Source organism: Thiorhodococcus fuscus (assembly GCF_042682685.1).
GTDB lineage: Bacteria > Pseudomonadota > Gammaproteobacteria > Chromatiales > Chromatiaceae > Imhoffiella > Imhoffiella fuscus.
In genome coordinates this window covers 57,672-107,653 of the sequence record NZ_JBHUHX010000013.1, presented here as the reverse complement: position 1 = coordinate 107,653, position 49,982 = coordinate 57,672, and the positions used below count along the sequence as shown (strand labels likewise).

General features: G+C 63.0%; 43 protein-coding genes, 3 tRNA genes and 1 riboswitch (1 of these 47 only partly in view). Of the genes, 19 read left to right on the top strand and 27 right to left on the bottom strand.

Annotation, left to right across the window (positions count from 1 at the left end; all coding sequences use genetic code 11):
- The 6 genes from ACFSJC_RS06535 to ACFSJC_RS06510 all read right to left on the bottom strand — a co-directional run.
- Positions 1–1,913, bottom strand: a 1,913-nt coding sequence (locus tag ACFSJC_RS06535; protein WP_386024898.1) for a cache domain-containing protein, incomplete at its 3' end; no start/stop codon positions are given.
- Between the two features lie 94 nt (positions 1,914–2,007).
- On the bottom strand, positions 2,008–4,233 hold the full coding sequence (locus tag ACFSJC_RS06530) for a chemotaxis protein CheA (RefSeq protein WP_386024895.1): 2,226 nt from the start codon (positions 4,231–4,233) through the stop codon (positions 2,008–2,010).
- A 10-nt stretch (positions 4,234–4,243) separates the two neighbouring features.
- Positions 4,244–4,555, bottom strand: coding sequence for an STAS domain-containing protein (locus ACFSJC_RS06525; RefSeq protein WP_386024892.1), 312 nt, complete (start codon positions 4,553–4,555; stop codon positions 4,244–4,246).
- Between the two features lie 15 nt (positions 4,556–4,570).
- On the bottom strand, positions 4,571–4,939 hold the full coding sequence (locus ACFSJC_RS06520) for a response regulator (protein WP_386024889.1): 369 nt from the start codon (positions 4,937–4,939) through the stop codon (positions 4,571–4,573).
- Between the two features lie 98 nt (positions 4,940–5,037).
- Positions 5,038–6,240: a methyl-accepting chemotaxis protein gene (locus ACFSJC_RS06515; RefSeq protein WP_386024886.1), complete on the bottom strand. Its 1,203-nt coding sequence runs from the start codon at positions 6,238–6,240 to the stop codon at positions 5,038–5,040.
- Complete coding sequence (locus tag ACFSJC_RS06510) at positions 6,227–6,628, bottom strand: response regulator (RefSeq protein WP_386024883.1); 402 nt, start codon at positions 6,626–6,628, stop codon at positions 6,227–6,229. The genes ACFSJC_RS06515 and ACFSJC_RS06510 overlap by 14 nt, the downstream gene beginning before the upstream one ends.
- A gap of 290 nt (positions 6,629–6,918) precedes the next feature.
- Between ACFSJC_RS06510 and ACFSJC_RS06505 the strand changes: the two genes are divergently transcribed.
- Together ACFSJC_RS06505 and ACFSJC_RS06500 are read left to right on the top strand one after the other, a co-directional pair.
- Positions 6,919–7,767, top strand: coding sequence for a substrate-binding domain-containing protein (locus tag ACFSJC_RS06505; RefSeq protein WP_386024880.1), 849 nt, complete (start codon positions 6,919–6,921; stop codon positions 7,765–7,767).
- Positions 7,768–7,772: 5 nt separating this feature from the next.
- A complete protein-coding gene (locus ACFSJC_RS06500; RefSeq protein WP_386024877.1) occupies positions 7,773–8,804 on the top strand; it encodes a GGDEF domain-containing protein in 1,032 nt (343 codons plus the stop codon).
- On the opposite strand, the gene ACFSJC_RS06495 is transcribed toward ACFSJC_RS06500, so the two are convergent.
- From ACFSJC_RS06495 to ACFSJC_RS06475, 5 genes are all read right to left on the bottom strand, one after another.
- Positions 8,801–9,433, bottom strand: a complete 633-nt coding sequence (locus tag ACFSJC_RS06495) for a response regulator (RefSeq protein WP_386024874.1) — start codon at positions 9,431–9,433, stop codon at positions 8,801–8,803. The two genes, ACFSJC_RS06500 and ACFSJC_RS06495, sit on opposite strands and share 4 nt — an antisense overlap.
- A complete protein-coding gene (locus ACFSJC_RS06490; RefSeq protein ID WP_386024871.1) occupies positions 9,430–12,228 on the bottom strand; it encodes a PAS domain-containing sensor histidine kinase in 2,799 nt (932 codons plus the stop codon). The genes ACFSJC_RS06495 and ACFSJC_RS06490 overlap by 4 nt, the downstream gene beginning before the upstream one ends.
- A gap of 201 nt (positions 12,229–12,429) precedes the next feature.
- A complete protein-coding gene (locus tag ACFSJC_RS06485) occupies positions 12,430–13,437 on the bottom strand; it encodes a S49 family peptidase (RefSeq protein ID WP_386024868.1) in 1,008 nt (335 codons plus the stop codon).
- A complete protein-coding gene (locus ACFSJC_RS06480; RefSeq protein ID WP_386024906.1) occupies positions 13,434–14,141 on the bottom strand; it encodes an HAD-IA family hydrolase in 708 nt (235 codons plus the stop codon). The genes ACFSJC_RS06485 and ACFSJC_RS06480 overlap by 4 nt, the downstream gene beginning before the upstream one ends.
- Before the next feature lie 11 nt (positions 14,142–14,152).
- Positions 14,153–15,079, bottom strand: coding sequence for an RluA family pseudouridine synthase (locus tag ACFSJC_RS06475; RefSeq protein WP_386024904.1), 927 nt, complete (start codon positions 15,077–15,079; stop codon positions 14,153–14,155).
- A gap of 700 nt (positions 15,080–15,779) precedes the next feature.
- Between ACFSJC_RS06475 and rne the strand changes: the two genes are divergently transcribed.
- The 4 genes from rne (at position 15,780) to ACFSJC_RS06455 (ending at position 21,960) form a co-directional block, all read left to right on the top strand.
- Positions 15,780–18,674 (top strand): ribonuclease E, encoded by a 2,895-nt coding sequence (rne, locus tag ACFSJC_RS06470; RefSeq protein ID WP_386024865.1) that lies wholly within the window; start codon positions 15,780–15,782, stop codon positions 18,672–18,674.
- A gap of 94 nt (positions 18,675–18,768) precedes the next feature.
- Positions 18,769–20,016, top strand: coding sequence for a sulfotransferase (locus tag ACFSJC_RS06465; RefSeq protein WP_386024862.1), 1,248 nt, complete (start codon positions 18,769–18,771; stop codon positions 20,014–20,016).
- Positions 20,010–21,173, top strand: a complete 1,164-nt coding sequence (locus ACFSJC_RS06460; RefSeq protein WP_386024859.1) for a glycosyltransferase — start codon at positions 20,010–20,012, stop codon at positions 21,171–21,173. Before ACFSJC_RS06465 ends, ACFSJC_RS06460 begins: the two co-directional genes overlap by 7 nt.
- The gene (locus ACFSJC_RS06455; RefSeq protein WP_386024856.1) at positions 21,160–21,960 is read left to right on the top strand and encodes a DUF2334 domain-containing protein; all 801 of its coding nucleotides are present in this window, start codon (positions 21,160–21,162) and stop codon (positions 21,958–21,960) included. The genes ACFSJC_RS06460 and ACFSJC_RS06455 overlap by 14 nt, the downstream gene beginning before the upstream one ends.
- Here the strand turns inward: ACFSJC_RS06455 and ACFSJC_RS06450 are convergent.
- The 6 genes from ACFSJC_RS06450 to ACFSJC_RS06425 all read right to left on the bottom strand — a co-directional run bounded on the left by ACFSJC_RS06450 (position 21,876) and on the right by ACFSJC_RS06425 (position 27,475).
- Positions 21,876–22,364 (bottom strand): low molecular weight protein-tyrosine-phosphatase, encoded by a 489-nt coding sequence (locus ACFSJC_RS06450; protein ID WP_386024854.1) that lies wholly within the window; start codon positions 22,362–22,364, stop codon positions 21,876–21,878. The two genes, ACFSJC_RS06455 and ACFSJC_RS06450, sit on opposite strands and share 85 nt — an antisense overlap.
- Before the next feature lie 383 nt (positions 22,365–22,747).
- Entirely contained in the window at positions 22,748–23,515 is a 768-nt protein-coding gene (kdsB, locus tag ACFSJC_RS06445) for a 3-deoxy-manno-octulosonate cytidylyltransferase (protein ID WP_386024851.1), read from the bottom strand.
- Positions 23,508–24,533, bottom strand: a complete 1,026-nt coding sequence (lpxK, locus tag ACFSJC_RS06440) for a tetraacyldisaccharide 4'-kinase (protein WP_386024848.1) — start codon at positions 24,531–24,533, stop codon at positions 23,508–23,510. The genes kdsB and lpxK overlap by 8 nt, the downstream gene beginning before the upstream one ends.
- A 70-nt stretch (positions 24,534–24,603) precedes the next feature.
- A complete protein-coding gene (gene msbA, locus ACFSJC_RS06435) occupies positions 24,604–26,424 on the bottom strand; it encodes a lipid A export permease/ATP-binding protein MsbA (protein ID WP_386024846.1) in 1,821 nt (606 codons plus the stop codon).
- On the bottom strand, positions 26,421–26,849 hold the full coding sequence (locus tag ACFSJC_RS06430; protein WP_386024843.1) for an ExbD/TolR family protein: 429 nt from the start codon (positions 26,847–26,849) through the stop codon (positions 26,421–26,423). The genes msbA and ACFSJC_RS06430 overlap by 4 nt, the downstream gene beginning before the upstream one ends.
- Positions 26,846–27,475 (bottom strand): MotA/TolQ/ExbB proton channel family protein, encoded by a 630-nt coding sequence (locus ACFSJC_RS06425; protein WP_386024840.1) that lies wholly within the window; start codon positions 27,473–27,475, stop codon positions 26,846–26,848. The genes ACFSJC_RS06430 and ACFSJC_RS06425 overlap by 4 nt, the downstream gene beginning before the upstream one ends.
- Positions 27,476–27,709: 234 nt before the next feature.
- On the opposite strand from ACFSJC_RS06425, the gene ACFSJC_RS06420 reads away from it, so the two are divergent.
- The 5 genes from ACFSJC_RS06420 (at position 27,710) to ACFSJC_RS06400 (ending at position 31,719) form a co-directional block, all read left to right on the top strand.
- On the top strand, positions 27,710–28,159 hold the full coding sequence (locus tag ACFSJC_RS06420; RefSeq protein WP_386024838.1) for a type IV pilin protein: 450 nt from the start codon (positions 27,710–27,712) through the stop codon (positions 28,157–28,159).
- Positions 28,156–28,710, top strand: coding sequence for a GspH/FimT family pseudopilin (locus ACFSJC_RS06415; RefSeq protein ID WP_386024835.1), 555 nt, complete (start codon positions 28,156–28,158; stop codon positions 28,708–28,710). Before ACFSJC_RS06420 ends, ACFSJC_RS06415 begins: the two co-directional genes overlap by 4 nt.
- Positions 28,698–29,771 (top strand): PilW family protein, encoded by a 1,074-nt coding sequence (locus ACFSJC_RS06410; RefSeq protein WP_386024832.1) that lies wholly within the window; start codon positions 28,698–28,700, stop codon positions 29,769–29,771. The genes ACFSJC_RS06415 and ACFSJC_RS06410 overlap by 13 nt, the downstream gene beginning before the upstream one ends.
- Complete coding sequence (locus ACFSJC_RS06405) at positions 29,768–30,961, top strand: PilX N-terminal domain-containing pilus assembly protein (protein WP_386024829.1); 1,194 nt, start codon at positions 29,768–29,770, stop codon at positions 30,959–30,961. The genes ACFSJC_RS06410 and ACFSJC_RS06405 overlap by 4 nt, the downstream gene beginning before the upstream one ends.
- Positions 30,962–31,035: 74 nt before the next feature.
- Complete coding sequence (locus ACFSJC_RS06400) at positions 31,036–31,719, top strand: type IV pilus modification PilV family protein (RefSeq protein WP_386024826.1); 684 nt, start codon at positions 31,036–31,038, stop codon at positions 31,717–31,719.
- 138 nt (positions 31,720–31,857) lie between these two features.
- On the opposite strand, the gene ACFSJC_RS06395 is transcribed toward ACFSJC_RS06400, so the two are convergent.
- From ACFSJC_RS06395 to rplU, 6 genes are all read right to left on the bottom strand, one after another.
- Positions 31,858–31,942, bottom strand: a tRNA-Leu gene (locus tag ACFSJC_RS06395).
- Positions 31,943–31,986: 44 nt separating this feature from the next.
- Positions 31,987–32,060, bottom strand: a tRNA-Cys gene (locus tag ACFSJC_RS06390).
- 166 nt (positions 32,061–32,226) lie between these two features.
- Entirely contained in the window at positions 32,227–33,351 is a 1,125-nt protein-coding gene (gene proB, locus ACFSJC_RS06385; RefSeq protein ID WP_386024823.1) for a glutamate 5-kinase, read from the bottom strand.
- Between the two features lie 18 nt (positions 33,352–33,369).
- Positions 33,370–34,491, bottom strand: coding sequence for an Obg family GTPase CgtA (gene cgtA / locus ACFSJC_RS06380; RefSeq protein ID WP_386024820.1), 1,122 nt, complete (start codon positions 34,489–34,491; stop codon positions 33,370–33,372).
- Between the two features lie 121 nt (positions 34,492–34,612).
- A complete protein-coding gene (gene rpmA, locus ACFSJC_RS06375) occupies positions 34,613–34,870 on the bottom strand; it encodes a 50S ribosomal protein L27 (RefSeq protein WP_007039701.1) in 258 nt (85 codons plus the stop codon).
- Positions 34,871–34,887: 17 nt separating this feature from the next.
- Entirely contained in the window at positions 34,888–35,202 is a 315-nt protein-coding gene (rplU, locus tag ACFSJC_RS06370) for a 50S ribosomal protein L21 (protein ID WP_007039702.1), read from the bottom strand.
- Between the two features lie 342 nt (positions 35,203–35,544).
- On the opposite strand from rplU, the gene ACFSJC_RS06365 reads away from it, so the two are divergent.
- Both ACFSJC_RS06365 and ACFSJC_RS06360 read left to right on the top strand, forming a co-directional pair.
- Positions 35,545–36,513, top strand: coding sequence for a polyprenyl synthetase family protein (locus ACFSJC_RS06365; RefSeq protein WP_386024816.1), 969 nt, complete (start codon positions 35,545–35,547; stop codon positions 36,511–36,513).
- 15 nt (positions 36,514–36,528) lie between these two features.
- Positions 36,529–36,605 (top strand) — tRNA-Pro (locus ACFSJC_RS06360).
- Positions 36,606–36,641: 36 nt separating this feature from the next.
- On the opposite strand, the gene ACFSJC_RS06355 is transcribed toward ACFSJC_RS06360, so the two are convergent.
- The 4 genes from ACFSJC_RS06355 to metK form a co-directional block, all read right to left on the bottom strand.
- Positions 36,642–37,946, bottom strand: a complete 1,305-nt coding sequence (locus tag ACFSJC_RS06355; protein WP_386024813.1) for an MFS transporter — start codon at positions 37,944–37,946, stop codon at positions 36,642–36,644.
- 398 nt (positions 37,947–38,344) lie between these two features.
- On the bottom strand, positions 38,345–39,208 hold the full coding sequence (metF, locus tag ACFSJC_RS06350; RefSeq protein WP_386024810.1) for a methylenetetrahydrofolate reductase [NAD(P)H]: 864 nt from the start codon (positions 39,206–39,208) through the stop codon (positions 38,345–38,347).
- A 196-nt stretch (positions 39,209–39,404) separates the two neighbouring features.
- Positions 39,405–40,811: an adenosylhomocysteinase gene (gene ahcY, locus ACFSJC_RS06345; RefSeq protein WP_386024808.1), complete on the bottom strand. Its 1,407-nt coding sequence runs from the start codon at positions 40,809–40,811 to the stop codon at positions 39,405–39,407.
- A gap of 21 nt (positions 40,812–40,832) precedes the next feature.
- A riboswitch (S-adenosyl-L-homocysteine riboswitch) is annotated at positions 40,833–40,919 on the bottom strand.
- 110 nt (positions 40,920–41,029) lie between these two features.
- Positions 41,030–42,220: a methionine adenosyltransferase gene (gene metK / locus ACFSJC_RS06340; RefSeq protein ID WP_386024805.1), complete on the bottom strand. Its 1,191-nt coding sequence runs from the start codon at positions 42,218–42,220 to the stop codon at positions 41,030–41,032.
- A 176-nt stretch (positions 42,221–42,396) separates the two neighbouring features.
- Here metK and ACFSJC_RS06335 point away from each other — a divergent pair, with 176 nt between their 5' ends.
- The 6 genes from ACFSJC_RS06335 to fba form a co-directional block, all read left to right on the top strand.
- Positions 42,397–42,954 (top strand): thioredoxin family protein, encoded by a 558-nt coding sequence (locus ACFSJC_RS06335; protein ID WP_386024802.1) that lies wholly within the window; start codon positions 42,397–42,399, stop codon positions 42,952–42,954.
- A gap of 340 nt (positions 42,955–43,294) precedes the next feature.
- Positions 43,295–45,322 (top strand): transketolase, encoded by a 2,028-nt coding sequence (gene tkt, locus ACFSJC_RS06330; RefSeq protein WP_465324926.1) that lies wholly within the window; start codon positions 43,295–43,297, stop codon positions 45,320–45,322.
- 138 nt (positions 45,323–45,460) lie between these two features.
- Complete coding sequence (gene gap / locus ACFSJC_RS06325; RefSeq protein WP_386024796.1) at positions 45,461–46,462, top strand: type I glyceraldehyde-3-phosphate dehydrogenase; 1,002 nt, start codon at positions 45,461–45,463, stop codon at positions 46,460–46,462.
- Positions 46,463–46,613: 151 nt separating this feature from the next.
- A complete protein-coding gene (locus ACFSJC_RS06320) occupies positions 46,614–47,795 on the top strand; it encodes a phosphoglycerate kinase (RefSeq protein WP_386024793.1) in 1,182 nt (393 codons plus the stop codon).
- An 84-nt stretch (positions 47,796–47,879) separates the two neighbouring features.
- Positions 47,880–49,322 (top strand): pyruvate kinase, encoded by a 1,443-nt coding sequence (gene pyk / locus ACFSJC_RS06315; protein WP_386024790.1) that lies wholly within the window; start codon positions 47,880–47,882, stop codon positions 49,320–49,322.
- A 225-nt stretch (positions 49,323–49,547) separates the two neighbouring features.
- Positions 49,548–49,982: the beginning of a class II fructose-bisphosphate aldolase gene (fba, locus tag ACFSJC_RS06310; protein ID WP_386024787.1), read on the top strand. 630 nt of this gene lie beyond the right edge of the window; only the first 435 of its 1,065 coding nucleotides appear in the window; the start codon lies at positions 49,548–49,550; the stop codon falls past the right edge of the window.

Here is a 49,982-nt window from a genome sequence, read left to right as displayed (position 1 = left end):
GCCGCCATGCCGTCGGTCACGTTGGCGTTCTCGGTGTTCTGCGCCACCGAGGCCGATATCTGCTCCATTGAGGCCGAGGTCTCTTCCACGCTCGCCGCCTGTTCGGTCGCACCTTGCGAGAGCGACTGTGCGGTCATGCTCACCTGATCGGCCGCCGAGGTCAGGTCGTCGGCGGTGCTGCGCACGTCGCGCATGGTCTGGGCCAGCTTCTCGACCGTGTTGTTGACGGTGCCGCGCAGCTCCTCCAGACGACCCTTGTACTGAGTCTGGATGGTCTCCGAGAGCTCGCCGTTCTCGATCAGGGCGAGGATGCGCATCACCTCGTTCACCGGGCCGATCACCGCGTCCAGGGTCGCGTTGATGCCCTCGACGATACGGCGGAAATCGCCACGATGGTGCGAGGCATCGGCGCGCTCATCGAGCCGGCCTTCCAGGGCCGCTTCCGACAGGCTGCGGGTGTCCGCGATCACGGACTTGATCGCCTCGATACTGGTATTGACGGCGCTGGAGATGGCGTCGAAGGTCGCCTTGACCTCCTGGGTGTCGGCATCGGCCGCATCGGTCAGGATCTGGAAGTCGACATCGCCTTCGGCAAGCTTCGTCAGCCCCGCGACCAGCTTCTGCGTCTCCGTCCTCTGATAGTCGGAGATCTTTCTCGCCACCCGCTCGTTGCGCTTGACCTGGGTCTGATCGACGATGAACTCGAAGGCACCGACCACGGTGCCTTCGCGGTCGACCAAGGGGAAACTGGAATAGGCGATATCCATGTCGTTGCCACCGGGATGGGCGTCGGTCTCGCTCGATGCGATCTGTCCGTTATTCATGGCGCAGGCACTGGCGCATTTGGCCGACTGACAGTCACCGGTCTTGAACTGGTCGTAGCATTTGGTGCCTACCAGCTGAGCAGCAGAGACCTTGCCCCCCATCTTGGCGCCAAGCTCGTTGATGTACTGGATGTTGAAATCGCAGTCCAAGATCATGGCCGGTGCCGGCATCAGGTCGAGGAAACCGACCAGACGATCCAAGGTGGTATTGATGCCCTCCACGATCTGGCGGTATTCGCCCGCATGCTGACGGGCATCGGCGCGCTCGGAGAGACGACCGAGTTCAGTCTCCCTGATCAAGCGGCGCGTATCGGCCGACATTGCACGCAAACTGTCCTGAACCTTGCCAACCGCACGCAGAAGCTGACCGGTTTCGTCGCGGCTGGTCGATTCGATGTGCATGCTGAGATCGCCTGCGGCGAGCTGGTCGGCGGCCTCGACCGCGCGCCCGATGGGACGCACGATGGAGCGCGCGATGACCAGAGCGAAGGCGAGCAGCATCAGAGTGGCGACGCCCGCGATCGTGCAGAGCACCAAGGCAACGCCCCAGAAGGTCGCGTTCAGGTCGTCGATATAGGTACCCGTCCCAACCACCCAACCCCAAGGGGCGTACAGGTGCGCGGTGGACAGCTTGGCGGCGGGTTCGGCATGCCCCGGCTTGGGCCACAGGTACTCCAGGAATGTCCACTCGCCGGATTTGCCGATATCGACCAACTCTCGCAGAACAGCCACGCCATTGCTGTCCTTCACCTCGGAGACATCGGAGCCCTCCAGTTCCGGCTTGACCGGCTGAACCAGCATCCGATAGTTCGTATCCAGCACGAAAAGATAGTTGTCTCCCTCATAACGCATGGCCGAGAAGGTCTGCTTAGCGGCAGCCCGGGCGGCCTCGGGCGTCAGACTCCCGTTCTGGACCTGACGTTCGTAATACTCGAGCGAGCTGACGCCCAGCTCGACCAGGTTTTGCAACTTGTCTTCCTTCTCATGGAGGATGGACGAGCGCAGGATGTCCAGAGAGACACCCGTCAGAACGATGAGCACGACCAAAGCGCTGGCTATCAATAGATAGAGCCGCGTTCCAATGCGCATATTGAAACGCCTTGCCCCAGCTTGAGGCTGAGGAGACAGGGAGTTGCTGGTCGAATGTTGTTCCATGGTGTTACCTGGGAATGGCTGATGGATATCAAACGAGGTCGGTCGCGCTCTCTGCGTAAGCACCAACATCACGCTGGACGGCCACGCGGATGAGCTCCTGAACATCCAGGATCATTGCGACCTCGCCGCCGCCGAGGATGGTGGAGCCGCCGAAGAAGCCGCGCAGATGGCTCAACAGGCGTCCCAGGGGCTTGATCACGGTCTGGAACTCGCCCAACAGGTGGTCCACAACCAGCCCCACACGCTGGCCGGCGTATTGGATAACGACGATGTTTTGACGGCGTGGCGGACTGCCCTCGACACGGAAGATCTCGCGCAGACGCAGGAAGGGCAGCACCTGTCCGCGGAGATTGATGTAGTCCCTGTCCTGGGTCTCGGACGGGTCGCACTTCATGCACTCGACCACGCAATCGAGCGGAATGATGTAGGCCCCCTCGCCCACCCCGACCAGGAAACCGTCGATGATGGCGAGTGTCAGCGGCAGACGGATGGTCACTCGGGTGCCCTGTCCGGGACGGCTGTCGAGACTGATGATGCCGCGCAGTGCGTCGATGTTGCGCCGGACCACGTCCATGCCGACCCCGCGCCCGGACAGGTTGGTCACCTGCTCGGCAGTGGAGAAGCCGGGCTCGAAGATCAGGTTGTCGATCTCATGGTCGTTGAGCATCTGTCCCGGTTGAACCAGCCCGCGTTCCTGCGCCTTGGCCAGGATGCGGGCGCGGTCGAGACCGCCCCCATCGTCGACGATCTCGATGACGATGCTACCGGACTCGTGATAGGCGTTGAGCCTCAGGGTGCCCTTGGCCGGTTTGCCCGCCTTGATGCGCCGCTCGGTCGATTCGAGCCCATGGTCCATGGCGTTGCGCACCAGATGCATGAGCGGATCGCCGATCTTCTCCACGACGGATTTGTCGAGCTCAGTCTCGGCCCCGGTGATGACCAGATCGATGTCCTTGCCCAGTTCCTGGGAGACGTCGCGCACCACGCGGCGAAAGCGGTTGAAGGTCTCGCCGATCTCGACCATGCGCAGCCGTAAAGCACTGTCGCGGATCGACTCGACGAGACCGCCGATGGTCGTGTTGGCCTCGACCAGGGTGCGATTTCGGCTACGCCGCGCCAAGGTCTCGGCGGCGGAGCCGGCGATGACCAGTTCGCCGACCAGGTTGATGAGTTCGTCGAGCTTGGCGGCGTCGACCCGGATCACCCGGGCCTCGCGTGTCTTGGCCTCGCGTGTACGCCGCTGCTTGTCCAGGGCCGCGTCCACCAGTTCCTGCTGGACGACCTCGCGCTCGACCAGAATCTCGCCGAGCGGCTGGACCGGCTGGACCGGCTGGTCCTCGGACATTTCGTCGAGCGTCCCCGCGCCGCCGGCCTGGATGCGCAGCCCCTCTTCGAGCTCGCGCTCGGTGAGCGTTCCGCAGGCGACCAGGATCTCGCCCAGGCGCACCGTGTCCTCGGGAAGGTCTTGGATCAGATCCAGATAGGCGCCAAGCTGGCTGCTGGGGGGCAGAATTCTCAGGGTACAGTCGGACTGAACGAACTCGAAGGCGTCCTCGATAGCCCCTTTCGTCAGATCGCCGGCGAGGCGCATCTCGAAGCCCAGATAACAGATCTCGGCATCCATTTCGTCGCCCGAAGGCATCGCGTCGGCGATCACCTCGACATGGACGAGTTCGCCGAGCGTACCCAGATAGCGCACGAAGGAGAGCGGGTCGAAACCGTTGCGCAGCAGCTCTTGATCGAAGCGCACCGAGACGTGCCAGGTGACATTTTCCACCCCGGTGGCGCCGACCGCCGGGGCGGGTCCCTTTGATTCGGATGCAGCCGAGACCGGCTCGGCGGCCTCACCCGCTTCGAACGAATGGTCCAGATAGACCTCAAGACTGGCGGCCAGCCCCATACCCGCCGTCAGCATGTCCTCGCTCGGCGATTCCTCGCCCGCGTCCACGGCATCCATCATGCTGGAGATATGATCCCGGCAGCCGAGCAGAAGCGCGATCAGCGTGTCGTCCACCTCGACCTCGCCGTCCCGAACTCGATCCATCAGGCTCTCGGCGACATGGGTGAAGCCGACGACATGATCGAGCCCGAACAGACCCGCCGCGCCCTTGATGGTGTGCATGGCGCGGAACACGGCGTTGATGGCGTCCGCATCGCTGGGAACCGTCTCCAGGGTCAGGAGCGCATCCTCCATCGCGGCGAGCAGTTCCCGACTCTCCTCGATGAAGGTTTGCTGGGCGTTGTCCAGGTTCATGTCTCGCTCCTCAGGGGTTGGATTCCAGAGCGCCGGCAACGTCGAATCGGGTCGTCAGGTTGCAGAGCTGCAAGACGTCCAGCACCGATGCGCTCGGGTCGAGCAGACGCAGCGACGTTCCCATGCTCTCCGCCTCCCGCTGCGCCAGAAGCAGCAGTTGCAAGCCGGCAGTATCGACTTCAGTCACGGCGGACAGATCGAGCGTGGGGAATTCCTTGGCCCGGCTCAAAAATTCGAGGATGCGCAGCTTGTTCTCGGCGGCGCCATAGATGTTGAGCTCGCCTTCGAGCGCCAACGCGGGATGGCTTTCGGTCTCGCTCATGACGGACTCCCCGCCTTACGGCAGCACCAGTTTGGACACGGCTCCGAGCATCTGCTGAGGCTGGAACGGCTTGACGATCCAGGCCTTGGCTCCGGCCTCCTGCCCGCGCTGCTTCTTGTCCGCAGCCGACTCGGTGGTCAACATGATGACGGGCGTGAATTTGTAAGAGGGGTGGGCTTTCACCTGTTTGACGAAGGTGATGCCGTCCATGTTGGGCATATTGACGTCGCTGATAATGAGATGAATCTTGCGTCCGTCGAGTTTGGTGAGTGCGTCTTTACCATCGCAGGCATCTACAACGTCGTAACCCGCTCCCTTCAAGGCGATCGTAACGACCTGACGCACGCTCGCTGAATCGTCCACGATCATGATCGTTTTGCTCATCTCAGACTCCACTTCTTCGGATAGGCCGTCCGGCGACGACCGGTTCGTAAAAATACTTGCGGTAAAACGATTTGGCCCTAAGCGCTTCACGCGCTCCGTCAGAAGAAGGTGATTTCGGCGCTTTCACTCGACCCGCTCCTGGAAGCTCCGTGATGATTGTCCATCTGTTCGGCCGTGGTGTATGTGCGGCACAGCTCATCCAACCAGCCGGCGGCATCGATCGCGAGGCATCGCTCGCCACGCGCGCGCTGTTCCTGCACCTCGTCCAAGCGCGCCCCAAGGCGTGCCATGTCGCCGGTGGCCTGCCCGAGGATCTGGGTCACGCGGTCCTGGAACTGCAGCCCGACCAATACCTCGGCGATCTCGTTCTGAATCGCCGCACCCACCTCGCGGAGCAGCTCGGCCGAACCGGCGAGTCCGTCCGCACCCTGCTCGAATTTGTCGACCACGCCGTGGATGGCCTGCTCGGCGCCCTGCACCAATTGCGCGTCCTGTTCGGCGTAGCGCGCGGCGGTATTCTGGGCGAGCAGAATCGCCTGATTGATCGACTTGACTCGGTCGGCGATCTGTTTGCCGGTGTTGCCCGAAATGGACGAGAGGTTGCGCACCTCGTCGGCAACGATGGCGAAGCCGCGGCCGGCCTCTCCCGCGCGGGCGGCCTCAATGGCAGCGTTGAGCGCCAACAGGTTGGTCTGGTCGGCGATCTTGGCCACGGCGCTGGCCATGTCCCGGAGCTCGGAGGTGAAGGTCGCCAGCTCCTGGATACGTCCGAGCATCTCGTCCTTCGCCTGCAGGGCGGTGCGCAGATTCGCCACCACCTCGGCCAGCTCCCGACGGCTCTCGGCGAGCGTCTCGACCAGACTGCCCTCGCCGTCCCCGGCCAGACCACCGGCGGTCTGGCCCGACAGCGTCATGCTCGACTCCAGGCGGTCATAGATGCCGGAGAAGCGTTGGGTCAGCCCGGTTATCGCCTCTTCGGTTTGATCACGGGCCGTTTCCACCTGCCGGCGCCAGATAGGAAGAACCTCGGAACAGAGCTGATCGAGCCCCTCGACACAAGGCGGAGACGGCGGAATCGCGGCCAGGGTCGCGGCCTCGGTGCGCTCACGCATACGCTCGAGTTCACCGCGCGCCAGGAAGGCGGTGACCACGCCACCGACAACGCCCACGACGATCACCGACACCGCCGTTATCCACTGACCACTCGCATGGACGAGCAATGCGCCGCCGCCGAATACACCGACGAGAGGTGGAATGGCTATTTGCCACAGACTGCGCAGGGTTAGCTCAAAACTCGGCATGGTTCACTCCATCTCGACCAATGTGTTGTTTCGCCCAGTAGGCGCGGTCCTCGATCAGACTCAGCAACTGCGGATAGTCCATGGATTTGTCGAAATACCAGTCGGCACCCAGGTCCAGGCTGACCCCGCGCAGTTCGGAAAGATTGCTGAAAATGGCGACCTTGGTGCCAAGCCCCCTGAGTCGCACGTCTTGGAGCAGATCCAGTCCGCTGCCATCGGGCAAGGAGATGTCGAGCACCAAGAGATCCGGCCCGAATCCGGCCAGATAATGGCGCGCCTCGGACAGATTGCGGCTATAGGCCAGAAACGACACATCGGAGAGATCCTTCAACATGTCGAACAGGCGGCGCCACACGACGAGGCTGTCATCAACGATTAGAAGACGCATGGGCAACTCGACTGGATTTCCATGGCCATCAGGATAGCCAGAAGACATCCAGCGAAATATCAGTTATGGCATAGATTTAGGACCGGATTCGACCGAATCCGCTGTCAGGCTTTTCTGACAGTGCCCAAGAAAAGCGGACGGCCGAATACCGGACGGGATCCACGGATAATCGACCGTGGTATGCTTCGAGACGCTATGCTTACAAGCCATTGGCGAGGGATGCGATGCACCAATGTGGCGCCAACGAATTCAGACTTTAGGAACGCATGCGGGCAAAGGAGGAGCTGACAATGTCCATCCAGAATCTGCGGCAGATTGCCCTGTCCTGCCTACTGGTCTGCGCCTGTTGGTCGCCCCCGGCCGAATGCGATCCGAACGCCCTTCCGATCGGCGGAACCGGTGATGCGCTCGGAATCCTGGAACAGTTGCTGGAGGCATACCGCGCCGATCGGCCCGAAACCTCGCTGAAGCTACTGGAAGGAAGCCTGGGCACCGGAGGTGGAATCCGGGCCCTAACCGACGACCGTCTGTCCATCGCCATCGCGGGACGCGATTTGAACGAGCGTGAACGCGGCTTAGGTCTGACCACCCATCCGTTCGCCAGAACGCCACTCATCCTGGTCGCCCAGCCGAAAGTCGGACGCGAGGATCTGACCACCGAGGCGCTGATCGCGCTCTATCTAGGCCGGCGTACCACCTGGTCCGATGGCAGCCGTTGCCGCCCCGTGATGCGCCCCGCCAACGATTCCGACACCCTGATGCTCGCCAGTCTCGACCCCGAACTCGCAAGCGCGATCCAGTTCGCACTGGGGCGCACGGATCTGCTGGTAACCCTCACCTCGCAGGAAAACCTGGACAGCATCGCCTACATCCAGGGAGCATTCGGCTACGCGCCGCTGGCCCAAGTGGTCAGCGAGAAACGGGACCTGCGGATACTGACATTCAACGGACAGGCCCCGAACCCCGAAGCGCTCGCCGACAGTCCCTATCCGCTCTGGATCGAATTCTCGCTCGTGACCCCTGCGGACCCGGAACCGGAAGTGCAGCAGTTCCTGGCGTTCGTCTTCTCGGCTAAGGGACGCACCATCATCGAGGCTAATGGCAGTTTGCCCATTTCAACACCGCGCTTTCCAGACTGACGCCATTGGCCAGAGGACCGCGCATCATCGCCAATCTGCTGCGCTGGGGCATCGTGACCGCAGCCATGGCGCTCATCTTCCTGATCCCGACCGTCCATTTCAGTCTGGAACGCAATTTCATCGCGGGAATCCTGGCGACCGTCTCCGAGTTCGACGCCCAGGAGATTATGGAAAAGGTGATCGCCCGCAACCCCGAGCTGTGGCGCTATGAAGAAGCCCGACTGGCCGGACTCCTGCGCCAGGAGACACTGGGCATACCGGTGCGTCAGGCGGTCTATGCCTCTGATGGCGACCTGGTCATCGGCATCGGTCGATATCCGACGCCCCCCAGTCTGAGTACCCGGATTCCGCTCCGGGATGCCGGCGTCGTCGTCGGCTCTCTGGAGACCAGTGCCTCCCTGGAGCCAGCACTGCGCACCAGCTTCGTCATCGCCTCTCTTCTCGCGGTTACCGGCACCTTTCTCATCGTCCTTTTCGAATTCATCCCGCTACGCAGACTGCGCAAAGCCGAATCGGCAGTCCAGTACATGGCCGAGCACGACCCACTGACCGGGCTACTCAACCGCTACGTCGCGGAATCCAGATTCGATCAGGAAATGAAGCGCGCCGATCGTTATGGATTCCAGCTCGCGCTGATCCTATTCGACATCGACCACTTCAAGCACATCAACGACACCTTCGGGCATACCAAAGGGGATGACGTCCTGCGTCGATTGACCAAAGCGGCGGAGGGACACATCCGGAGCACGGATGCACTGGTACGCTGGGGCGGAGAGGAATTCCTCATCATTTCGCCCCATACGGACCCGGCCATGGCCCTCACTCAGGCCGAAAAACTGCGACGCCTGATCGAACGCGAGGATTTCGGGCTCGGAGAGCGGGTCACCATCAGCCTGGGGGTCTGTGCCTGCGAGCCGGGGAGCTCGCTGCAAAGCAATATCGAGCGGGTGGACGCAGCCCTGTATCGCGCCAAATGCGCGGGCCGCAACCGCAGCGAGGAAGCCGACACGGCGGCCGAACGACAGAAATCGCTCTAGGAGACCAGCCCGCGCTCGATCGCATAGCGCACCAGTTCGGCCGCACTCTTCAGATCCAGTTTCTGCATGATGCGCATCTTGTGGGTACTGATGGTCTTGGGAGACAGATGCAATTCTTCAGCGATCTCGCTGAGCCGCTCGCCCTTGACCAGATGGAGCAGGATTTCGTATTCGCGGTCGGACAGGGATTCATGCGGCGGCGCTTCGCCCCCGACACCGGTCTCGAAGACCATGCGTTGCGCCAGATCGGGAGACACGAAATGGTCTCCACACGCCACCTTGCGCACGGCGGACAGGAGAACGTTGGGGTCGCAATCCTTGGTGATATAGCCGTTGGCTCCCGCCTTGAGCGCCCGCGCCGCCACCTGCGTCTCTCCATGCATGCTCAGGACCAGCACGGGGAGGCCCGGATGCTCCTCGCGCAGCCGTTTCAACAGCGCGACGCCACTCGGTCCGGGCATGCTCATATCTGTCAGCAACAGATCGAACGGACCGCCCCGAAGCATCTCGATCACCTCCCAGCCGTCCTTCGCCTCGGCCGCGACCTCGAACTGACCGGCCAACGCCAGAACCTGTCGAATCCCTTGACGCACCACGGCATGGTCGTCGGCGATCAGAATGCGGATCATGCGTCTCCTCGCCGCTTGATGGGCATGTTGATGGTGAGCCGCGTTCCCTCGCCAATCTGACTGTCGATCCGCGCACTGCCACCATAGATAAGGACGCGCTCGCGAATTCCCATGAGTCCGAAGGTCTTCTTGGCTCTGACCTGCGCGGGATCGAATCCTTGACCGTCGTCATGCACCTCCATGCACAGCACCTCGCCCGAAACCGAGACCCGAATGTCCACCCGGCTAGCATGGGCATGACGAATGACGTTGGTGAGACACTCCTGAAGGATGCGGAACAGGGTGGTCGCCTGGTCGTCGTCGAGCTCCAGCTCATCCGCATCGCCAACCTCCAGATGGCAGTCGACGCCCATGCGCTCGCGATAGTCGGCCGCCAACCACTCCGCCGCAGAGACGAGCCCCAGATCCAGCGCAACCGGCCGCAGCCGAGCGATGACCCGACGGGTCTCGGCGATGAGATGATCGATCAGCTCCTTCATGCTGACGAGCCGTTTCACCGCCTCTCCATTCTGCTCCGCGAGAAGCATTCCCATCAGATTGGTCTCCATGCGCAAGGCGGTCAGATACTGTCCCAGATCGTCATGGATCTCGCGGGCCATGTAGGCACGTTCGTCCTCGCGCGCCTTTTCGCGATGCGCCGTCAGCTCGCGCAGCTTGGCACGCGAACGAATCAGCTCCTGCTCCTGGCGCTTTCTGTGAGTGACGTCACGAATGGAGCACTGGATCACGGGCTTACCCAGCAGATCGAAGCGGGTCGTGCGCACGGTCGCCGGAAACACCTCGCCATCCAAACGCCGATATTGCCAGTCGAAGACACAGGCGCCGAATCGTAGCGCCATATTCATCAACTCGATCGCCCGGACCGTAGAGGGCAATCCCCCCTCCTGCTCGGGCGGAGAATAGTCCCAAAAAGAACGTGACACCAAATGAGGTTCGTCCGCCGCCTGGAACATAGACACTGCGGCCGGATTGGCGCGCACGATTTTCCAGTCGTTCGGCTCCAGGACAAGGAGCGCATCCGAGGAACGCTCGAACAGCAAACGATAGCGCTCCTCGCTCTCGCGCAGCGCCTCCTCGCCTTCGACGCGATCGGTTACATCCATGAAAAAGCCATGCCAAAGAAGGCTCCCGTCCGACTCCTGCTTCGGGGTCGCCCACCCCTCGATCCAGCACCATCCCCGGGCCGGATGCCGATAACGGAAGACCTCGCGCAACCGCCTCGAACCCTGTTGCGGCTTCCGCAACACCTGTTCGAGACGTGCCAGGTCCTCGGAATGGATCCGCGACTTCAAGGTTTCCAAATCCCTCGCCAATTCCTGCCGCGAGAGTCCATAGAGATCCTCGATCATGGGCGTACTGAACGGGATGCAGCAGACGCCATCCGGGCGGATCAGTAGGGAATGGAGGGCGCCAGGGGCGCTCTCGACGATGGAATCCAAGGTGCCACGCAGCGCGGACCGTTCTTGCAGGCCTGCCTCCATGCGCAGGTGGCTGGCAAAATCCCGGGCAATCCCGAAGATCCCGATGATGCGGCCCGCGTTGTCATGGAGCGGCCCCCGGGTCATCAGTATGACCCGCTGCCCCTGTGCGGTATCGATCAACTCCTCCTGGGTGAAAATTCCGTTCTCAGCCAAGATCCGGCGATCCATGTCCTCCAACTGAGCGACCATCGGGGCCGGATAGAGTGCGCGATAATCCTGCCCCAGCACCTCCTCGGGCGTCTTGTTCAGGAGGTTGCAGAGGACAGGGTTGAACAGCAGATAGCGTCCGTCGAGATCCCGGGCGAAGATGCCCTCTCCCGAGGTTTCGGCGATGGCGTTCAGCATATCGAGCGCGCGCAGCCTCTCGGTTTGGGCCTCGCGCTCGCGCCGGCTCGCGCCCAGCGTCTCCCCCTGTTGCATGCAGCGAAACAAGACGACCAGCCCCACCAGGGCCAGGAGGCCTGAGATCAGCGGCCAGGGGATGTGCAGAAAGGCATTGGCAGCGACGTCCTCACGATCGATCTTGGTCATGAGAAGCCAATCGGTACCTGGAATCGGCAAGGCCACGCCCATGACGGCAACGCCGGCACCATCCAATCCGTCGAGGAGTTCACCCTGCCGAGACGAATCCGCGAAGACCCGGATGCAGAGACGCTCGCTGCTCGCGAGCGGGATCCGCTGGATTGCAGCTGTCCCCGGTCCCGCCAAGCCGAGCGCTACGACTGCGTCACCGTCGCGCCGCAGCAACTGAACCTCGTCAGGAATCTCGGGCAAGGCCCAGCGCATCAGAGCGATGGCCATTTGCTCGGACGGATCCATCCGCATGACGATAAGCGTCTGATCGGTGGAATCCGGGACGGGCACGATGAAATCCAGCAGCGCGCCACCGTCCTGGCGATAGGGACCGTAGCGGACCAGTTTGGCGGTCTCCAATGCCTGTCGGGCCGTGAGGCGCAACTCGGGAGCAAGCCCTGGCGAACGACCGGTAGCGGACCAGGCGCGATCCGCCTTCAGATCCCAGAGGATGACGTCGCTGAAGCCGGTGTGTTGGCCATATTCGAACAACTGGCCCAACAGGTGGTCGCGAGCGGCGGGGTCCCCAGTCTGACGCCAGCGGCGGTAGGCATCGGAGAAGATAGAGGTGGAACGAACGAGATCCGCCTGGGCATCCTGTTCACCGAGCCAGGCGACGAACTGGCGAGTCCGCAAAGCGGCGACCGCATGTATGGAGGACACATTGATCCGATCGCCAGCCTGAAGCGCATAAAAAGCGGCGACGACCAGAACCATCAAGACGATGCATGCGCCGATCATTGCGACCCACGCCGCCCATCGACCCCGTTCCTGGGGATGGATACTCGTCTCGGAATCTCGCACTGATACCGCGTCCGTCATACCGGAATGCTCCGTCCGCCACTCTCGATCAGGCGATGCGCCGAGAACCCCATGATGGGTCAATCGTAATTTCCGAGCCCCATGTGGCGCCATGGCACTCACGCGGCACGGCCGAGCGCCTCAATGGAGAAGCCCTGCCTCCCCGAGCAGACCGAGACTTTCCAGAACCCCGTTGCCGATGCGCACACCCAGACGATTCGCGACCGAATCCAGCAGATCGCGCTTCTTCGTGTAATCCACGATCTTCTCGGCGCCGATGAGCTCGCGCGCAACATAGCTCGAACTGCCCAAGCCGTCGGCCAAACCGAGATCGACGGCCTCCTCGCCACTCCAGAAGAGCCCGCTGAAAAGTTCGTCTCCTCCTTTCAATCGGTCTCCGCGCCCCTGCTTGACCGCCGCGATGAACTGCCCATGCAGCCGATCCAACACACGCTGGATGAACTGACGCTGCGATTCGGGTAAGGGTGAGAAGGGATCGAGAATGCCCTTGTTGGCACCGGCCGTCAGCAGCCGCCGCTCGATGCCGAAATCCTCCATCAGCCCCTGGAACCCGAAGCTGTCGATCCGCACACCAATGGACCCCACCAGACTGGCCTTGTCGACATAGATCGCATCGGCCCCGACCGCGACGTAATAGCCGCCGGAGGCGCAGAGATCCACCGCAACGGCATAGACCGGCATGTCCCGGTCGTGCTCCTTCTTGTATTTCGCCTTCAGACGGGCGACCTCGTCGTTGATGTATCCCGCCTGGACCGGGCTACCGCCCGGGCTGTTGATGCGCAGTACGATGCCCTTGACATTGTCCGATTCGAAGGCGGTCCGCAGCGCCGAGATGATGCGATCGGCGCTGGCGTCCGAATCGGCCGAGATGACGCCCTTGACCTCGATCAGGGCCGTATGACCCTCGGTGGACGAGAGGCCATCCAGGACGTCATTGGAGAAGGTCGCCACCATGAGCCCGACCAGATAAAAGAGAATCAGCAGCTTGAAGGCCAGGCCCCAGCGGCGACGTGCCCGCTGGTCGTGCAGATACTCGACCGCCATACGGTTGATGAGGGCGTGCTCCCAGTCCGGCTGATCCGGCGACGGCATGGGCTCTCGATCTTTGCGCCAAAACCTCCAGCTCATCCGATGACACCTCCAGCAGTCGTGTCCCTGAGGACGGTTTCGGAACGATGTGCGCCAGCGCGCTCCAACCAGGGGCGAAGCTCGGTCAACGCATCCAGACACCCCAGTGGCGCATGGGCCACGAGACGCTCGCGCGCATGGACCCCGTACGACACCGCCAACGCACCGACACGGGCATTGCCCGCCATCTGCATGTCGTACTCGGTATCGCCGATCATGAGCGTCTCTCTCGGACTGGCGCCGAGCTCGTCCATGAGCTCGAACAGCATCTGGGGATTGGGCTTGGAGAAGGTCTCGTCCGCGCAGCGCGTGGCGTGGAAGTAGCCTTCGAGCCCGGTCTCGCGAATGGACCTGTCGAGCCCGGCGCGACTCTTGCCAGTCGCGACCGCGAGCCTGTAACCGGCCGAGACGATCCAATCAAGGGTCTCCCGCACACCAGGAAAGAGCACCGAGGGGGTTGGATCGCCGCCCAGGAAATGCCGCCGATAATGCAGGACGAGCTCGGCGCGCAACTCGGCGCTCAGACCCGGATGCAGCCTGATCATCGCCTCATCCAGGCCCAGCCCAATGATGTCGCGCGCCGCAGCGCGGGTCGGAACGGACAGATCCAGTTCGCTGAAGGCCTTCTGAATACAGGCGACGATACGCGCCTCGGAATCCATCAGGGTCCCATCCCAGTCGAAAACGATCAGCTCGAAGGCCATTCGATCAACACTCACTCAGTATTCTCCAGTACAGCCAGGAATTGCTCCAATTCATCCGGCAAGGGTGACTCTACGATCAGTGGCTGGGTCATGCTCTCGGTCTTGAAGCGCAGCGAGGCGGCGTGCAGAAAGAGCCGTGTCAGCCCCGACCGCTTGAGCTCGCGATTGATCGCCTCGTCACCGTATTTGGGATCGCCGGCCAGCGGCGTTCCCAGATGCGCGGCATGCACCCGGATCTGATGGGTGCGCCCGGTGACCAACTCGGCCTCGACCAGGGTGAACACGCGGCCCTCCGAGGTCAATCGACGCAGACGCCGAAAGATGGTGCGCGCCGGCTTGCCGTCGGCCTGGTCCACCCTGACCACCCGTTCGCCACCTTGAAGGACGTTTTTCTTCAGCGGCGCGTCCACCACCAGCTTCTCGCGCGCCAGGTCGCCGACGAAGAGCGCCCGATAACGCTTGGTCATGCCATTCTCGCGAATCAGCTGATGCAACTCGCGCAATGCGCTGCGGCGCTTGCTGATCACCAGACAGCCGGAGGTCTCGCGATCGAGCCTGTGAACCAATTCGAGTTCGCGGCCGGGACGTGCCTGTCGCAGCGACTCGATGAGCCCGTAGCTCAAACCGCTACCGCCGTGTACGGCGATACCGCTGGGCTTGTCGATCACGAGCAAACGCTCGTCCTCGAACAGCACGCCGCGCTCGATCCGTTCCATCTGGGACCGTGGCGCCTGACCTGGACGCTCCGGTGTCGCCGTTCTCAGCGGAGGGATCCGCACCAGATCGCCCGCCTGCAGACGATGACTGGCCTTGACGCGCCCCTTGTTGACCCGCACCTCTCCACGGCGGAGCACGCGATAGAGATGACTGCGGGGAACGCCCTTGATGAAGCGTAAGAGAAAATTATCGATTCGCTGACCGTCGGACTCGGCGTCCACCTCGACGAGTTGCGCCGAAACGGCATGCCCCCCATCTTCCGAGGGCGAGGAACGAAGCGTCGAACCATCGACTGACGCGATCTTGGACTGCGAAATGGAGTGTGAACGTGGGGATTTCAACGGGGTCTGAACCTGCCCTGTGGGCTCAATTGCTGCTATTGGAGTTCGCTGATACCATTAGCTCCTTGCGCTGGCCAGTGGAATCGAGATCTTTTCCCGGAGCGGCGAGTGCATCCAGAGAATCGTGTCGGACAGCCCACTCATCAGGCACCGAGGCGATCCTCGGGCCATCTACCGGCATCCGACACCTGACCATGCCGCCCGCAGGGCCGCGAGGTGCGTCCAGCGAACTCGCGACGTCGAGTGGCGCAGATTCTACACCCAGCGAATTCCCCACGGCGTGCCCCCAGGCAATCCAGCGCAGCCGGCGCCATCTCAGCCGCTCCGTATCGAGCCCGTCGCCATCAGGTCACGGCTCAACAAACGCGGGTGTCCATCGGGACCCGTAAACGATAGTTCATGTGCGCGTGCCCGTTGCCGCCGTCCAACTTTATTGGGCCGCACGGACAGTGCCGACGCCGTTGGCTCCGGGAATACAGAGCCGGATGGCGACGCGCCAAACCTCCCGCAGGATCCAGATCGGATCCCTGGCGAGGCGCAACCACGGGTCACGCGCCGTGGTGTGTGAGTAAGGAACAACATGAAAAGAATGCTGATCAACGCGACTCAGCCGGAAGAGTTGCGCGTCGCGACCGTCGACGGCCAGTTACTGTACAACCTCGACATCGAGTCACCTGGCCGGGAACAGAAAAAGGCCAACATTTACAAAGGCATCATCACCCGAGTCGAGCCAAGCCTGGAGGCGGCCTTCGTCGACTACGGAGCGGAGCGTCACGGCTTCCTCCCGCTGAAGGAGATCGCCCGAGCCTATTTCGAGCCCGATAGCGTCAAGCCCGGATCGCGCACCAACATCAAGGAGGCGGTGCGCGAGGGACGCGAGGTCGTCATCCAGATCGACAAGGAGGAGCGCGGCAACAAGGGCGCCGCGCTGACCACCTTCATCTCGCTCGCCGGTCGCTATCTGGTCCTGATGCCGAACAACCCGCGCGCCGGGGGCGTCTCGCGCCGAATCGAGGGCCAGGACCGCAGCGAGCTGCGCGACGCCATGAGCCAGCTCGAAATCCCGGAAGACATGGGACTCATCGTGCGCACCGCAGGCGTCGGCAAGAACGTCGAGGAACTGCAATGGGACCTCGACTACCTGCTCCAGCTCTGGAAGGCGATCGTCGCCTCCAGCGAAAGCCGCAAGGCCCCCTTCCTCATTTACCAGGAAAGTGACGTCATCATCCGCTCGATCCGCGACTATCTGCGCGTGGACATCGGCGAGATCGTGATCGACGACCGCGCGGTTTACGAGCGGGCCGAAAATTTCATCAAGCAGGTGATGCCGCAGAACCTCAAGAAGCTGCGTCTCTACCAGGACGAGGTCCCGCTCTTCACCCGCTACCAGATCGAAACCCAAATCGAATCGGCCTTCCAGCGCGAGGTGCGCCTGCCCTCGGGCGGATCCGTCGTCATCGACCACACCGAGGCACTGACATCGATCGACATCAACTCGGCGCGCGCGACCAAGGGCGCGGACATCGAGGAAACAGCGCTCAACACCAACCTGGAGGCGGCCGACGAGATCGCCCGCCAGTTGCGTCTGCGCGACCTCGGCGGTCTCTTCGTCATCGACTTCATCGACATGACCCCGCCCAAGCACCAGCGCGAGGTCGAGAACCGGCTGCGCGAAGCGCTCAAGCAGGACCGCGCACGCGTCCAGGTCGCCCGCATCTCGCGCTTCGGCCTGTTGGAGATGTCCCGCCAACGGCTGCGTCCCTCGCTCGGCGAATCGAGCCAGCAGGTCTGTCCGCGCTGCAAAGGCCGAGGCGCCATCCGAGGCGTCGAATCCTTGGCCCTGTCCATCCTGCGCATCCTCGAAGAGGAGGCGATGAAGGACAACACCCAGCGCATCATGGCCCAACTGCCGGTCAGCGTCGCGACCTTCCTGCTAAACGAAAAGCGCCGGGCGATCCTCGAAATGGAGCAGCGCCAGCGCGTCGAGATCCTGCTACTGCCGAACGAGAACATCCAGACGCCCGACTACCAGATCGAGCGCGTCCGCACCCAGGATGCCGACAAGCAGACCGAGGAGCAGCCCCAGCACAGCTACGAGCTGACCACCGCGCCCGACGCCACCCCGACGCCCCATTACGCGAAATTGGGCCAGCCGGTGCGTATCGAGGAGCCGGCCGTCAAACAGGTCACCCCGAGCGCGCCCGCCCCGCAGCGCGCCCCCGTCCAACCCCCGCACCCCATGCCGACTCAGCCGCGACAGGACACCGAACGTTCGGAGCCCGAAAGCCTGCTGAAACGCATCTGGACCGGTCTGTTCGTCTCGCGCATCAACGACTCGGATTCCGCGACGGGGCCTTTGAGCTCGAACTTCCCCAACAATAGCCGACTCGACCGCCCCTATGGTGGTTACGAGAGCGACCGAACCAACAGCCGCGAGTCCCAATCCACACAGACCGACGCCAGCCCGGAAGCGCCCTCGAAGAGCGAGCGAGCCGAGTCGAGCCGTCCGACGCACCCACGTGAAGAGCGCCGGCGCGAAGAGCGTCAGCGCACCCCACAGGCACGCTCCGAGACCAAGGTGTCCGACACCTCGCGCCGCTCGCCGGACGGTCGCGGACGCAGCAACGAGCCAAGCGAGCAGGCCGAGGGCGAGGATCAGTCGCGCGGCAATCGTTCGCGCCGCGGATCGCGTGGCCGAGGTCGGCGCAACGGCGATACGCGCAACACGGCAGGCAAGCTCGCCGAAGGCGATAACCGTCAACCGCCCGCCGAAGGCACCGATGACCAGGGACCCGCCCCATCCCAGGACTCGGGCACCGAGGCGCGCCCGCCCCGCAAACGGACATCGGCGGAGGATTCGAGCTGGAATCAGGATTCGACCGACATCCAAGACAGCGAGGAGACTCAAGAGAACGACCCCACGCCCGGCAACGAAACGAACGCCGAGGCGCGACCGGGCGGCGAGCGTCCGCGTTCGTCGCGACGCCGCCGCGGCGGTCGCAATCGTCGCCGCACGCCCGCCTCGGGAGCCAGCACCTCTTCCGATTCCAATCAGGAGGATCAACAAGAGGACTCGCCGAGCCCCGAGACGGTCCAGACCGAGCCTAAGCCCGCGCCTCGGGCGGCTCGACCGGACTCGAAACAGGAATCCACCGAGCAGCCCAAGACCGACGACGCCGAGGCGGCACCGGCCCAAAAACCTAAACGCCGAGAACGGCAAGAGATGCCGGCCGAATCGCCCCGCGACCAGACGGAGCCGCAGGCCATGCTGCCCGCGCCTCCGCCGGCCGCCGCATCACCCTTGATGGTGGCGCCAGAGCCGGTCCGGCAGGAACCACAACCGGCCCAGCCCGAGCCGAAGGAGGCCCAGCCGGAGCCCAAGCCGGTCGTCAACCCCGTCGTCCACGCAACCTCGCCTACCCCCGAGCCGGCTCCAGCGCCACGCGATGCAGGCCAGACGCCGGATACGCACTGAGTCCAGCCTTCGGGACACTCGGTAGACGCCAATCCGAAACCCAGGGCCCGACCGCAAAGGTCGGGCCCGTACCCGAGGGTCGAGAACCATCGCCATGATGCTGCAGTCATTTCTCGTCAGCACGGCCCGCTTCATCCGTCTCGTCTTTCGCACCTTCATCCCCAAGGCGGGCGATCCTCGCCCCAGCACGCGGCGACTGATGGTGATGGCCGGGTTCATCCCACTGTTCGCCCTGGCACAGGGAATCCATTGGCTCGGATTCCTACTCGACGAAATTCTGTTTCCAGGCTACCGCAAGATTCCCGTGCGCGAGCCGCTGTTCGTGCTCGGAGTCCCACGGAGCGGGACCACCCACCTGCACCGGGTGTTGGCCGAGGATGCGCGATACACCACCTTTTCCACCTGGGAGTGCCTCTTCGCCCTCTCGATCACGGCGCGACGCTTCTGGCTCGGTGTCGGCTGGCTGGACGCCCGAGTCGGCGGGTTCGGCAAGCGCCTGCTCGATTGGCTGGAGAAACATCTCTTCGGCGGACTGGAAGACGTCCACAGCATGCGACTGAGCGATCCCGAAGAGGATTACTTCGTCTTCATGCCGATGCTGGCCTGCTTCATTCTCATCCTGCCCTTCCCCAATTCGGACCTGCTGTGGCGGATGGGCACCTTCGACCGCGACATGCCGACGCGCGAGCGCGAGCGACTGCTCGACTTCTACCGCAGTTGCCTCAAGAGACACCTCTACGTGCATGGCACGGAGCGCACCTTCCTATCCAAGAACGCGGCCTTCGCCCCCCTCGCCGGGGCGCTCGCCGAACATTTCGAGGATGCCCGCTTCATCGTCTGTCTGCGCGAACCCGAACGCACCCTGCCCTCCCAGCTCAGCTCCATCGCCTCCGGCGCGACCCTCTTCGGAACGCACTCGGTTGCACCTTGGCTGAACGATCGGCTGACGGAGCAGCTCGGCTTCTATTACCGAAATCTCGAACGGGTGTTCTCCCCGATGCCCGAAAGCCGCTGCGTTTGGGTTAACATGCAGAGCCTCAAGGGCACGTTGCCCAGCACGATCGAACGCATCTACGCGTGCATGGGATTCGAGATGACCACCGCTTACCGGACCAGTCTGCAACGGCAGGCAACGCAGGCGAAACGGTATCGCAGCACCCACTCCTACAGCCTGGAGGCGTTCGGGCTCTCGCCGGCTCGGATCGCCGAGGAACTCGGCCCGCTCTACGCCTCGCTGGCCGCGCGCGCCGTTTCCAACCGAGGTGACGACATGCCGAACCTCGACGCACAGCCACACACGGACACCCGATCGCTCGCCGAAGAACCGGCGCCGACATGCTGAGATCATCACAGGCAGAGAGCGAACTCGCCGCCGAGGATATGGCGACCGCAAGGAATCTACGGGTCGCCATCATCTCCGACGCGGCGCCCGAGCGGAATGGTGTCGGCGCCTATTACCGCGACCTGGCCGACCATCTGAGGGCCAGGGGGGCGCATGTGGCACTCGTCGCGCCACGTTACCGCGCCGGCCGCTGGCACGGCGGGCTGCGACTCCCGCTTCCCGGAGACCCGACGCAGCGCATCCTGATCCCTTCCTGGTCCCTGGTCGAAAAACGCCTGAAGCGACTGCGCCCCAACGTCATCGTGGTCCCCACGCCTGGCCCATACGGATTGCTCGGCATGCATCTCGCTGGTCGTCTCGGCATCCATCTAGTGGTCGGTTTCCATACCCACTTCGAGGCGCTCACCAATCTCTTTCAGGACTGGGGCGTGCGGGCGCACATCGCCAATGCCTACCTGCGCGGCTGCCATCGCCTGCTGTTCAGCAGGAGCCAGGTGGTGCTCGCCAACTCGATCGAAATGGTCGAAGTCGCCCGATCGATCGGCGCCAAGCGCGTCTCGCTGATGGCCACTCCCATCCCGAAACGCTTCCTCGATCGCGCCCTCTCGCCAACCCGCCCCCGAATCGAGCGGATACTCTTCGCCGGACGCCTCGCGCCCGAAAAGAATCTGGCCGCCGTGGTCGAAGCGGCCCGGCGCCTGCCGGATCTCGAATTTATCGTCGCGGGGGACGGTCCCTTGCGCGAATGGCTCGAACAAGAGACGCGCGACCTGCCCAATCTGACCCTCGTCGGCTGGGTGAAGCGAACCCAGATCCTGCGCCTGATCGACAGCGTCGACGCCCTGGTGCTGCCCTCGCGGGTGGAATCCTTCGGCACCATCGCGCTTGAGGCCATGGCCCGCGCTCGCCCCGTCCTCGTCTCCGAGGCCTGCGGCATCCTCAGTTGGGACATCCTCTCGGGCGGCATCTTCACCATTCGCGCAGACGAGAATCTGGCCGACGCACTCCTGCGACTCCGCCAACTGGATGCCGCCAGCCTCCAGAACAAGACCGAAATGGCGCGCGAGGCGGCCGGCATCATCAACCAACGCAACCTGCGGCATTGGCTGGCATTGCTCGCGGGCGATCATGCAAGTACCGTCGATGGACAACAGTGACAGCATCCGCGCATTGGTCTCGGTGCATGACGTCATGCCCGAGACCCTCGAACAGGTCCAAACCCTTCTGGAACGACTGACCGCCGCAGGCATCAGCGCCGTCACCCTGCTGGTGGTGCCGGGCGCCGACTGGACCCCTGCCGCGATCGATACGCTCCACGACTTCGAGCGGCGGGGCTACGAGCTGGCCGGTCACGGCTGGAGACACCGGATCAGCCGCATCGGCGGCCTCCGTCACCGCCTTCATGCCACCCTCATCTCGCGCCAGGTCGCCGAACATCTGGCGCTGGACGCGCTCGGCATCGTGGCGCTCATGAAGCGCTGCCACGCCTGGTTCCTGGAACAGGGGCTGCGCCCGCCGTCGCTCTACGTCCCGCCCGCCTGGGCCATGGGGCGGATCGAGCGCAGCGCACTGGCCGACCTGCCCTTCCTGCAATACGAACTCTTCTCGGGCATCCTCTCGGCCCAGACCGGACGCCTGCATCCCATGCCGCTGCTCGGCTACGAGGCCGACACGGCCGGACGAGCGCCCGTCCTGCGCCTCTGGAACCGGATCAACCGGCATCGCGCCAGGACGGTCGGCTGGATCCGTATCGGCATCCATCCGCACGACCTGGACCTCAGGCTGGCCGAGGATCTGGAGGAGGACCTGCAGCGCTTCTCCATCCACGCCGAATACGGCGCGGTGGACGCCGAGGCCGATCAGAGATGCCGGCTGGTGACGTCCGCGAGAAGCCCCTCGGCGGCCGACTCAAGCATATCGAATACCCGCTCGAACCCGCGCTGACCGCCGTAGTAGGGATCAGGCACCTCACGCTCTGGAAGATCGGGCGCAAAGTCGAGGAAGAGCTTGAGCTTCCACTCAAGCCCATCGGGACAGAGCTCGGACAGACTCTCGTAGTTGTCCTGATCCATCGCCAGGACATAGTCGAAGCGATGGAAGTCCTCTCGGAGCGCGCGCCGAGCGCGCAGATCACCGATGTCGATCCCACGCGCGCGGGCCGTCTCTCGCGCCCGCCGATCCGGCGCCTCGCCCAGATGATAGGCATGCGTCCCAGCCGAATCGATCTCGATGAGATGCGACAGACCGGCATCCATCACCCGTTTCCTGAATACGCCATGGGCGGTCGGCGAACGGCAGATATTGCCCATGCACACGAAGAGAATCTTGACCTTGGGTTCGTCACTCATGGTCGGGTCTGCTCCCAAAATTGGCGACCGTTGGGGCTCCTCACGCCAAACACAGCGTCAAGCCGGCGAATCGGTTGCACTAAAGACACAGAAATAGGCCATCCGCGATCTAGTGCGCACCATTATCGTGCAAATACGTCATCTCGGACCCTCTATCGCGCAAAGAAGAGGCGGATCGCCGCCAAGAATACCGGCGAATCACAATAAGCTCTTGATAAACCATTGAACGAGACAACAGAAAGAGATGGCACGACTAGTGCTTTAGCAATAGCGAGACATTTCTCAATCGTTCTGTTCCGTTCTCTGACCTCCTCAGTGGTGATTCGCCCCGCGTCTACGCGGGGTTTTTTTTGCTCGGCGCCCAACCTCGTCGAGGCCCCGTCTCACGCATTGGCCAGATAGGCCGCAACGCGCGCGAGATCGTCCGAGGTATCGACGCCCGGCCCCGGCTCCTCGACCGCAAGACCGACATGGATACGCTCTCCATGCCAAAGCACCCGCAGCTGTTCGAGCGACTCGGCCAGTTCGAGCGGAGAGGGATCCAGATGGACGTAGCGCTTGAGGAAGGCGGCGCGATAGGCGTAGAGCCCGATGTGGCGCAGAAAACCGACCGAGGACGGCAGGGCCGCATGCTTGCCGAGGAACTCGTCCCGATGCCAGGGAATCGGGGCGCGCGAGAAATAGAGGGCGAAGCCGGCGACATTGGTCACGACCTTCACCAGATGCGGGTCGAAGAGCTCGGCGCCGTCTCGGATCGGATAGGCCAAGGTGGCCATGCCCGTCTTGTCGAGCGATGCCAGATTATGGGCGACCTGGTCGAGCAACGGGACCGGCATGCAGGGTTCGTCACCCTGTAGATTCACCACGATCGTATCATCGGACCATTCGCAACGGGTGATGACCTCGGCCACGCGATCCGTCCCGGTTCGATGCGCCGCCTCGGTCAACACCACCTGCACACCCAGCGGCACACAGATATCCGCGATCCGTTGATCGTCGGTCGCAACCACGACCTCGTCGGCCGCGCTGCCCAGCGCGCGCTCGACCACGTGCTGGATCATCGGCTTGCCCTTGATGTCGACGAGCGGCTTTCCCGGAAGACGGGTGGATCCGTAACGCGCGGGGATGACAACCTTGAAACCATTAGCCATTGGTCAGTCCTGCCAGTTTGGATAAGAGATCATCGAGAAGGGTCTCGTCCAGCTCCGCCTCCACCGGCAGATACCAGTGATGCTCGCGGGCGAAGGGCGCGCACTTGACGGCGTCCTTCTCGGTCATGATGACGGGAAAATCGGGCCAACGGCGGATGTCCTCCGCCGAATAGGCATGGTGATCCGGATAGGGACGCGCATCGAGATCGAGCCCGGCTCGACGTAGCGCGGCGAAGAAAGGCTCCGGATTGCCGATCCCGGCGACGGCACACAACCGCTCACCGCGAAAGGACTCCAGCGGCCGGGTACGCGTGGAATCGACGAGATTCACGGCCGCACCGGACACCAGGCGCATCGCCGGCCTAGGGGACTTGAGGCCAGCCTTATAGAGCACCAGATCCACGCTCGCCAGACGGCCCGGCAATTCCCGCAAGGGCCCTGCCGGCAGACAGCGGCCGTTGCCGAAACCACGATCGCCATCGATCAGCACCACCTCCAGATCGCGCCGCAGCCGATAATGTTGCAGACCATCGTCGCTGACGAGGATATCGCAACCGCCCAGCTCCAGCGCCAGACGCCCTGCCTGGACCCGATCGGAGCCGGCCACCACAACGCAATGCGCGCGTCGGGCCAGCAAGACCGGCTCGTCGCCCACCAGACCGGGGTCCGAATCCGCCGTCACGGACAGCGGCCACCGAGTCGAACGCCCGCCGTAGCCGCGCGTGATGACCCCCGGCGTCCAACCGTGCGCCTTGAGATAGTCGACCAATCGAGCCACCAGCGGCGTCTTTCCGGTGCCGCCGACACTGATGTTGCCGACGACGATCACGGGAATCGGCAGCCGCGTCGAACTCAACCAACCCTTGCGGTATCCGAGCCGGCGCAAGCCGACGACGCCACAATAGAGCCAGGACAGCGGCAAGAGCGCCGCCGACAGAGGATGCCGGCCGTACCAGACAGGGGCCGGATCCAGGACTCGCCGACCTGGCCCGAGGGTGTCATTTCCCGCATCGTTCATCAGGCCACCTGTTCCACGTGCGGCATCGGTCCGCGCCTCGACAGTCGGAAGACGCCCGACCGAGCTCGATTCAGGCGAAGGCCGTTTGCTGCGTGTCCGTCTCATGGAACTGCATCCGATGCAGCCTGGAGTAGTAGCCATCCAACGCCATGAGCTCCGAATGGCGCCCCTGCTCCACGATGCGCCCGGCCTGCAGCACCAGGATACGATCGGCGTTCTCGATCGTGGACAGACGATGGGCGATGACGAGCGTGGTGCAACGCTGCATCAGCTCCTGCAAGGCCGCCTGAATATAACGCTCCGCCTCGGTGTCCAGGGCCGAGGTCGCCTCGTCGAGGATAAGGATGGGCGCATCCTTGAGCATCGCGCGGGCAATCGCCAGACGCTGGCGCTGACCGCCCGACAAGAGGACGCCACGATCGCCCACCAGGGTCTGGAAGCCTTGAGGAAGCTCACGGATGAAGTCCAGGGCATGCGCGCTGGCCGCGACGCGCTTCAGCTCGGAGGTGCTCGGCGGGACCGAACAGCCGTAGGCGATATTGTTGGCGATGGTGTCGTTGAAGAGCACCACGTCCTGACTCACCAGCGAGATCTGATCGCGCAGACTGGCGAGCGTCAGGTCGCGGATCGGGATGTCGTCGATCAGGATCTCGCCGGTCGTCGGATCGTAGAAGCGCGGCAGCAGGCTCGCCATGGTGCTCTTGCCGCTACCCGAATGGCCCACCAGAGCGATCTTCTCGCCCGGCTCGACGATCAGGTTCAGATCGGTGACGGCGGGCGCCTTGTCCTCGGAATAGCAGTGGCTGACGTTGCGGTATTCGATACGACCGGCCGCGCGCTCCAGGACACGGGTTCCCCGGTCGTCCTCTTCCTCCGCATCCAGCAGCTCAAACAGACTCTCCGCAGCGACGATGCCCCGCTGCAATTGGGCGTTGACCGAGGTCAAGCGCTTGACCGGCGGCAGCAGGAGCCCCATGGCGACCACGAACGACATGAAGGTGCCGACCGTGATGTTCTCCTTCAGGCCCTGCATGGTCGAGAGATAGACCACGACGCCGATCGCGATCGCCGAGATGAGCTGAACCAGCGGAACGCTGGCCGCCTCGGTCGCGATCATCTTCATCTGCAGCGAGCGGGTCTTCTCGTTGATGAAGCTGAAACGACGCGCCGCCCGCTCCTGCCCACCGAACGCCTTGACCACGCGATTGCCGTCGATCACCTCCTGGGCGATGTGGGTGATATCACCGACGCGGTCCTGGATCCGCCGACTGTGACGCCGAAAGCGCTTGGTCGCGTACTTGACCGCACCCGCCATCACCGGACCGATGACCAGAAAGATCACCGAGAGCGCAGCGTTCAGGTAGAGCATGTAGGCCATGAGACCGATCACGGTGAACCCATCGCGCACCAGGGTCGTGACCGCCGAGGTCGAGGCATTGGCCACGTTCTCGACGTTGTAGGTGAGCTTGGCGAGGATGTGTCCAGACCCACTGTTGTCGAAATAGCGGGTTGGCGCCCGCAGCAGATGTTCGAACATCTGTTGGCGCAGATCCGCGACCACACGCCGTCCGACCCAGCTCAGACAGTAGGTATTGATGAATCCCGCGATGCCGCGCACCACGAAGAGGCCCACCAGCCACAAGGGCATGGTACGCACCATGTCTAGATCGCGATCGACGAAGCTGCCATCGATCAGCGGCTTCATCATGGCGGCGAACAGGGGCTCGGTGGCGGCGAAGATGAGCATGCCTGAGAGCGAGAAGACGAACATCCGCCAATAGGGCCGAACATGATTCAGGAGCCGCCGGTAGATCTGCTTGGCGTCGGCGCCAGACAGCACCGGATCCCCGCTCCGCGTCTTGTCTCCGCTCACCACCGTCTTCTCGCTCATGGCCGTTGCTCGTTCGGACGAGTGGCTGCGAAGGCGATTCGATTCAGCCCCAGTTCGCTCGCCACATCCATTGCCGTCATAACCGCCTGATGCGGGGTCCGGGCATCGGCCTGGATCAGCACCGGCAGCGATTTGCGTTCACCCAACGCCCCACGAAAGGCCCGCACCAGGGTCTTGGGCTCGGGATCGACCAGCGCCTGGCCATCAACGTAATACTGACCGGCGGCATCGATCACCAGACGGATCACCATTGGCTCCTCCGCCGTCACCGCCTCGCCATTGGCCTGCGGAAGCTGGATGCGCAGCCGCGCATCGTCCTTGAAGGTAGTGGAAACCATGAAGAAGATGAGCAGCAGGAAGACGACATCGATCAGTGGTGTCAGGTTGATATCCGTCGGCTCACGCCGATGCGGGCGCAGATTCATGGTCGATCGCCCTCCGCGACTTCCCGCTCGCCCTTCAGCACCTCGATCAGACGCAATGCCTGCTGCTCCATGTCGAGCGCAAAGGTGGCGACCCGGCTGTCGAAGAAGCGATGGAACATGAGCGCGGGGATCGCGACCGAAAGCCCGGCGGCGGTCGTGATGAGCGCCTTGGAGATGCCGCCCGCCAGCACCCCGGCATTTCCCACGCCGGACTCCATGATGACGCTGAAGACATCGATCATGCCCAGCACGGTGCCTAGAAGTCCCAGCAGCGGTGCAACCGAGGCGATAGTTCCCAAGGTGTTGAGGAAGCGCTCCAACTCGGCGACCACATGCCGTCCGGTATCGTTCAGTGCGTCCTTCATCACCTCGTGCGAATGGTGTCGGTTGATCAGCCCGGAGGCCAGCATGCGGCCAAGCGGCGACCCGTCGCGAATCTCCTCGATACGCTCGGGCGTGAGCTGCCTCTGACGATGCAACTGCCAGATCTCGGCGAGCAGATTCGGCGGCAGGACGCGTCTGCGCCTTAGGGACCATGCCCGTTCGATCACGATCGCGGTCGCCACCAGGGAACAGCCGATAATCGGGGCCATCAGCCACCCGCCCGCATACATCAACTCAAGCAAAGCCGGCACCCCCTGGGATCGATCGTGGTTCGCACCCTCGCCGCCACGCGCGAGGCATTAGAGGGGGAATCATACCTGAAGCGACCGACGGGCAGCAGCCCGGACGCACCCACGCCCGACCACCAGCACGCCTGAGCCATGAGATGGAACAGGACAGCCCTCTTCGGGGTTGAAAATAAAACACCGATTGTATACAAGCGACTGACGCGAAAGATTCACGAATCGGTAACCCGAATGCCCCCGCTGCGTTGCCCGAACCACCCCGGCTTCACCCTGGTAGAACTCATGATCGCGCTCGCACTGCTCGCCATCCTGGCGACGATCGCGATCCCGAGCTATGAGCAGCAGGTTCGTCAGGCCAGACGCACGGATGGCCAGAGCGGCCTGATGGCGATCGCCATCGCTCAAGAGCGGTTTCGCGCCCATTGCACCCAGTACGCCCAGCGGCTCTCGGGAACCCGCAACTGTGCGTCGTCGGAGGCCACGAACACTTACACGCTTGGAGTAAGCGACACCAGTCCTGAGGGGTATTACCGCTTCAGCCTCGACTCGGTCAGCGCGAGCGGATTCAACGCCCGAGCGACGGCGAGCGGGCCTCAAGCCCGTGACCACGAGGGCGATGTCTCCTGCACGGTTCTCGGACTCGATCAGGACGGCAACCGGACCCCGAGGGACTGCTGGTGAAGCCCGACCGTCCGACCGAACCAAGACGCCCGCGTCCCGACACCTCGGGATTCACCCTGCTTGAATTGCTGGTGACATTTGCCGTGATCGCGATCCTGCTCACGGTCGCCCTGCCCTCGATGCGCGCCATGCTCCAGCGCAATCACCTCAAGGCCGCCGCACAATCCATCGCCGAAGACCTGCAATGGACACGCTCCGAATCGATCAAACGCAACCGAGAACTTCAGGTGCGCTTCGACAGCGACAGGGAGACATGGTGTTACGGCATCGGCGAAACCGAGAACACGGCATGCGATTGCCAACCCACTGCGGCCCCGAGCGATGCCTGCGCCCTGAAGCGCGTCAGCGGCGCGGATTATCCGAACGTCACGCTCGCTGCCACCTTCAACACCACCCAATTCAAACCGCGCCGGGCCACCGCCATCAACGGCTCGATCACAGTGACCGCTGAGACAGGGGCCTCTCTGCGCGTCATCCTGTCCCGGCTCGGGCGCATCCGAATCTGCGCTCCAGACTCCAGCGTCCTGGGCTACGACCCATGCAGCGACTGACCTCCAGACTTGACCGCATCGCCACCTGGACGGGCGGCGGCACGTCTAGACACCAAGGCGGCGTGACCCTGATCGGAATCACGATCGGTCTTCTCGTCGGTACCCTCATCCTGACCGGAGCGCTCAGCGTCTATCTCATGATCTCACGGACCGCACGCGAAAGCGTCCAGCAGGCCAGACTCAATCAGGAGCTACGCGCCGCCATCGAGGTCATGCAGCAGGACATCCGTCGCGCGGGCTATTGGGATTTCGGCGACACCAATGGTGACGGAGACGCCAACGGGGACGGCGTCTTCGACTGGCGCGACCTCGGAACGACGGAGGACGGCGAGGGCACGTTCGACAGCGACGGAGATGGCCAAACCGACGGGCGGGATCTCGACCCGATCCACAACCCATTCCAGCACCGCTACGGCATCGTCAACAACGACCTCTGCATCGAAACCGACTCAGCCAGCGGTGCCTGTATCACACCGATCTGCACCGCCCAGAACGACGACGGCGCCTGCCTCGCCCAGGTGCAGCGCGGCAACTGCATCACCTTCAGCTACGACCTCGACCTGGACGCCCGCGTTGGCATCCGCTCCTGCGACGCCAGCGATGACGAACTCGATTGCCCGCGCCCCACTGCGGCGCCCTTCAGAACAGGACTGAACGAGCCCTATGCCTGGCGCTCCTGGTATCCACCCGACTCGGAGACGCCGAGCAAGGACATCGATATGGAAATGTTCGGCTACAGACTGCGTCGCGGCGCCGCGCAGATGCGGGTCGGACGCGCCAACAAGAACGACGACCGGTTCGGTTGCGACAGCGGACGCTGGGAGGCCATCACCAGCCCGGACATCCGGATCACCGCACTCGACTTCATCCTCACGACCCGAATCGCCAACACCAACCCAGTCAAGACGATGACCGACAGCTGCGCCCCGGGAGATATCTGCCGACACACCCGAGCACTGGACATCCGGCTCAGCGGTCAAGCCGTCGATGATGCCGAGACCCTCCAGACGCTCGAAACCCATATCGGCATACGCAACGACCGTTACGAGGCGATCCCATGAAGGCGACGCGCCCCAGCCCGCCACACGCGCCCCACCGCCACCAACGAGGCGCCGCCACCCTGTTCGTGGGACTGCTGCTGTTGATCGGAGCGGGCATCCTGACCTTCAGCGCCGGCCGAACGGGCGTCATCGAACAGCGCATCGCCAACAACGAGATTCGCTCGACCGAGGCCCAACTGGCTGCTCAAGCTGGCCTGGAATTCGCCCAGGCCTGGCTGTCGAGCAACGCCTGGACGCAAGGGACGACCGAGCCGACGCCACCACCGCTGACGACGGCGAGCGGTGACCGATTCGAGATGGATCTGACATTCCGCATCGATCCACGCGGCCTCTGTGTTCGCGCAACCAGCATCGCCGCATCCGATGCCAACATCTCCGCGCACGTCCAGGCATGCTACCAGCAACAGGGGCTCTTCGACGCCAGTCCGAGCCGACGCATGCCGCCCCCATTGGTCAGTGCCGACTGCCTCGACGCACCCACCATGGGATCGGAGTTATTCGTTCGCGAATCAGCCAAAACCGGCGCTGCATCAGGCCGATCCGCAACCGAAAGCTGCCTGCCTCAAGGCGATCTCACCATCGCCAACTGGCTGGACACCAACGGCAATCGCGTCATGGAGATCGTAGAAAAAGGCGCCAGCGCCGCCTTCGAGAGGACCGCTTTCGAGGGGTGCCCGAGTGAGCACTGCGCCTGGGACCAGATCTTCGCGATGCCGCTCGACCAGGCCATCGAACGCGCGACCCAGTCGAACCATCTCTTCGGGGACGCATTCCCTTGCGGCGCAACCGCATCGCCGGGACTCTATGTGAAGACGACCGATTCGGACATCGGCCCGCTCGACATGACCGGCACCTGCATCGGCATCGATGGGGTCGACAACCGCACCATCGGCGCACCGAACGCGCCAGTGGTCATCATCGTCCCCAGCACCAGCGGATGTCCGGCCTTCGCCCCTGACATCAGCATCTACGGGATCCTCTATTACGAGACCGCCTCGGACTGCGCCACGCGCGGCTGGGGCGGGGCCAAGATTCACGGGGCCGTCGTCTGGGAAGGCAAGGCGGCAGCCCCGAACAGCGGATCGCGGTTCATCGCAACCGACTATGGCGCGGGCTCTGGACTCAACCGCACCTATCAGGTCGTGACCCAGGCGACGCGGATTCCCGGCACCTGGCGCGACTGGGACTGAAAGCACATCCCCGCACCCCACGGAGGCACATGATGCGACGCACTCGACTCCAGATAAGACAAGGCGGTTTCAGCATGAACGAGGCACTCGTCTCCATGACCGTTCTGACCAGTGGACTGCTGAGCCTCGCTCAATTCCAAGGCGAGATGATCCAGCACGGCAGCGAGGTCAAGACCCAGACCAGCGCGGTCAACCTCGCCCGACTGAAACTCGAAGCGCTCCGTCAAGAGGCAATCGCCGACTACGACTCCATCGAATCGGGAAACGACGCACCCTCACGTCACGCAGGCGACTCAGCGGACTTCAATCGCCGTTGGATAGTCACGCCCCACACCAATCCCAACTATACGGAGGTGCAAGTCACCACGACCTGGACATCCATCGACGGCGAACCTCAATCGGTCAGCCTGCGCTCACTGATCGCGCCAAACCTCCCCTACTCGGCCAGACCGAGCCCAGCAAAGGGCGCGGAGCCCGTCACAACCGAAGAAGACGCCTCGCCAGACGCGCAACCGTCTGCGGACACGCTGGCCGACACCGATGACCCATCGTCCCAGCAACCCGAGACATCGTCCCTCGCTGCCAATACCCCGACGGCGACCTGTCTATGCGCCCGCGCCCAGGACGGCACCATCGGATTGGACGCCCGGAGCAGCGACCCAGACTGCACTCAAGCCTGCTGCCAAGCGATGGGAGAAAGCGCCAGCAGCGCGATGTGCGGCAACGGAGACTGCAGCTTCGTCGCTCAGTGTTATTGAGCGGCCAGCGGCGGATTGTCACGCCCACGGGAAAATGGCAGCGAGCCTGTTCGGAGACTGCCGTCGGGAAATATCGATATCTATAGGAGGGACAAGCGCTGCGAAATAGATCCCTTATGGATACGCTTGAAATCAGGATGGTGCCCGGGGCGGGACTCGAACCCGCACAACCGAAGTCGAGGGATTTTAAGTCCCTTGCGTCTACCAATTTCGCCACCCGGGCGGGAGCGCGGTAAAGCAGGAGGGCGCGAAACAGAAGGGAGAATATGGAGGCTGAGCCCGGAATCGAACCGAGGTACACGGCTTTGCAGGCCGCTGCATAACCACTCTGCCACTCAGCCAGAGCGAGGCATTATAGATACCCATATGCGGATTGTCACCTACCGAAAACGCCTTTCGTCGAAAAAGGTTTCAGGGAGCGACCGATGACCTCGATCGCCACCGGATTTCAATGGTGACCGCACCAAACGATGCGTTCGTCGTCGGCCCCCATCGGTCAGCCGACCGCTATAGGATCACGAGATTATCTCGGTGGATCAACTCATCGTCGTCGAGATAGCCGAGTATCTCCTCGAAACGCAGCGACGATTGCCCCTTTATCCGCTCGGTATCCTGAGAATCGTAGTTGACCAGCCCGCGCGCCACCTCGGCGCCGAACTCGTCGACACAAGCGACCACCTCTCCGCGATTGAAGCTACCCTGGACGCGCCTCACACCAACGGCGAGCAGGCTTCTGCCTTTTTCGCGCAGCGCCCGAACTGCTCCCTCGTCCAGAATCAGCCGACCGCGTACCCGAAGATGTCCGGCAAGCCATTGCTTGCGGGCGGCCTGAGCACCCTGGAAGGGAATAAGCAGGGTACCGATCGATTGCCCCTCGCCGATACGAGTCAACACCTGCTCGCCGCGACCGGGCGCAATGATCGTCGGGGTCCCGGACCGCGCAGCCAGACGAGCCGCTCGAACCTTGGTCACCATGCCGCCGGTCCCCAGCGCCGTCACGCTACCGCCGGCGACTGAGTCCAACAAAGGGTCGTCGACCCAACTTTCTGGAATCAGCTTGGCATCGGGGTTGTTTCTCGGATCCGCGTCGAAGATCCCGTCCTGGTCGGTCAGTAGAATCAAAAGATCCGCTTCGATCAGATTGGCGACCAACGCGGCCAGGGTGTCATTGTCGCCGAAACGCAGCTCGTCGGTAGCGACCGTATCGTTTTCGTTGATGACAGGAACGACGCCGAGCTTCAACAACGTGCGTAGCGTACTGCGGGCGTTGAGATATCGCGCCCGATTGGCGAGGTCGTCGCGCGTCAAAAGAACCTGCGCGGTTCGCAGCCCACGGGACAGAAAGCAATCCTCATACGCGCGCACCAACCCCATCTGACCGACGGCTGCGGCGGCCTGGAGTTCATGCAGCGATTTAGGACGCCGGTGCCACCCCATGCGCGCCATGCCCTCGGCCACGGCACCGGAGGACACCAGAACCACCTCGCAGCCAGCGGCGCGCCGCCCGACCATCTGATCGACCCAAACCGCGAGCATCTCCCGCTCCAGCCCTTGACCGTTGCGCGTCAGCAGTGCGCTACCGATCTTGACGACCCAACGTTGAGTATGAGGAATGGCGTCACGGGTGATCATAATCGGACCACGCCGTCATCAGTCGAGCGGATGCCATTCGCCCGAATCGGGCGTTTCTGGCACATCCCATTCCGACTCCTCACCATCCGAAGCGCCGGAAGACGACACCACGCCAGCGTCATCGCCAAGTTTCAGCTGCTCAAGACGCGCCATCAGATCGCGAACGAGCACATCGGTCCCCTCGCCGCTCAGGGCCGAGATACCATGCACAGGCCCCTGCCAGTCGAGATGCTCGACGATCGCAGAACGGCGCTCCTCATACTCTTCGGCGTCCAGCAGATCGACCTTGTTGAGCACCAGCCAGCGCTCCTTGTCCATGAGATCGTCGCTGAAGGACTCCAGCTCGGCCTCGATCTTACGGATCTGCTCCGCCGGATCCTCGTCGCTATCGAGCGGCGCAACATCGACCAGATGAAGCAGCAGGCGTGTACGCGCCAGATGCTTGAGGAAGTGGATTCCCAGACCGGCCCCATCGGCGGCACCCTCGATCACGCCGGGGATGTCGGCGACCACGAAGCTGCGATTGCGCCCGACGCGCACGACACCTAGGTTGGGATAGAGCGTGGTGAAGGGGTAGTCGGCAACCTTTGGACGCGCGCTGGAGACCTGCCGAATGAAGGAGGACTTGCCCGCGTTGGGAAATCCGAGCAAACCCACATCGGCGAGCAGAATGAGCTCCAGATGGAGTTGGCGACGCTCACCCGGCGTACCCGGCGTGAACTGACGCGGGGTACGGTTGGTGCTGGATTTATAGCGGGCGTTGCCGATGCCGTGGAAACCGCCCTTCGCAACCAGCAACCGCTGGCCGGACTCCAACAACTCGCCGATCAACTCACCGGTGTCCTCGTCGAAGACACGCGTTCCAACGGGCACCGTGATCGAAAGATCCTGACCGCCGCGCCCGGTGCATTGACGACCCATGCCGTTTTGTCCGCGCTCGGCCCGATGCCTGCGCTGATAGCGAAAATCGACCAGCGTATTGATGTTGTTGTCCGCAAGCAGATAGACGCTTCCGCCATCGCCCCCGTCACCACCATCGGGGCCGCCCTTGGGGATATATTTTTCCCGGCGGAAACTCACGCAGCCGCTACCACCATCACCGGCTTCGACCCAAATGCGTGCCTCGTCGACGAACTTCATAGAGTAGATCCGGTCTGGTCGCTCGCGCGCGAGTCCAAATGAAAAAGCCCCGTCACGATGGACGAGGCTCTAGGCTTCCGATCGACAGCTGACGATCACCGATGGGGATCGGATCGGACGATCAGGCGGTCTCCACGGTCACGAACTTGCGGTTCTTCGGACCCTGGACCACGAAGCGAACGAAGCCATCGCTCAGCGCGAACAAGGTATGATCCTTGCCGCAACCAACGTTGACGCCATTGTGAAATTTGGTGCCGCGCTGGCGCACGATGATGCTGCCTGCGGAGACCTTCTGACCACCGAACACCTTGATACCAAGGCGTTTGGATTCGGAATCGCGGCCGTTGCGAGAACTACCGCCTGCTTTTTTGTGTGCCATTGGTTATCTCTCTCTTATCAGCCGGCGCTGATGCCGGTGATTTTGACCGCAGTGAACCACTGACGGTGGCCCTGGTGCTTCATATGGTGCTTGCGGCGACGGAATTTGATGATCTTGACCTTCTTCGCGCGCCCATGAGACTCGACCGTCGCGGTCACCTTGCCGCCGTCGATATAGGGCTTGCCAACGCGAACCTCATCGCCATCAGCCACCATCAAAACTTGCTCGAAATCGATGCTTGCGCCTTCTTCGGCGGTCAGCTTCTCGACTTTCAGAGTATCACCTTCGGAAACCCGGTATTGTTTGCCACCGGTTTGAATGACCGCATACATGATTCTGCAGATCCCCAGGAGTGTTCGGAATTGCCGACGCTCCGCGCCGGAACAAAGAAGCGGAATTCTATCGCCAACATAAACGTTGAGTCAACGTCATAATGGATCAGAAATCTTACAGCGATCCAGAAGCCGACCGGTTCCCGCCCTCGTCACCAGACGAAAGAGACGGTACTCGGTCATCGTCGGCCCAAAGGCGGGATTATCCAACAGTCGACCCGGGCCGTCCAAATGGCGTAATCTACGTCGATTGAAAAAACCCATCGTCGCGGGTGGTCGGCTTGACAGCCCAGCACCCCAAACCTAGCATCCGCCGCTACTATCGACAGACCCCACACACGCATGGACCTCTCCACGATTCGACAGCCCGTCGCAGAGGACTCGAAGGCTGTTGACGCCTTGATCCTGCGCCGCCTTCAGTCCGATGTCGTTCTGATCAACCAGATCGGACACTACATCGTCAACAGCGGCGGCAAACGTCTGCGCCCGCTCTCCGTACTGCTCGCCGCGCGCGCCTGCGGCTATGCCGGGGACCGCCATATCGATCTCGCCGCCATTGTGGAGTTCATCCACACCTCCACGCTGCTCCACGACGACGTCGTCGACGGCTCCGAGCTGCGCCGCAACCGCGAGACCGCCAATACGGTCTGGGGCAACGAGGCGAGCGTGCTGGTCGGCGATTTCCTCTACTCGCGCTCTTTCGAGATGATGGTCGACGTCGGCAACATGCGCGTCATGGAGGTATTGGCCCACGCCACCAATCGCATCGCCGAGGGCGAGGTGCTGCAGCTGCTGAACGAGCGCGACCCCGATACCGACGAAAAGCGCTACATGGAGGTCATCGAGCGCAAGACCGCCACCCTGTTCGAGGCTGGCGTCCGCCTGGGCGCAGTACTCGCCGAGGCGCCTCGCGAGATCGAGGATGCGGTCTCCAGCTATGGACTCAATCTCGGCATCGCCTTCCAGCTCGTCGACGACGCGCTCGACTACAGCCTCGACAACGCCGAGCTGGACAAAAACGTCGGCGACGACCTGGAGGAAGGCAAACCCACCCTCCCCGTCATCCGTGCCATGGCCGTGGGCACGCCGGAACAGCGCGCCCTGCTGCGCGAGGCCATTGAGCACGGTGGACGCGACCATATCGACGCCGTCGCAAAGACGATTGCATCCACCGATGCGATCGCCTATACTGCGCAGCTCGCACGGTCTTATGCCGAACGCGCGAAAGAAGCCCTCAACGTACTACCAGATTCAGCGGCAAGGGCTTCACTCGCCATGATGGCCGATTTCGCCGTCACGCGGATGCATTGATCGTCAGACCCATTTCGGGGTGTAGCTCAGCTTGGTAGAGCGCTGTCTTCGGGAGGCAGAAGTCGCAGGTTCGAATCCTGTCACCCCGACCAAAAACAAAAAGCCGGCCTTTGGCCGGCTTTTTTCGTTTATGACCTACCCACAGGCGCCGGATGCCGGACGCGCACATAGACGCTCGCCACCAACAACAGCAGGTTGATCACACCCACGACGACGAAGGGCGCACGCGGATCGATCTGATCGAAAAGATGGCCACCGATGAAGGTGATGATCAGAATACCGATCGCTCCCGCCACGTTGAAGGCACCAAGCACGGAGCCGCGCTGAGCGGTCGGCGCCTCCTGCCCGATCAGCGACTGACCGCCGAGATAGACGCTGATCTGGCCGATCCCGAGCAGGATGAAGAAGACGAGCCCCGACGTGGCGAGCGGATCGTCCAGCACCAGGAGCGCAAGATTGCCGAGCGCCGCCAGCCCCATGCAGACGGCGAGCGCCGTGACACGGTCCAGGCGGTCCAGCAACGGCCCCAGGATCGGCGCCCACACCAAGGCCGCAATCTGCGCCACGACAAAGATGAGCGTGCCGCTGACCACAGCCGCCGCCGGCTCCAACCCCGCCGCCTTGCCAGCAAGCGTACCCCATAGGATCAGAAAGGTCGCATTGACCGACTGATCGCCACGCGCGATGAAGGCGGCCAGATAGGCCAGCAAAATGCGCGGATTGCGCGCATGCGAAAAGCCGCCCACGAAGAGCTCGCGCACCGAGGGGCGGTCTTCGTGACGAATCGGGATGCCGGGCTTCAGCCCCCAGAAGACGATCATGGCGACGATCACGCAGAGCGCTGCGACGATGAAATGGGCCAAGCGCCCCGCCGCAACACCATCGAGCCCCATCCCGACGAACAACTTCGGCAAGGCGCCGAAGCCCTGACTGATGAAGACGACCCCGAGCCCGCTCAAAAAGCCCACCATCGCGACCAGCTTGCCACGCGAACACTCCGCCGGGTAATCGGCCAGCACGGTCGAGAGACCGCCAGCGACCGCGACCACGCCAACGGCATAGATGAGCCGATAGACATAGAGGGCCTCGACCGACTCGGCGAGCGGATAGAGAACGTAGGTCAGCGCCAGAACCAGAAATCCAGCGACGTAGACTGGCCGCCGACCGATCCGGTCCATGAGAATCCCGCCAGGCAGGAACAGCAGGAGCGTGACGATCTCGGTGAGGAAGACCAGATTGCCGCTGATCGCCCCCTGAATCGACTCAGGGATTCCCAGATGCTCGTTGAGGATGTAGGTCTGACCGATCGAGATGAAGATCATGAGACCAATCGAGAAAAAGGCGGCGACCAGGAAGGTCCAGCCGTGACGCGGAAGGATCGTCGGCGCAAGAAGGATCGGGCCGATCCGGTAGCTTCGGTCGAGGTCGGGCATAGGGTGTGATCTCGGGCCACTGAGGGCGTGCAAATGGATATTGAAGAACGAGGCCGAGATTATTCCATCAGACGCCGGCCACGCCTATGACCAAGCTTCCAGCCGCCAGCCGCCAGCATGTTGAGACAGCCCAGTTGGGCATCGATCGATGGAGAGAGGATTTACCCGCAGGGTGAAAGCGGACGATGCGCGCTCGTAGCGTCGCGCAAAGAAAAAAAGCCGCCCCAAAAGGAGTGGGCGGCTTCCAAAGGAGGAGTGGATGATTTCGCGGGAAAAAGAGTATCAACCGGCGAAACCGAAGGACTTGCGAATTCGCAATGGGCAACGAAAAACTGACGAATCGTGCCCGCACCCTCCAAATGTTTGTTGCATCGCAACCGAAACCGTCGATGCCCGACTCAGCCCTGGTTCGGCGCGAGCGGCAAACCCAAATCCTTCCAGAGTCGCGTGACGGAACCGGATTGATTCATGGTGTAGAAGTGCAGCCCTGGCGCACCGCCCTCGATCAGATGGCGGCAGAGATTCGCCACCACCTCGTGTCCGAATGCACGAATGCTTTCGACATCGTCCGCATAACCTTCCAGACGCCGACGGATCCAACGCGGAATCTCGGCGCCGCAGGCGTCCGAGAAGCGCGCCAACTGGGTGTAGTTGGTGATGGGCATGACGCCGGGGATGATGGGAATCTCGATCCCGACCCGCCGGCAGGATTCGAGGAAGCCGAAATAGGCGTCGGCGTTGTAGAAATACTGGGTGATGGCTGCGTCGGCGCCCGCCTCGACCTTGCGCTTGAAATTCTCCAGGTCGCGCGACGGACTGCCGGACTGCGGGTGATACTCGGGATAGGCCGCCACCTCGATGTGGAAGGCATCGCCGAATTCGGCGCGCACGAAGCTGACGAGTTCGTTGGCATAGCGAAAATCGCCGCCGTTCCCCGCCCCCATGCCGGACGGCATGTCGCCACGGAGCGCAACCAGCCGACGAATGCCCTGCTCGCGGTAGTAGGCCAAAATCTCGCTCACCTCCTTCCGACTGGAACCGATGCAGGCGAGATGCGGTGCCGTGTCGATGCCCTGACTGCAAAGCCAGTTCACGGTCTCGAAGGTGCCGTCGCGGGTCGAACCGCCAGCCCCGTAGGTCACGGAGAAATAGGCGGGGCCGAGCGCGTTGATCTTGGGGATTTCGAGCTTGAGCTTCTCCATGCCCTCCGGCGTCTTCGGAGGGAAGAGCTCGACGCTGTAGATGGGTGTGTCAGTCGACATAGGTCAGCCTCCAGCCTCCAGCCTCCAGCGGCCAGCAACACGAGCGGCTGCCGGACCACCGCCAAAGACTGAAGGCCCAGATGGTCAAGCGCCCTACACTTGCCCTGGGGGGGCATCATAGGGCCGGATTGCAGCCACGCAGCCAGCGTCGAACGAGACGCTGGCTGGAGGCTGATCGCTGGAAGCTGGGAGCTCCCTAATACCGATAGTGATCCGGCTTGTAGGGACCCTCGACCGGCACGCCGATGTAGTCCGCCTGCTCCTTGCTCAGCACCGTCAGCTTGGCGCCGATCTTTTCCAGATGCAGACGCGCCACGTCCTCGTCGAGATGCTTGGGCAGCACGTAGACGCCGATCGGATATTCGGCGGTCTTGGTGAAGAGTTCGATCTGCGCCAGCACCTGATTGGTGAAACTGTTGGACATGACGAAGCTCGGATGGCCGGTCGCGCAGCCCAGGTTCACCAGACGTCCCTGGGCCAGCATGATGATGCGCTTGCCGTCGGGGAAGATGATGTGATCGACCTGAGGCTTGATCTCCTCCCACTCGTACTTGCTGACGCTGGCGATATCGATCTCGTTGTCGAAATGGCCGATGTTGCAGACGATGGCCTGATTCTTCATCGCCGCCATGTGGTCGTGGGTGATGATGTTCTTGTTGCCCGTGGTGGTCACGAAGATGTCGGCGACCGGCGCGGCATCCTCCATGGTCACCACGCGATAGCCCTCCATCGCCGCCTGCAGCGCGCAGATGGGGTCGATCTCGGAGACCCAGACGGTCGCACCCAGTCCGCGCAGCGACTGGGCGCAGCCCTTGCCGACATCGCCGTAGCCGCAAACCATGGCGATCTTGCCGGCGATCATGACGTCGGTCGCACGCTTGATGCCGTCGACCAGCGACTCGCGGCAACCGTAGAGGTTGTCGAACTTGGACTTGGTGACCGAGTCGTTGACGTTGATGGCGGGGAACAGCAGGGTCCCGGCTTTGGCCATCTCGTAGAGACGGTGCACGCCGGTGGTGGTCTCCTCGGTCACGCCCTTGATGTCGGCGGCGATCTTGTGCCAGTGCTGGTTGTCGCGCTCGAAGGTGCGGCCCAGCACGCCCAGCACGGCGGTCCATTCCTCGTTGTCGTCTGCGGTCGGCGCGGGCACGGAACCGGCCTTCTCGTAGTCGACGCCCTTGTGGACCAGCAGGGTGGCATCACCGCCGTCGTCGAGGATCATGTTCGGACCCTTGCCGTCGGGCCAGTTGAGCACCTGCTCGGTGCACCACCAGTACTCTTCCAGGGTCTCGCCCTTCCAGGCATAGACCGGGATGCCGGCTGCAGCGATAGCGGCAGCGGCATGGTCCTGGGTGGAGAAGATGTTGCAGGAACACCAGCGCACCTCGGCACCGAGCTCGACCAAGGTCTCGATCAGCACGGCGGTCTGGATGGTCATGTGCAGACTGCCGGTGATGCGGGCGCCGGCCAGCGGCTTGTCAGCGGCGTACTTCTTGCGGACCGCCATGAGACCCGGCATCTCGGTCTCGGCGATGTTCAGCTCCTTGCGGCCGAAACCGGCCAGGGAGATGTCGGCAACCTTGTAATCAGTGAACTCACTCATGTGAATCAACCCTCGATAGAACGTGAGTGAGCGCCGTTGGAAATGTCGACCCCATCACCGAGCCTGGCCAAGATCCTGAGGATCCGGGTCGCAACGCTCCTCGGCGAAAAGGTTTGGTGCAGTTTAGAACGCGTTAGATGCGACCTTTTGCGTTAAATCGATGCATCGATGCCCCATACGGCGGAATAGGCCGCGCTATTCCGCCCTACTCGACGCCCTCAGATGCCGGCGGCCTCACGCAGTTCGTCGGCCTTGTCGGTGCGCTCCCAGGTGAATCCGGGCTCGGAACGGCCGAAGTGACCGTAAGCGGCGGTGTCCTGGTATTTGATGAGCTCGCGGTTGGTCAAGTCGAGCATCCGCATGATGCCGTAGGGACGCAGGTCGAAATGGGCACGGACCAGCTCGATGATGCGCTCCTCGCTGACCTTGTTGGTGCCGAACGTATCGACCGACACCGAGGTCGGCTCGGCGACGCCGATGGCGTAGGAGATCTGGATCTCGCATTTTTCGGCCAGACCGGCGGCGACGATGTTCTTGGCGACGTAGCGTCCGGCATAGGCGGCGGAACGGTCGACCTTGGACGGATCCTTGCCGGAGAAGGCGCCACCACCGTGACGGGCCATACCGCCGTAGGTATCGACGATGATCTTGCGACCGGTCAGACCGCAGTCGCCCACCGGGCCGCCGATGACGAACTTGCCGGTCGGATTGATGTGGTACTGGGTACCGGCATTCAGCCAACCGGTCTCGCCGAGCACGGGCTTGATGACCTCTTCCATCACCGCCTCATGCAGCACGCTCTCGGTCACATCCTCGCCATGCTGGGTGGACAGCACCACGGCCTCGACCGCAACCGGTTTGCCGTTGCTGTAGCGCATGGTGATCTGGGATTTTGCGTCCGGACGCAGCCACGGCAAGGTGCCGTTCTTACGCACCTCGGCCTGACGCTTGACCAGACGGTGGGCGTAATCGATCGGAGCCGGCATCAGCATGTCGGTCTCGTTGGTGGCGTAGCCGAACATCAGACCCTGATCGCCCGCGCCCTGAGCCTCTTCGCTCTCGCGGTCGACACCCTGATTGATATCCTTGGACTGCTCGCCGAGCGCGATCAGCACGCCGCAATTGTTGCCGTCGAAACCGCATTCGGAGTTGTCGTAGCCGATCTCCTTGACGACGCGACGGACCACCTTCTCGTAATCGATCTTGAGGTCGCCATCGGTCACCGTGATCTCACCAGCCAACATCACGAAGCCCGTCTTGACCAGAGTCTCGCAGGCCACGCGCGCCTTGGCGTGGTTGGGGTCGCGGCGATAGATCTCGTCGAGGACAGCGTCCGAAATCTGATCCGCCATCTTGTCCGGGTGGCCTTCGGAAACGGATTCAGACGTGAAGATGTAATCCTTGCTCATAGATGGATCGAGACCTGAATCTGGGCGCCGCGAGGCGCATTGAATGAAGCGGCGCATGATACCCCCTTGCAACACGACGGAAAACCCGGGCACCCGCCTAATGTATTTGGAATCGTCCGCCATTCCGTTAACATGCAAGCAAGCTGGTAACCTACCAACCCACTCGGAGGTTCTGCATGGCTTCGACCGAAACACCCGTCTGCGACTTCGGACTCCCCGCTCCCGACTTCGCCCTCCCAGGGGTCGACGGCAAGACCTGGACCCGCGACCAATGCAAGGGCGAGCGCGGGCTCCTGGTCATGTTCATCTGCAACCATTGCCCCTATGTCAAGGCCGTGCGCGACCGGATTGTGCGCGACACCCGCGAGCTGGCAAAACTCAGCATCGGCTGCGTTGCCATCATGTCGAACGACACCGCCGACTACCCTGAGGATTCGTTCGACAACATGAAACGGGTCGCCGAGGAGTTCGACTTCCCCTTCCCCTATCTGTTGGACGAAACCCAGGAGATCGCCCAGGCCTACGGAGCCGTCTGCACGCCCGACTTCTTCGGCTACGACGCCGATCTGGGCCTGCAATACCGCGGACGCCTAGACGCCAGCCGCAAGGAGGCCGCCGCGCCCGACGTGCGCCGCGACCTGTTCGAGGCCATGAAACAGGTGGCCGAGACCGGCTCGGGACCGGCCGACCAGATCCCCAGCATTGGCTGCTCCATCAAATGGCGAGAGCGCTGAGCACAAAGAATGGAACACGCGGCGGCGGAAAGGGCTGGCTATTTCCGCCGCCAATTCTTAATATTAGAAACTCATAAACAACCTTCGACGACGATACGCCTGTTTCGATTCCTGGATCCAAGCCTTTTGTTTTGGTCCAGAATGGGCGTTCATCGAAGACAGAAAGGCTGGACAATCTCGCTCGCGCAGACAAGCACTCGACACCAAGAACAACGACCGCGCCAGACGCGGATGCGAGCCCACGAACCACTTTCCGACGCTGCGTCACCACCCGTCTCGACGCCCCTGTCTCCCACAGGTCGCGGACGGCTGCGGCCAGCGTAACGCTTTGGTCACCGTCATCAATCTTCAGGAGGGGCCCATGTCCTCACGCAAAGAACTTGCAAATGCCATCCGAGCACTCGCCATGGACGCCGTGCAGAAGGCCAACTCAGGCCATCCAGGAGCACCGATGGGAATGGCGGATATCGCCGAGGTACTGTGGAACGACTTCATGACCCACAATCCCGCGAATCCGGACTGGGCCGACCGCGACCGCTTCGTGCTCTCCAACGGTCACGGATCCATGCTGATCTACTCCCTGCTGCACCTGACCGGCTACGATCTCGGGATCGAGGACCTCAAGCAGTTCCGCCAGCTCCACTCCAAGACCCCTGGCCACCCCGAGTACGGCTATGCGCCCGGCGTCGAGACCACCACCGGCCCGCTCGGACAGGGCATCACCAACGCCGTTGGCATGGCGCTGGCCGAGAAGACCCTCGCGGCCCAGTTCAACAAGCCGGGTCATGAGATCGTCGATCATTACACCTACGCCTTCCTGGGCGACGGCTGTCTGATGGAAGGTATCTCGCACGAGGCCTGCTCGCTCGCCGGCGCCCTGGGGCTGGGCAAGTTGATCGCCTTCTACGACGACAACAACATCTCCATCGACGGCGAGGTGCGCGGCCATGGCGACACCCCCGGCTGGTTCCTCGACGACACCCCAAAGCGCTTCGAGGCCTACGGCTGGCACGTCATCCCCAAGGTCGACGGTCACGATCCGGAGGCCGTCAAGGCGGCGATCGAGCAGGCGCGCGCCATCGACGACAAGCCGACCCTCATCTGCTGCCAGACCATCATCGGTTTCGGCTCGCCCAACAAGCAGGGCAAGGAAGAGTGTCACGGCGCCGCGCTGGGCGAGGACGAGATCGCGCTGACCCGCGAGAATCTGGGCTGGAATCATCCACCCTTCGTCATCCCAGAGAGCATCTATCAGAACTGGGACGCCCGCGAGCGCGGTGCGGCGGCGGAAGCGTCCTGGGACAAGCGGTTTGCAGCCTACGCCAAGGACTACCCGACCGAGGCGGCCGAGTTCAAACGCCGCATGTCCGGCGATCTGCCTGCCGACTGGTCCGAAAAGGCCGACGCCTTCATCGCGTCCGTGGTCGAGAAGGCCGAGACCATCGCCTCGCGCAAGGCCTCGCAGAACACGCTCAACGGCTTTGGCCCCCTGCTGCCCGAACTGCTCGGCGGCTCGGCCGACCTGGCTGGCTCCAATCTGACACTGTGGAAGGGCTGCAAGGGCATCGCCCCGAAGGACGCCTCGGGCAACTACGTCTTCTATGGGGTACGTGAATTCGGCATGTCCGCCATCATGAACGGCATCGCACTGCACGGCGGCTTCGTCCCCTACGGCGCGACCTTCCTCATGTTCTCGGAATACGCGCGCAACGCGCTGCGCATGGCGGCCCTGATGAAGATCCCCACCATCTTCGTCTATACCCATGACTCCATTGGCCTGGGCGAGGACGGTCCGACCCATCAGCCGGTCGAGCAGATTCCGACCCTGCGCATGATTCCCAATATGAGCGTCTGGCGTCCCTGCGACGCGGTCGAGTCGGCCGTCTCCTGGAAGCTGGCCATCGAGCGCAAGAGCGGTCCCTCCTGCCTCATCTTCTCGCGCCAGAACCTGGCCCACATGACGCGTAGCGAGGCTCAAATCGCGGACATCGCACGCGGAGGCTACGTGCTGCGCGACTGCGAAGGCACCCCGGACGCCATCATCATCGCCACCGGCTCCGAGGTGGATCTGGCGGTCAAGGCGGCCGAGGCCATGAGCGACACAGCGATCCGCGTCGTCTCCATGCCCTCGACCAATGCCTTCGACGCCCAGGACGCGGCCTACAAGGAGTCCGTGCTGCCCAAGGCCGTCACCGCCCGCATCGCGGTCGAGGCCGCAGTCACCGACGGCTGGTGGAAATACGTGGGCAGCCAGGGCGCCGTGCTGGGCATCGACCGCTTCGGCGAGTCGGCCCCGGCCGGCGCGCTCATGAAGGAATTCGGCTTCACCGTCGAGAAGCTGGTCGAGACGGTGAAGGGCGTACTCTGACCCCTACGCCAACCCGACCAAGGACCCCGAAGGCATGGGATCGCCGATTCCCCGGCGATCCAAACGGATCTCAATTCTGCAACTGAGGCGTCATTGGGGTCACAATTGTATTTCCGATCTATCTAGGAGTTTTCTCGCATGACCATCAAAGTTGGCATCAATGGTTTCGGTCGTATCGGTCGCATGGCGTTCCGCGCTATCACCAAGGAGTTTTCCGAGATCGAAGTCGTTGCCATCAACGACCTGCTCGACCCCGAGTACCTGGCCTACATGCTCAAGTACGACTCGGTTCACGGCAACTTCCCGGGCGACATCGCCGTCGACGGCAACACCATGATCGTCAATGGCAAGAAGATCCGCCTGACCGCCGAACGGGATCCCGCCAACCTCAAGTGGGACGAGGTCGGTGCCGAGCTGGTCATCGAATCCACCGGCTTCTTCCTGACCACCGAGTCCTGCCAGAAGCACCTCGACGCCGGTGCCAAGAAGGTCGTGCAGAGCGCACCGTCGAAGGACGCAACCCCCATGTTCGTCTACGGCGTCAACCACAAAGACTACGACGGCCAGGCCATCCTCTCGGCCGCCTCCTGCACCACCAACTGCCTGGCCCCGGTGGCCAAGGTGCTGCACGACAACTGGGGCATCAAACGCGGCCTCATGACCACGGTCCACGCCGCCACCGCCACCCAGAAGACCGTCGACGGCCCCTCGATGAAGGACTGGCGCGGTGGACGCGGCATCCTGGAGAACATCATCCCCTCCTCCACCGGAGCAGCCAAGGCGGTCGGCAAGGTGCTGCCCGAGCTCAACGGCAAGCTGACCGGCATGTCCTTCCGCGTGCCCACCTCCGACGTCTCGGTCGTCGACCTCACCGTCGAACTGAACAAGGACGCCAAGTACGAAGACATCTGCGCCGCCATGAAGACCGCCTCCGAATCCGGCGACCTGGCTGGCGTACTGGCCTACACCGACGAGAAGGTCGTCTCGACCGACTTCCGTGGCTGCGGCAACCCATCCATCTTCGACTCAGGGGCCGGCATCGCGCTGGACGGCACCTTCATCAAGGTCGTCGCCTGGTACGACAACGAATACGGCTACACCTGCAACATGCTGCGATTGGTCGAGTTCGTGACTAAGTAAGCCACCAGCGGCCAGCTTTCAGCCACCAGCCTACAGCCATCCGGCTGGAAGCTAGTGGCTGGCGGCTGGCAGCTCCCCGCCAGGGGCTTCAGGCAAGGCCCACCTTGGACCTGAATCCTTTAACCATAACAACGACTCACGAGGATCGCTCATGTCCTTCATCAAGCTCACCGACCTGGACCTGGCAGGGAAACGGGTTCTGATCCGTTCCGATCTCAACGTCCCGGTCAAGAACGGCAAGGTCACGTCCGACGCGCGCATCAGCGCCTCCATGCCCACCTTCGAGCGCTGCATCAAGGCCGGAGCCAAGGTGATGGTGATGTCCCACTTGGGTCGACCGGAGGAAGGCGTCTACTCGGAGGAAAATTCGCTCAAACCGGTCGCCGAAGACCTGAGCGCCAAGATGGGCCGCGAGGTCCGTCTGATCGCAGACTATCTGGACCAGGCCCCCGAGGTCGCCGACGGCGAGCTGGTGCTGCTCGAAAACGTCCGCTTCAACAAGGGCGAAAAGAAGGATGCCGAGGATCTGGCCAAGCAGTACGCCGCGCTCTGCGACGTCTTCGTCATGGACGCCTTCGGCACCGCTCACCGCGCCCAGGCATCGACCCATGGTGTCGGCAAGTTCGCCCCCGCCGCCTGCGCCGGCCTGCTGCTGGCCGAGGAACTGGACGCGCTGCGTAAGGCCCTGGCCAACCCGGCCCGCCCCATGGTCGCCATCGTCGGCGGATCCAAGGTCTCGACCAAGCTGACCGTGCTCGAAGCCCTGTCCGAAAAGGTCGATCAGCTCGTGGTCGGCGGCGGCATCGCCAACACCTTCCTCGCGGCGGCCGGTCACAACGTCGGCAAGTCGCTGTGCGAGCATGACCTGATCCCGACCGCCCAGGCGCTCATGGAGAAGATGACTGCGCGCGGCGCGACCATCCCGATCGCCACCGACGTGGTCTGCGGCAAACAGTTCGACGAGAACGAGCCGGCCGTCGCCAAATCGGCCTCCGAGGTCGCCGACGACGACATGATCTTCGACATCGGCCCGGACTCGGCCCAGGCGCTGGCCGACATCATCGCCAAGGCGGGAACCATCGTCTGGAACGGCCCGGTCGGCGTGTTCGAATTCGACCAGTTCGGCGCAGGCACCAAGACCGTCTCCCTGGCCATCGCCAATGCCGACGGCTTCAGTCTGGCCGGTGGCGGCGACACCATCGCGGCGATTCAGAAATACGACATCTACGATAAGGTGTCCTACATCTCGACCGCCGGCGGCGCCTTCCTCGAATACCTGGAAGGCAAGACCCTGCCGGCGGTCGCCATGCTCGAAGCACGGGCGAAGGACTGAGCAGCCACCAGCCACCAGCGATCAGCCTCCAGCCATCGGCCGGAGCAGCTGGCTGCTGGAGGCTGAGAGCTGGAGGCTACACGAATGCCAAGACGCACCAAGATCGTCGCAACCCTGGGTCCGGCAACGGATCCGGTTCCCGTCACCGACGCCATCCTCGCCGCCGGTGTGGATGTCGTCCGTCTCAACCTGTCTCACGACAGCCACGACCGCCATCGCGAGCGCGCCCAGCGCATCCGCGAGCGCGCCCAAGCCGCCGGGCACGAAATCGCCATTCTGATGGACCTGCAGGGTCCCAAGATCCGCATCGGCAAATTCACCGAAGGCAAGATCCAGCTCGGTCACGGCGATGCCTTCGCCATCGACATCCACTGCGGGATCGAGGACGGCAGCCAAACGCAGGTGGGAACCACCTATACCCAATTGCCCGAGGACGTCCGGCACGGCGACACCTTGCTGCTGGATGACGGCTCCATCGAGCTCTGGGTCGACTCGGTCGCCAACGGCCGTATCGACTGCAAGGTGGTCGTCGGCGGAGCGCTCTCGAACAACAAGGGCATCAACAAAAAGGGCGGCGGACTCTCGGCCCCGGCCCTGACCGATAAGGACAAGGACGACATCCGCTTCGCCGCCGACCTCGACGCCGACTATCTGGCGGTCTCCTTCGTGCGCAACGCGGAAGATGTCCGCCTCGCCCGCGAACTCTTCCATCAGGCGGGCGGGCGCGGCGGCATCGTGGCCAAGATCGAGCGCGCCGAATCGCTGAAATGCATCGATGAGATCATCAACGCCGCCGATGCCATCATGGTGGCGCGCGGCGATCTGGGGGTCGAAATCGGCGACGCCGAATTGCCGGCCGTGCAGAAGCATCTCATCAGCCGCGCGCGCGAACTCAACGCCGTGGTGATCACGGCGACCCAGATGATGCAGTCGATGATCGACAGCCCCATCCCGACTCGCGCCGAGGTCTTCGACGTCGCCAATGCGGTGCTCGACGGAACGGATGCCGTCATGCTCTCGGCCGAGAGCTCGATCGGCAAGAACCCGGCCAAGGTCGTCGAGGCGCTCGACCGCATCTGTCTGGAGGCGGAAAAGAGCGTGACCCGTTCCGGACATCGCCTGGACTCGGTGTTCGGGCGCGTCGACGAAGGCATCGCCATGGCGGCCATGTACACCGCCAACCATCTGGGCGTGAAGGCCATCGCCGCACTCACCGAAACCGGCTCGACGGTAAAATGGATGTCGCGCATCAGCTCGGGGATCCCGATCTACGGCATGACGCGATTCGAACCGACACGACGCAAGGTCAGACTCTTCCGGGGCGTCTATCCAGTTGCCTTCGACGTCGCGAGCACCGACATCCACGAGGTCAATCGCGAGGTGATCGAGGAACTGCTGCGCCGAGGCACCGTCCAGAACGGCGATCTGGTCATCATCACCAAGGGCGATCGCTCCGGAGTCGAAGGTCAGACCAACATCATGAAGATCATGCGGGTCGGCGAACACAAGCTACTCAACGAGGATTGAACGAGGAGCGCTACCAGCTACCAGCTACCAGCTACCAGCTACCAGCTACCAGCTACCAGCTACCAGCTACCAGCGAAAAGCCTAATTCGAAGGGGTCAATTCGTACCCTTCCCCAAGCAAGTCGAGACAGGAAACACCGAAAAGCCCGACAATCGCACGCTGGAGGCTGGCAGCTGGAGGCTGAAAGCCCCCACCAGAATCACCAATCAACAACGAGGACTATCCATGGCCCTGATTTCAATGCGTCAACTCCTGGACCACGCCGCCGAGCATGGCTATGGCGTGCCCGCCTTCAACGTCAACAACCTGGAGCAGATGCGCGCCATCATGGAGGCGGCCGATCAGACCAACTCCCCCGTCATCGTTCAGGCATCCGCAGGCGCCCGCAGCTACGCCGGCGCCCCCTTCCTACGCCATCTCATCCTCGCCGCCATCGAGGAATGGCCGCACATCCCAGTCTGCATGCACCAGGACCACGGCACCTCCATGCCCGTGTGCCAGCGCTCCATCCAGCTCGGCTTCTCCTCGGTCATGATGGACGGCTCGTTGGGCGAGGACGGCAAGACCCCGACCTCCTACGAGTACAACGTCGACATTACGCGCCGAGTCGTCGAGATCGCACACGCCTGCGGCGTCTCGGTCGAGGGCGAGCTGGGCTGC

Excerpts from the sequence above, each read along its gene's own strand:
- ACFSJC_RS06530 (WP_386024895.1), bottom strand. The coding sequence starts at position 4,233 with ATGAACCTGGACAACGCCCAGCAAACCTTCATCGAGGAGAGTCGGGAA.
- ACFSJC_RS06525 (WP_386024892.1), bottom strand. The coding sequence starts at position 4,555 with ATGAGCGAGACCGAAAGCCATCCCGCGTTGGCGCTCGAAGGCGAGCTC.
- ACFSJC_RS06520 (WP_386024889.1), bottom strand. The coding sequence starts at position 4,939 with ATGAGCAAAACGATCATGATCGTGGACGATTCAGCGAGCGTGCGTCAG.
- ACFSJC_RS06515 (WP_386024886.1), bottom strand. The coding sequence starts at position 6,240 with ATGCCGAGTTTTGAGCTAACCCTGCGCAGTCTGTGGCAAATAGCCATT.
- ACFSJC_RS06510 (WP_386024883.1), bottom strand. The coding sequence starts at position 6,628 with ATGCGTCTTCTAATCGTTGATGACAGCCTCGTCGTGTGGCGCCGCCTG.
- ACFSJC_RS06505 (WP_386024880.1), top strand. The coding sequence starts at position 6,919 with ATGTCCATCCAGAATCTGCGGCAGATTGCCCTGTCCTGCCTACTGGTC.
- ACFSJC_RS06495 (WP_386024874.1), bottom strand. The coding sequence starts at position 9,433 with ATGATCCGCATTCTGATCGCCGACGACCATGCCGTGGTGCGTCAAGGG.
- ACFSJC_RS06490 (WP_386024871.1), bottom strand. The coding sequence starts at position 12,228 with ATGATCGGCGCATGCATCGTCTTGATGGTTCTGGTCGTCGCCGCTTTT.
- ACFSJC_RS06485 (WP_386024868.1), bottom strand. The coding sequence starts at position 13,437 with ATGAGCTGGAGGTTTTGGCGCAAAGATCGAGAGCCCATGCCGTCGCCG.
- ACFSJC_RS06480 (WP_386024906.1), bottom strand. The coding sequence starts at position 14,141 with ATGGCCTTCGAGCTGATCGTTTTCGACTGGGATGGGACCCTGATGGAT.
- rne (WP_386024865.1), top strand. The coding sequence starts at position 15,780 with ATGAAAAGAATGCTGATCAACGCGACTCAGCCGGAAGAGTTGCGCGTC.
- ACFSJC_RS06465 (WP_386024862.1), top strand. The coding sequence starts at position 18,769 with ATGATGCTGCAGTCATTTCTCGTCAGCACGGCCCGCTTCATCCGTCTC.
- ACFSJC_RS06460 (WP_386024859.1), top strand. The coding sequence starts at position 20,010 with ATGCTGAGATCATCACAGGCAGAGAGCGAACTCGCCGCCGAGGATATG.
- ACFSJC_RS06455 (WP_386024856.1), top strand. The coding sequence starts at position 21,160 with ATGGACAACAGTGACAGCATCCGCGCATTGGTCTCGGTGCATGACGTC.
- ACFSJC_RS06450 (WP_386024854.1), bottom strand. The coding sequence starts at position 22,364 with ATGAGTGACGAACCCAAGGTCAAGATTCTCTTCGTGTGCATGGGCAAT.
- kdsB (WP_386024851.1), bottom strand. The coding sequence starts at position 23,515 with ATGGCTAATGGTTTCAAGGTTGTCATCCCCGCGCGTTACGGATCCACC.
- lpxK (WP_386024848.1), bottom strand. The coding sequence starts at position 24,533 with ATGAACGATGCGGGAAATGACACCCTCGGGCCAGGTCGGCGAGTCCTG.
- msbA (WP_386024846.1), bottom strand. The coding sequence starts at position 26,424 with ATGAGCGAGAAGACGGTGGTGAGCGGAGACAAGACGCGGAGCGGGGAT.
- ACFSJC_RS06430 (WP_386024843.1), bottom strand. The coding sequence starts at position 26,849 with ATGAATCTGCGCCCGCATCGGCGTGAGCCGACGGATATCAACCTGACA.
- ACFSJC_RS06420 (WP_386024838.1), top strand. The coding sequence starts at position 27,710 with ATGCCCCCGCTGCGTTGCCCGAACCACCCCGGCTTCACCCTGGTAGAA.
- ACFSJC_RS06410 (WP_386024832.1), top strand. The coding sequence starts at position 28,698 with ATGCAGCGACTGACCTCCAGACTTGACCGCATCGCCACCTGGACGGGC.
- ACFSJC_RS06405 (WP_386024829.1), top strand. The coding sequence starts at position 29,768 with ATGAAGGCGACGCGCCCCAGCCCGCCACACGCGCCCCACCGCCACCAA.
- ACFSJC_RS06400 (WP_386024826.1), top strand. The coding sequence starts at position 31,036 with ATGAACGAGGCACTCGTCTCCATGACCGTTCTGACCAGTGGACTGCTG.
- proB (WP_386024823.1), bottom strand. The coding sequence starts at position 33,351 with ATGATCACCCGTGACGCCATTCCTCATACTCAACGTTGGGTCGTCAAG.
- cgtA (WP_386024820.1), bottom strand. The coding sequence starts at position 34,491 with ATGAAGTTCGTCGACGAGGCACGCATTTGGGTCGAAGCCGGTGATGGT.
- rpmA (WP_007039701.1), bottom strand. The coding sequence starts at position 34,870 with ATGGCACACAAAAAAGCAGGCGGTAGTTCTCGCAACGGCCGCGATTCC.
- rplU (WP_007039702.1), bottom strand. The coding sequence starts at position 35,202 with ATGTATGCGGTCATTCAAACCGGTGGCAAACAATACCGGGTTTCCGAA.
- ACFSJC_RS06365 (WP_386024816.1), top strand. The coding sequence starts at position 35,545 with ATGGACCTCTCCACGATTCGACAGCCCGTCGCAGAGGACTCGAAGGCT.
- ACFSJC_RS06355 (WP_386024813.1), bottom strand. The coding sequence starts at position 37,946 with ATGCCCGACCTCGACCGAAGCTACCGGATCGGCCCGATCCTTCTTGCG.
- metF (WP_386024810.1), bottom strand. The coding sequence starts at position 39,208 with ATGTCGACTGACACACCCATCTACAGCGTCGAGCTCTTCCCTCCGAAG.
- ahcY (WP_386024808.1), bottom strand. The coding sequence starts at position 40,811 with ATGAGTGAGTTCACTGATTACAAGGTTGCCGACATCTCCCTGGCCGGT.
- metK (WP_386024805.1), bottom strand. The coding sequence starts at position 42,220 with ATGAGCAAGGATTACATCTTCACGTCTGAATCCGTTTCCGAAGGCCAC.
- ACFSJC_RS06335 (WP_386024802.1), top strand. The coding sequence starts at position 42,397 with ATGGCTTCGACCGAAACACCCGTCTGCGACTTCGGACTCCCCGCTCCC.
- gap (WP_386024796.1), top strand. The coding sequence starts at position 45,461 with ATGACCATCAAAGTTGGCATCAATGGTTTCGGTCGTATCGGTCGCATG.
- ACFSJC_RS06320 (WP_386024793.1), top strand. The coding sequence starts at position 46,614 with ATGTCCTTCATCAAGCTCACCGACCTGGACCTGGCAGGGAAACGGGTT.
- pyk (WP_386024790.1), top strand. The coding sequence starts at position 47,880 with ATGCCAAGACGCACCAAGATCGTCGCAACCCTGGGTCCGGCAACGGAT.